At 36.2% G+C, this 57,671-nt stretch carries 51 protein-coding genes (1 of these 51 running past the window's edge); 24 read left to right on the forward strand and 27 right to left on the reverse strand.

The features are described 5' to 3' along the window. Positions 1-1,735, reverse strand: a 1,735-nt coding sequence (locus tag AC6QZF_RS00570) for a DUF8740 domain-containing protein (RefSeq protein WP_499797939.1), incomplete at its 3' end; no start/stop codon positions are given. 59 nt (positions 1,736-1,794) lie between these two features. Further along, positions 1,795-2,382 carry a FlgD immunoglobulin-like domain containing protein gene (locus AC6QZF_RS00575; protein WP_499797940.1) on the reverse strand — a complete coding sequence of 196 codons (588 nt, stop codon included), beginning with the start codon at positions 2,380-2,382 and terminating at the stop codon, positions 1,795-1,797. 303 nt (positions 2,383-2,685) lie between these two features. Between AC6QZF_RS00575 and AC6QZF_RS00580 the strand changes: the two genes are divergently transcribed. Next, positions 2,686-4,182 carry an RsmB/NOP family class I SAM-dependent RNA methyltransferase gene (locus AC6QZF_RS00580; protein ID WP_499797941.1) on the forward strand — a complete coding sequence of 499 codons (1,497 nt, stop codon included), beginning with the start codon at positions 2,686-2,688 and terminating at the stop codon, positions 4,180-4,182. A 168-nt stretch (positions 4,183-4,350) separates the two neighbouring features. On the opposite strand, the gene purF is transcribed toward AC6QZF_RS00580, so the two are convergent. Next, a complete protein-coding gene (gene purF / locus AC6QZF_RS00585) occupies positions 4,351-5,841 on the reverse strand; it encodes an amidophosphoribosyltransferase (protein ID WP_499797942.1) in 1,491 nt (496 codons plus the stop codon). A gap of 71 nt (positions 5,842-5,912) precedes the next feature. After that, complete coding sequence (locus AC6QZF_RS00590; RefSeq protein ID WP_499797943.1) at positions 5,913-7,529, reverse strand: BamA/TamA family outer membrane protein; 1,617 nt, start codon at positions 7,527-7,529, stop codon at positions 5,913-5,915. A gap of 120 nt (positions 7,530-7,649) precedes the next feature. Here AC6QZF_RS00590 and AC6QZF_RS00595 point away from each other — a divergent pair, with 120 nt between their 5' ends. Genes AC6QZF_RS00595 through AC6QZF_RS00605 form a run of 3 tightly spaced genes read left to right on the forward strand, consistent with a single transcriptional unit; the run spans position 7,650 to position 11,589 of the window. Continuing rightward, positions 7,650-9,893 (forward strand): RelA/SpoT family protein, encoded by a 2,244-nt coding sequence (locus AC6QZF_RS00595; RefSeq protein WP_499797944.1) that lies wholly within the window; start codon positions 7,650-7,652, stop codon positions 9,891-9,893. After that, positions 9,893-11,164, forward strand: a complete 1,272-nt coding sequence (locus AC6QZF_RS00600) for a guanine deaminase (protein WP_499797945.1) — start codon at positions 9,893-9,895, stop codon at positions 11,162-11,164. Before AC6QZF_RS00595 ends, AC6QZF_RS00600 begins: the two co-directional genes overlap by 1 nt. A gap of 8 nt (positions 11,165-11,172) precedes the next feature. Then, entirely contained in the window at positions 11,173-11,589 is a 417-nt protein-coding gene (locus AC6QZF_RS00605; protein ID WP_491816746.1) for a secondary thiamine-phosphate synthase enzyme YjbQ, read from the forward strand. A gap of 104 nt (positions 11,590-11,693) precedes the next feature. Here AC6QZF_RS00605 and AC6QZF_RS00610 read toward each other — a convergent pair whose 3' ends face one another. Both AC6QZF_RS00610 and pepT read right to left on the reverse strand, forming a co-directional pair. Continuing rightward, positions 11,694-13,781, reverse strand: a complete 2,088-nt coding sequence (locus AC6QZF_RS00610) for an OPT family oligopeptide transporter (protein WP_499797946.1) — start codon at positions 13,779-13,781, stop codon at positions 11,694-11,696. Positions 13,782-13,797: 16 nt separating this feature from the next. Further along, on the reverse strand, positions 13,798-15,051 hold the full coding sequence (gene pepT, locus AC6QZF_RS00615; RefSeq protein WP_499797947.1) for a peptidase T: 1,254 nt from the start codon (positions 15,049-15,051) through the stop codon (positions 13,798-13,800). Positions 15,052-15,154: 103 nt separating this feature from the next. On the opposite strand from pepT, the gene AC6QZF_RS00620 reads away from it, so the two are divergent. Genes AC6QZF_RS00620 through AC6QZF_RS00640 form a run of 5 tightly spaced genes read left to right on the forward strand, consistent with a single transcriptional unit; the run spans position 15,155 to position 19,554 of the window. Beyond that, entirely contained in the window at positions 15,155-16,447 is a 1,293-nt protein-coding gene (locus AC6QZF_RS00620; protein WP_499797948.1) for an OstA-like protein, read from the forward strand. Beyond that, positions 16,444-17,367, forward strand: a complete 924-nt coding sequence (locus AC6QZF_RS00625) for an NAD-dependent epimerase/dehydratase family protein (protein WP_499797949.1) — start codon at positions 16,444-16,446, stop codon at positions 17,365-17,367. The genes AC6QZF_RS00620 and AC6QZF_RS00625 overlap by 4 nt, the downstream gene beginning before the upstream one ends. Position 17,368: 1 nt before the next feature. Next, a complete protein-coding gene (locus AC6QZF_RS00630) occupies positions 17,369-18,760 on the forward strand; it encodes a sodium:solute symporter family protein (protein WP_499797950.1) in 1,392 nt (463 codons plus the stop codon). Then, entirely contained in the window at positions 18,738-19,292 is a 555-nt protein-coding gene (locus AC6QZF_RS00635; RefSeq protein WP_499797951.1) for a CDP-alcohol phosphatidyltransferase family protein, read from the forward strand. The genes AC6QZF_RS00630 and AC6QZF_RS00635 overlap by 23 nt, the downstream gene beginning before the upstream one ends. Next, positions 19,279-19,554, forward strand: a complete 276-nt coding sequence (locus tag AC6QZF_RS00640) for a hypothetical protein (RefSeq protein WP_499797952.1) — start codon at positions 19,279-19,281, stop codon at positions 19,552-19,554. The genes AC6QZF_RS00635 and AC6QZF_RS00640 overlap by 14 nt, the downstream gene beginning before the upstream one ends. Before the next feature lie 86 nt (positions 19,555-19,640). Here the strand turns inward: AC6QZF_RS00640 and AC6QZF_RS00645 are convergent, their stop codons facing one another. Continuing rightward, on the reverse strand, positions 19,641-20,075 hold the full coding sequence (locus AC6QZF_RS00645) for a CoA-binding protein (RefSeq protein WP_499797953.1): 435 nt from the start codon (positions 20,073-20,075) through the stop codon (positions 19,641-19,643). 245 nt (positions 20,076-20,320) lie between these two features. On the opposite strand from AC6QZF_RS00645, the gene AC6QZF_RS00650 reads away from it, so the two are divergent. Beyond that, positions 20,321-20,758: an Hsp20/alpha crystallin family protein gene (locus tag AC6QZF_RS00650; RefSeq protein WP_499797954.1), complete on the forward strand. Its 438-nt coding sequence runs from the start codon at positions 20,321-20,323 to the stop codon at positions 20,756-20,758. 33 nt (positions 20,759-20,791) lie between these two features. Continuing rightward, the gene (locus tag AC6QZF_RS00655; protein WP_499797955.1) at positions 20,792-21,241 is read left to right on the forward strand and encodes an Hsp20/alpha crystallin family protein; all 450 of its coding nucleotides are present in this window, start codon (positions 20,792-20,794) and stop codon (positions 21,239-21,241) included. Between the two features lie 55 nt (positions 21,242-21,296). On the opposite strand, the gene mreD is transcribed toward AC6QZF_RS00655, so the two are convergent. The 3 genes from mreD to AC6QZF_RS00670 are packed head-to-tail and all read right to left on the reverse strand — an operon-like array spanning position 21,297 to position 23,726. Further along, positions 21,297-21,830, reverse strand: coding sequence for a rod shape-determining protein MreD (gene mreD, locus AC6QZF_RS00660; protein ID WP_499797956.1), 534 nt, complete (start codon positions 21,828-21,830; stop codon positions 21,297-21,299). Beyond that, complete coding sequence (gene mreC, locus AC6QZF_RS00665) at positions 21,830-22,687, reverse strand: rod shape-determining protein MreC (RefSeq protein ID WP_499797957.1); 858 nt, start codon at positions 22,685-22,687, stop codon at positions 21,830-21,832. Before mreC ends, mreD begins: the two co-directional genes overlap by 1 nt. Positions 22,688-22,700: 13 nt before the next feature. Next, positions 22,701-23,726 (reverse strand): rod shape-determining protein, encoded by a 1,026-nt coding sequence (locus AC6QZF_RS00670; RefSeq protein WP_499797958.1) that lies wholly within the window; start codon positions 23,724-23,726, stop codon positions 22,701-22,703. Between the two features lie 153 nt (positions 23,727-23,879). On the opposite strand from AC6QZF_RS00670, the gene AC6QZF_RS00675 reads away from it, so the two are divergent. Continuing rightward, a complete protein-coding gene (locus tag AC6QZF_RS00675) occupies positions 23,880-24,290 on the forward strand; it encodes a hypothetical protein (protein WP_499797959.1) in 411 nt (136 codons plus the stop codon). A gap of 103 nt (positions 24,291-24,393) precedes the next feature. Here AC6QZF_RS00675 and AC6QZF_RS00680 read toward each other — a convergent pair whose 3' ends face one another. From AC6QZF_RS00680 to nusA, 7 genes are all read right to left on the reverse strand, one after another. Next, on the reverse strand, positions 24,394-25,197 hold the full coding sequence (locus AC6QZF_RS00680) for a septal ring lytic transglycosylase RlpA family protein (protein ID WP_499797960.1): 804 nt from the start codon (positions 25,195-25,197) through the stop codon (positions 24,394-24,396). A gap of 413 nt (positions 25,198-25,610) precedes the next feature. Further along, positions 25,611-26,912 (reverse strand): serine hydroxymethyltransferase, encoded by a 1,302-nt coding sequence (gene glyA, locus AC6QZF_RS00685; RefSeq protein ID WP_499797961.1) that lies wholly within the window; start codon positions 26,910-26,912, stop codon positions 25,611-25,613. 69 nt (positions 26,913-26,981) lie between these two features. Then, on the reverse strand, positions 26,982-27,935 hold the full coding sequence (locus tag AC6QZF_RS00690; protein WP_499797962.1) for a bifunctional riboflavin kinase/FAD synthetase: 954 nt from the start codon (positions 27,933-27,935) through the stop codon (positions 26,982-26,984). Continuing rightward, positions 27,932-28,651, reverse strand: coding sequence for a tRNA pseudouridine(55) synthase TruB (gene truB / locus AC6QZF_RS00695; protein ID WP_499797963.1), 720 nt, complete (start codon positions 28,649-28,651; stop codon positions 27,932-27,934). The genes AC6QZF_RS00690 and truB overlap by 4 nt, the downstream gene beginning before the upstream one ends. 7 nt (positions 28,652-28,658) lie before the next feature. Continuing rightward, on the reverse strand, positions 28,659-29,024 hold the full coding sequence (rbfA, locus tag AC6QZF_RS00700; protein ID WP_499797964.1) for a 30S ribosome-binding factor RbfA: 366 nt from the start codon (positions 29,022-29,024) through the stop codon (positions 28,659-28,661). 25 nt (positions 29,025-29,049) lie between these two features. Then, positions 29,050-31,941: a translation initiation factor IF-2 gene (infB, locus tag AC6QZF_RS00705; RefSeq protein ID WP_499797965.1), complete on the reverse strand. Its 2,892-nt coding sequence runs from the start codon at positions 31,939-31,941 to the stop codon at positions 29,050-29,052. A gap of 24 nt (positions 31,942-31,965) precedes the next feature. After that, on the reverse strand, positions 31,966-33,291 hold the full coding sequence (gene nusA / locus AC6QZF_RS00710) for a transcription termination factor NusA (protein WP_499797966.1): 1,326 nt from the start codon (positions 33,289-33,291) through the stop codon (positions 31,966-31,968). Between the two features lie 211 nt (positions 33,292-33,502). On the opposite strand from nusA, the gene AC6QZF_RS00715 reads away from it, so the two are divergent. From AC6QZF_RS00715 to AC6QZF_RS00740, 6 genes are all read left to right on the forward strand, one after another. Continuing rightward, positions 33,503-34,666, forward strand: coding sequence for an acyl-CoA dehydrogenase family protein (locus tag AC6QZF_RS00715; protein ID WP_499797967.1), 1,164 nt, complete (start codon positions 33,503-33,505; stop codon positions 34,664-34,666). Positions 34,667-34,674: 8 nt separating this feature from the next. Further along, positions 34,675-36,063, forward strand: a complete 1,389-nt coding sequence (locus AC6QZF_RS00720; protein WP_499797968.1) for a UDP-N-acetylmuramoyl-tripeptide--D-alanyl-D-alanine ligase — start codon at positions 34,675-34,677, stop codon at positions 36,061-36,063. A gap of 126 nt (positions 36,064-36,189) precedes the next feature. Next, the gene (locus AC6QZF_RS00725) at positions 36,190-36,942 is read left to right on the forward strand and encodes a YebC/PmpR family DNA-binding transcriptional regulator (RefSeq protein WP_499797969.1); all 753 of its coding nucleotides are present in this window, start codon (positions 36,190-36,192) and stop codon (positions 36,940-36,942) included. Further along, entirely contained in the window at positions 36,942-37,484 is a 543-nt protein-coding gene (gene ruvC / locus AC6QZF_RS00730; protein ID WP_499797970.1) for a crossover junction endodeoxyribonuclease RuvC, read from the forward strand. The genes AC6QZF_RS00725 and ruvC overlap by 1 nt, the downstream gene beginning before the upstream one ends. Before the next feature lies 1 nt (position 37,485). Beyond that, the gene (locus AC6QZF_RS00735; RefSeq protein ID WP_499797971.1) at positions 37,486-38,550 is read left to right on the forward strand and encodes a hypothetical protein; all 1,065 of its coding nucleotides are present in this window, start codon (positions 37,486-37,488) and stop codon (positions 38,548-38,550) included. A gap of 381 nt (positions 38,551-38,931) precedes the next feature. Further along, positions 38,932-39,660 (forward strand): esterase, encoded by a 729-nt coding sequence (locus AC6QZF_RS00740; protein WP_499797972.1) that lies wholly within the window; start codon positions 38,932-38,934, stop codon positions 39,658-39,660. Here AC6QZF_RS00740 and AC6QZF_RS00745 read toward each other — a convergent pair. The 4 genes from AC6QZF_RS00745 to AC6QZF_RS00760 form a co-directional block, all read right to left on the reverse strand. Then, positions 39,657-40,049: a hypothetical protein gene (locus AC6QZF_RS00745; RefSeq protein ID WP_499797973.1), complete on the reverse strand. Its 393-nt coding sequence runs from the start codon at positions 40,047-40,049 to the stop codon at positions 39,657-39,659. The genes AC6QZF_RS00740 and AC6QZF_RS00745 overlap by 4 nt on opposite strands. 183 nt (positions 40,050-40,232) lie before the next feature. Then, complete coding sequence (locus AC6QZF_RS00750) at positions 40,233-42,890, reverse strand: putative LPS assembly protein LptD (RefSeq protein WP_499797974.1); 2,658 nt, start codon at positions 42,888-42,890, stop codon at positions 40,233-40,235. Between the two features lie 96 nt (positions 42,891-42,986). Next, positions 42,987-44,435 carry an Asp-tRNA(Asn)/Glu-tRNA(Gln) amidotransferase subunit GatB gene (gene gatB / locus AC6QZF_RS00755; RefSeq protein WP_499797975.1) on the reverse strand — a complete coding sequence of 483 codons (1,449 nt, stop codon included), beginning with the start codon at positions 44,433-44,435 and terminating at the stop codon, positions 42,987-42,989. Then, the gene (locus tag AC6QZF_RS00760) at positions 44,428-44,739 is read right to left on the reverse strand and encodes a hypothetical protein (RefSeq protein ID WP_499797976.1); all 312 of its coding nucleotides are present in this window, start codon (positions 44,737-44,739) and stop codon (positions 44,428-44,430) included. Before AC6QZF_RS00760 ends, gatB begins: the two co-directional genes overlap by 8 nt. Positions 44,740-44,792: 53 nt before the next feature. On the opposite strand from AC6QZF_RS00760, the gene cutA reads away from it, so the two are divergent. From cutA to ftsH, 3 genes are all read left to right on the forward strand, one after another. Next, positions 44,793-45,119, forward strand: coding sequence for a divalent-cation tolerance protein CutA (gene cutA / locus AC6QZF_RS00765; RefSeq protein ID WP_499797977.1), 327 nt, complete (start codon positions 44,793-44,795; stop codon positions 45,117-45,119). 88 nt (positions 45,120-45,207) lie between these two features. Then, a complete protein-coding gene (locus AC6QZF_RS00770; RefSeq protein WP_499797978.1) occupies positions 45,208-45,846 on the forward strand; it encodes a riboflavin synthase in 639 nt (212 codons plus the stop codon). A gap of 137 nt (positions 45,847-45,983) precedes the next feature. Beyond that, entirely contained in the window at positions 45,984-48,017 is a 2,034-nt protein-coding gene (gene ftsH / locus AC6QZF_RS00775) for an ATP-dependent zinc metalloprotease FtsH (protein WP_499797979.1), read from the forward strand. 73 nt (positions 48,018-48,090) lie between these two features. Here ftsH and AC6QZF_RS00780 read toward each other — a convergent pair whose 3' ends face one another. Genes AC6QZF_RS00780 through AC6QZF_RS00790 form a run of 3 tightly spaced genes read right to left on the reverse strand, consistent with a single transcriptional unit; the run spans position 48,091 to position 49,835 of the window. Continuing rightward, entirely contained in the window at positions 48,091-48,636 is a 546-nt protein-coding gene (locus AC6QZF_RS00780; RefSeq protein ID WP_499797980.1) for a hypothetical protein, read from the reverse strand. 11 nt (positions 48,637-48,647) lie between these two features. Beyond that, a complete protein-coding gene (locus tag AC6QZF_RS00785; RefSeq protein WP_499797981.1) occupies positions 48,648-49,067 on the reverse strand; it encodes a hypothetical protein in 420 nt (139 codons plus the stop codon). Between the two features lie 33 nt (positions 49,068-49,100). After that, positions 49,101-49,835: a hypothetical protein gene (locus AC6QZF_RS00790; RefSeq protein ID WP_499797982.1), complete on the reverse strand. Its 735-nt coding sequence runs from the start codon at positions 49,833-49,835 to the stop codon at positions 49,101-49,103. Positions 49,836-49,925: 90 nt separating this feature from the next. Here AC6QZF_RS00790 and AC6QZF_RS00795 point away from each other — a divergent pair, with 90 nt between their 5' ends. Together AC6QZF_RS00795 and AC6QZF_RS00800 are read left to right on the forward strand one after the other, a co-directional pair. Next, a complete protein-coding gene (locus AC6QZF_RS00795; protein WP_499797983.1) occupies positions 49,926-51,245 on the forward strand; it encodes an alginate export family protein in 1,320 nt (439 codons plus the stop codon). A 74-nt stretch (positions 51,246-51,319) separates the two neighbouring features. After that, positions 51,320-52,342: a PsbP-related protein gene (locus AC6QZF_RS00800; RefSeq protein WP_499797984.1), complete on the forward strand. Its 1,023-nt coding sequence runs from the start codon at positions 51,320-51,322 to the stop codon at positions 52,340-52,342. An 89-nt stretch (positions 52,343-52,431) separates the two neighbouring features. Here the strand turns inward: AC6QZF_RS00800 and gltA are convergent, their stop codons facing one another. Next, positions 52,432-53,856: an NADPH-dependent glutamate synthase gene (gene gltA / locus AC6QZF_RS00805; RefSeq protein ID WP_499797985.1), complete on the reverse strand. Its 1,425-nt coding sequence runs from the start codon at positions 53,854-53,856 to the stop codon at positions 52,432-52,434. 1 nt (position 53,857) lies between these two features. Beyond that, on the reverse strand, positions 53,858-54,727 hold the full coding sequence (locus AC6QZF_RS00810) for a sulfide/dihydroorotate dehydrogenase-like FAD/NAD-binding protein (RefSeq protein WP_499797986.1): 870 nt from the start codon (positions 54,725-54,727) through the stop codon (positions 53,858-53,860). Positions 54,728-54,900: 173 nt separating this feature from the next. On the opposite strand from AC6QZF_RS00810, the gene AC6QZF_RS00815 reads away from it, so the two are divergent. Beyond that, on the forward strand, positions 54,901-56,904 hold the full coding sequence (locus tag AC6QZF_RS00815) for an OmpA family protein (RefSeq protein ID WP_499797987.1): 2,004 nt from the start codon (positions 54,901-54,903) through the stop codon (positions 56,902-56,904). A 6-nt stretch (positions 56,905-56,910) separates the two neighbouring features. On the opposite strand, the gene AC6QZF_RS00820 is transcribed toward AC6QZF_RS00815, so the two are convergent. Continuing rightward, positions 56,911-57,671 carry the 3' end of a hypothetical protein gene (locus AC6QZF_RS00820; protein ID WP_499797988.1) on the reverse strand. It continues 982 nt past the right edge of the window, so 761 of the gene's 1,743 nt are visible here — the last part of the coding sequence; its start codon lies beyond the right edge, outside the window — the gene reads right to left on this strand; it ends in the stop codon at positions 56,911-56,913.

Below are 57,671 nucleotides of genomic sequence, written 5' to 3' on the forward strand. Positions count from 1 at the left end.
CACTTGTCAAATATCCTGCTGTTGCATGGTTGCCCCAGCTATACGCTGTATTCCAATTCGATATGTCTGTGCTACTTATGCCAGATGCTGCACTTGCTCCAAATATAGGATCACTCTCACTTGTCAAATATCCTGCTGTTGCATGGTTGCCCCAGCTATACGCTGTATTCCAATTCGATATGTCTGTGCTACTTATGCCAGATGCTGCACTTGCTCCAAATATAGGATCACTCTCACTTGTCAAATATCCTGCTGTTGCATGGTTGCCCCAGCTATACGCTGTATTCCAATTCGATATGTCTGTGCTACTTATGCCAGATGCTGCACTTGCTCCAAATATAGGATCACTCTCACTTGTCAAATATGCAGGTGCATTCTGTATATAGCTCCAGTTTAGATTGCCAGCTAATTGATTAGCAAATACTGTATCAGAAACATTAAGATTACCATTTATACTTACGCTACCGCCAAAATTAAGAGGATCACCAGGATTTGCCGGAGGAGTAATAACAACAGTATTTGAACCGCTTCCAACAACAATTTGATTTGTAGCGTAAAGGTTAGTAGCAAAAATGCTACTATTCACAATAATGTCGCCATAAGTTTTGATTGCAGGCTTATCAGGATCTGAGCTTGTATTGCGAACCACCAAAGTAGCATCAACATCATCACTTGGATCGAGGCTGCCAAGAACCCAACCAGTAGGATAACTTGAATTCGAAGTAATTTCAGCAGCACGACCTGTGCCACGAGATGCTTTCAAAGCAAGGTTGTTTTGAGCAGCTATATTAAATGCTATGTCATTCCCAGCATAAGAATCAACAAAAGGAATAAAAGGAACCTGGTCAGCAAATATTAAACGACCGTCTTCATTAACAGTAAAAGTAGGAATATTAAGTTTGTTTCCATAAGTGCCTGGAGCAACACCTGTTGCAATCAATTCTTCATCACCAACAGCATTTTGAGCAATTTTATCTTTAGTAACTGCATCAGGAGCAATTTTAATATTAGTAACAGCATAGTCAGCAATTTTCTGAGTAATAACTGCTTCGTTTGCAATATTCCAGTATTTCACAACATTTGAACCAAGTTGGGGATTGGGATAAGTTCCAGTGAGATCGCCACCAGCAGGACCACCAGGAATAAGTTGAATATCATCAGCAAACATATCAGCAGTGATTTGTCCTTTTAATGCAGTTTTTACAGCTGCAACATTGAGTTGAGGATTGGGATATGTTCCAGAAAGAACACCGCCAGCGGGTCCCCAAGGAATAGCCTGAACACCAGGAGCTAATTTTGATTGAGTAATAGCGCCATCAACAACTGTTCCTGCTAAATAAGCAAATTGTGCAGTATCAGTTGTAGAAGCATACATTGAGTATGGAACGGATGTCAGTTGGGTGCGTGGATAAGTTTTACCATCAACAGTAATTTGCACCCAATATTGCTTATCAAACTTCATGAATTTTGGGAAAGGAGTTCTGCTGCCGAGATATACATTAATAAAACCGTTTTCAGCAGAAACATTTTGTTGTTCTACCCAAAGAGCACTGCCACCAGTTTGAGATTCATAAATTTCGAAAGTAATAGGCACATTACCATTAATTGGGGCATTGGTGCGGCTATCGAGCAATTGAGCTTGGAAGGTTATTACTTTGGGAACATTAGCGTAGCTGACATTAGCAGCAAGCAAAAGTCCTAAAAGCAATACAAAAAGTGAAATTAATTTCTTCATTTCGAAAACCTTAATAAATTGAACAAAATATATATTTAGAATTAATCATTTTTCACAACTTATTTTACAATGACCATTACATTTCGTAGAGAATAACCAGAACCTGAAGAAGCACCGGAGCGTTCTGCAGGTTGAACAAGAAGTTCATAAATATATGAACCGCTCGGAAGGTCTAGTCCCTGACTGTTACGAGCATACCATTGGAAAGTATGTTCGCCTTGAGATTGGAAATCATCCTGAAAAACAACAATTTGATTACCCACCATATCAATGATGCGAAGAGTAACAAATGAATTACTTTCAAGATTGTATTTGAAAGTAGTTACATTATTAACAGGGTTTGGGTAGTTGGATATTTGGCTATTATAGGTGAAGACAGGTTCGTCAACACTTGTAACGAGACCTTCTGGTACCCAAAAGCCTTGATGCACAACGTTCCCAACCTCCAATTCTCCTTGAAGAACTGAGCGCTTGCCAATGATAGTTTGACCAAATGCTCCTGACATTCTATAATCACCATTGCTAACACCAACAAATCCACCAGAAACAATAACTTGTTTTCTGATGTCGATTTGGGCATTCAGCGAATAATTAAAAAATGTAGAGCAAAATGCAATTATAAAAAAGCAAAGGAGAGCTTTTTTCATTACGGCTCCTCATAATTTATTGAAACAATATTTATTATTATCGACGATAAATAAGGCAAAATCTATACCATACTAATTTATACATACACAAAATCACAAAAAACACTACCCTATTGACTGTTAAAATAACAAATAATTTTATAAATAAAAATAACAATTCTTATATAGACACAGAAATGTTACCATTATTAACACTTGTATTATTATTTTGTTGCAGAATTCCTTATGCTACAAACGAAAAATAAGTTTTTTGTAATTAAAAGACAAATAAAAAAATTAATTTTGTATAAAAAAAGGTAAAAAATGAAATTAATTGGGTTAATCGATCACACTGCGTTACTATTAAACATAGTGAAACGGAATCCTGCCGCAACAGATAAAGTTGCCGCTGAGTTTCTAAAAAGCAAAAGAAATTTAGGAAGTAACGACAGACGCTTTGTGCTTGATGTCCTTTTCGTTACTTTGAGAAACCTGACATTATTAGAATACCTTACCGACAAATTAATTAGAAACTCAACTTTTTTAAACTATTTTTCAAAGAACGAAAGTGTAAAAGCTAAGGTAGAGGATATAATTACAATAATTAATACACTATTTCTTATCACATCAAACTCTGATTTTCATCGGTACTCAAATGTTTTCGAATATTTAAACCAAAAAGAAATATTAGCCAATCCTGATACAAATAAACTGGTTTCAGAAGTTGTTCAACATACTTTTTTTTTAACGAATGACATTTTAACATATTGGGAAAAAAATTTGACTTTTAATTATCAATTAATTAAAAATTCATTTTTAAATATAGATATAATAGATATATTTTTTAATATTAATTATTTGAAAAATATTGAATTATTCTATTCTTTTCCTGAATGGATAATGAAAGAATTATTAAAAAAAACAGAATATAAATTTGATTTTTTTTCAAAATTAGCATTTTCTTTTACACAAAATGCTCCAATTACAATTAGAATTAATCAACATAACAATGCTAATATAGAACAGATTAAAGAGGAATTAAGTAAAAATAATGTTTCGCTTGAAAAATGTAAACTTTCTCCTGTTGCGTATAATTTATCAAGGAGACTATTTTTAAATGACCATCCACTATACAAAAATGGGATTATTGAAATTCAAGATGAGGCAAGCCAATTAGTATCATATGTGCTGGCGCCAGAAGAAGACTGGGTTGTATTAGATGCTTGCGCTGGTGCTGGGGGTAAATCTCTGCATTTAGCTGACTTGCAAAATAACAGTGGGAAAATTATCGCGCTCGATAAAGAATATAACAGATTAAAAGAAATTCCTAAAAGAGCAAAAAATGCGAGCATTACAACTATTTTTCCCTATTTAGTTGATAATCAGAACTATCCAAGAACTGATGATGAAAATATTAGGTATTTCAGAAATAGAGCATTCGATGCTGTGTTAATAGATGCACCTTGCAGTGGAATGGGAACACTCCGGCGAGATCCCATGAAAAAATACCGCACAACACTAAGACTTATCGAAAAGCTTTCAGCAATTCAATATGGCATTTTAGAACATTATTCGCAATTTTTAAAAAGAGGTGGAGTGCTTGTCTATGCTACTTGTTCTATTATGCCCCAAGAGAATGAAATGGTAGTTGAGAAGTTTCTATCTGAACATACAGAATTTGCACCGGGCCCAATCGCAGAAGGATTTAGCAAATTTGGAATAAACCTACCTGATTTAGAAAATAAATATTGTTATACTTTTTATCCACATATTTACGGTACTGATGGATTTTTTATCGCAAGAATGATAAAAAAAATGTAGTGAAAAAAAAATTAACAGTGTGAATTTTATTAAACAAGATTATTATCTGTAACCATTTTAATTTTAAAACGTAATTATAAATGAAAATTGTCTTAAAATATTTTAATTTTTAAGACAATTGGCCCTGCGAATGGGAGACGCAGGGCATTTTTATGAAAATACTTGCTATTAATTTTCATTACTTTCTTTTGAAATTTCTTCTTCTATTGGAATTGGATATTTGCAAGTAAAGCAGGCAGTGCAATAATCAATCCCCTCGTCGTAAGGAACAGTTTGCATAAGTTTCGAAACGCTTAAGTATTTCAAATCATCGACTCCAATTGCTTTTGCAATTTCTTGCTCTGAGGAGTAATGATTTGCAATTAATTCTTCTTTGCTTGGGAAATCCATCCCATAAAAACAAGGAGAGATGATTGGAGGAGAAATAATTCTCATAGAAATTTTTTTAGGATTTGCGTCGCGAATAAGTTTTATAAGTGCTTTGGATGTAGTGCCGCGAACTATTGAATCGTCCACAATCACTACGTGACGTCCTTCTATTAATCCTCGAACAGTGTTGAATTTTGTTTTAACTTTAAATTCTCGATTATCTTGTCCCGGAGAGATGAAAGTTCTTCCTACGTAATGACTGCGAATTAGTCCAATTTCAAATGCAGAAGGATAGCCCTGTTCTGTATTTTTTTTAGCAAAGCCCAAAGCAGCAGTATTAGCGCTATCTGGGACCGGGATAACAAATACTTTCTCGTCATCATCATTGGGCACAGGTGATTCTAATGCTAAATATTTACCAAGTTTGCGACGTATTTTGTCCACACTATGTCCAAAAATTTTACTGTCAGGTCGAGAAAAATATATATATTCGAAAATACAATGTTTAGCTATTGGCGTTTCATCCGTAATCTTGTAAGATTTGATTTTCCCAGTTTCTAAAGTCTCATTGTCAACTTCAATAATTTCGTTATGTTCAACCGAACGAATGTATTCAGCATTAACAATATCGAAAGCACAGGTTTCAGAAGCGACAATGTAAGCATAGCGATTACTTTCTAATTTAATCCTGCCTATACTTAGAGGACGAACACCGTGCGGGTCGCGAGCTGCGAAAAGCGAGGTTTCAGTCAAAATTACCAATGAGTAAGCACCGTGAGCAATTTGCAAAGCTTCCCGAATTTGTTCGAGATGAGTTTTTTTTCTGCTATGTGCAATTAGATGCATAAAAAGTTCTGAATCTGTGGTTGTTTGAAAAATAGTGCCTTCATCGATTAATTTTTTTCGCAAGGATTTTGTATTAGTAAGATTGCCATTATGAGCAAGAGACAAAATTCCTGAATGATAAGTCATATTGAATGGCTGAATATTTGCACGAGTGGATGAACCAGTAGTGGAATAGCGATTATGTCCGACAGCAGACGAACCAATCAATATATCAGAAAAAATTTTGCTATCGGAAAAAACATCTAAGACAAGACCTTCACCTCTGGTGTAGGCATAACGCATTTTTTTCTTTACTTTATCATAATAGAAAGTAGAGATACCGGCGGCCTCCTGTCCCCTATGTTGCTGAGCGTGGAGTGCATAATATGTAGTCAGGGCAGCTTGAGGGTGACCATAAACGCCAACAACTGCACAGTTTGGTCGAGCTTTATCTTCGAGGAACATTTCAATTAAAACTTACTTGTTATACAAAGAACAAATTTACGAAATGATTTTGAAAATATCATTAAATAATACTAATCTCCGTCAAATTCAAGACCGTGAATTTGAGGCAATTTAAATTGATGATTTCTGAAAGCAGAGAAAAATTGTTCGAAGGCAATAATTACTTCGCTAAATTTTTTTGTATGATGATTATAGGCAAAATCTATTCTCAAAATATGCTTAGGATTATCAGATTTATTAAAGTGGAGGCGGAGGCCAGCACCTGTTGCAAGCAAGAATTTAGATTTACTCAATTTTGTTTCCTGTCGCCAAACAGTTCCCAGGTCGGCAAAAGAGACAAAAGAAAGATTAAAAACAGACAGAGGAATATCAGGAAAATACCTAATTTCGGTATTTGTAATTATGCGGTTGTCTCCCGCATTCTCGTAAAGTTTGTATCCACGAAGTCCTATATCACTATCAAGAATTAGCTGCCGGATTTTTTGCCAATTCCATACAGTTTGCTGTTGAATGCGGGTAGTAAGAACTAACTTGTCGAATATTTTATAAAACAAATTTCCATAGAATTCTTGGTATGTAAAGTAACCAGATGCACGTTTGAAAGCACTCGCACCAACTAAGCGAGCAAACACATATAAATTATTTGTGTAAAACGACTTTTCGCCTTCCCCAGCTACATAGTAGAAGCTTTCTCCCCTATTACCAATAGGGAAAATTTTCCCTAAAATAGCACTACCCCACCCTCCAATTATCAAGTCTTCATAGAAATAAGCATTTACTTTATTTACAGTAAAGAAATCTTCAGAAATTGAAGAAAACCCAAAAAGTATCTTACCACAATTATCGAAAGCTCGTTCATAATCTGGTTTTTCTCGATTTGCCTGATGATATTGTCCCACGATGCTGAAGAATACTCTATCCTGACGTGACCAAGCACGAGAGAACCATACATCAACTTTTTTTTCATCGATAGTTGTAAGAATATGCTTGTCTTTTAGATAAATAAATTCTTTTCCGTCATTAAGATTGGAGATAAAACCATATGAAAAATTATCGTCAAGAGTAAGATATTGCTTAGCTAAAGAAAAATCATATGAATTGCGAAATTTGTTAGAGAGGTATTGAGCATACAAGCTAAAATCTGTTCTAAGAAAACGGCGTTGAGCAAGTTCAAATCGAGATTGCCAGCCAATATTATTTTCCTTACGATTGAGTATTTCAACAGAAATTTTAGTCCCAGTTCCTAAAAAATTGTTTTCATCGATGGTTGCGCCATATTGAGAGAATCCACCACCAGTTTTGCCTTTTGGCACCGGGTAGAGAGACCATCTATCTTTTGTAAGCACATAAACATCGTATAAATCTGTGCTAACACTGTCGAGTTCAATTCTAACATTTGTAAACAACCCAGTAGCGCGCAAGTTTCTTTCGGTTTCCAAGAGGTATTCCTCAGAAACAGTTGAACCTTTTCGAAAGAGCAATTCATCTTTGATAACGTATTCTTTTGTTTTAGTGTGGAAAAAGTTTAAAAAAGGGGCAGCAAAAATCCAATCTTTGTCATTTTTTTCAAATACATCGCTACGCTGAATAATTATATCATTAACAATAATATTATCTGCAAAGGCATTTGCAAAACCGGCAAGCCAAAGTATTATTATTATTATTATTATTATTAATTTAGCTTTCATAAATTTCCGAATAAACAAATAGTATGCAAAAATAACATAAAAAGATAAATAAATAACAATATGTATCGTTTAAAAACAATGTTGAATGGAATAATTGAATAATTTATTTTAAGATTAGAAATGAAATTAAGTTTTGATTTAGGACTACGAAAGAAAGGCGAGTTAATCACAGATGATTACCGCATTGGAGAAAACCCGCAAAATGATTTAACATTATTATTGAATGAATGCAAGCTACATTTACCAAAGTTTGATGAAAATCGCATAAAAAAAGCTTTTGAAATGTGCTACAATGCACACTTGAATAAATTGAGAAAATCCGGGGAACCTTTCTACACTCACCCATTAGAAGTAGCACGGATTGTAATGAAAGAAATACCTCTTGATGAAGATTCGGTTATAGCAGCACTTTTGCATAACGTTGTTGATGAAGGGGAATTGTTCAGTTATAACGATATTAGACATGAATTTGGGGCAGAAGTTGCACAAATTGTCGATGGCGTATCAAAAATAAAGTATGTCGAGAGCCAGCATATCAATAGTGAGGTACAAGCAGAAAATTACAGGCGTCTATTACTTGCATTGTTCAAAGATGTAAGAATAATCCTGATAAAACTTGCAGATAGATTGCATAATATGCGAACTCTTGAATCACTAAATAAAGAAAGTCAGGAAAGGGCATCGCGAGAAACACTTGAAATATATGCACCATTTGCTAATAGATTTGGGTTAAGAAATATAAAATGGGAATTAGAAGATTTAGCCTTCAAGTACTTACATCCCGATAAATATGAAGCGATAAGAAAGGCATTGCAGCTAACGCGCCAGGAACGTGAAGAATATATTGAAAATTTCATAAAACCTATTGAAGTGGCATTATCAAAAGATGACTTATTAAAGAAATTAAAAATAAAATACGAAATTACAGGTCGAGCAAAACATATTTACTCGATATACAATAAAACTATATTAAGACAGAAATCGATTGATGAATTGTATGATTTATTTGCAGTAAGAGTGATTCTCGATACAGACGATAAAAATATGTGCTTTTATGTTTATGGTATAGTTGCTGGGATTTATCCACCGGTGCCGGAAACATTCAAAGATTATATATCGGCACCAAAAAAGAATGGTTATCAATCAATTCATTCAGCAGTTGTTGGACCAAGCAATAAACCTGTTGAAATTCAAATTCGAACAAGACAAATGCACCTTGTATCAGAAAAAGGTGTAGCGGCTCATTTCAAATACAAAAGTGGAATGAAATCGAGTTCCTTAATAGAAGATGCGCACTTGCAGAAGTGGATGGACGATGTTCGCGAAATATTTGAAAATGCCGGCGACGAGAAAACACCTGAATTATTGGAATCAGTTAGACGCAACTTATTTATTGAAGATATCTACGTTTTTACACCTGCAAACGAACTAAAGAAATTGCCGAGAGGCGCAACAGCATTGGATTTTGCTTTCGAAATTCATACCAAGGTAGGTTACCACGCAATTGGAGCAAAAATAAATGGACGGGTTGCTCCACTTTATTACAAACTTGAAAACGGCGATAGAGTGGAAATACTTGTATCGAAAAACCAAAAGCCGACAAAAGAATGGCTAAAATGGGTTACAACAAGTAAAGCAAGTCAGGCATTATTGAAATATATTAGAGATGAAATAAAGCGGTATGAAGCGGAAGGTAAACAAATTTGGACAAACAAGCTGAAAGAATTGGGCATAACGTTGAATGACGAAGAAATCGAGAAACTACTTAAGTCATTGAAATTTATACATATATCTGATTTTTATACTGCACTTGCAGATAAAACTGTTAATCAGACAAAAATTAATGATTTCTTATTGAAAAAAGTGCAAGAAATTCAAAATGATATTCCTGCTGCTGATGAAATGCACTTGTTTTTTAGTAAAATTCCAAGTTTAGAAATTCACCCAAATCTTACAATTACATATGCAAGCTGTTGCAATCCGAAACCGGGAGAAGATATAATCGCCGTAATGTTAAATAAGAATTTTGCAACTATTCACAAAATTGATTGTCCTAATGTTGGAAAAGTGTTGAATACACATAAAGAAGATTTAGCAAAAGTATCCTGGAAAGATTTGCCTGAAAAGTCATTTCTTATTGAAATACGTGTAATTGGCGATGATAGAGAATATATGCTGCAAGATATTACCGCATCGATAATAAAATCTGGTAATACAAGTATAAATAGTGTGAACATCAACACGATAGATACAATTTTTGATGGAGTTATTACACTTAAAATTAGCAATGAATCCGACATAAATAGAGTATTAGAAGAAATATTAAAAATCAATGGTATAAAACAAGCAGAGGTTGTTAAGTAATGAGGAAGCTGATTAAAGGAATATTTCTCAATCCAAAAGCAGATTATTCGGTGGAAGTTTGGAATAATTATTATTTATTAATTAATAATGGTAAAATAGAGAAAATTGAGAAAAATATTGAAATAAATGAAATTCAGTTTGACGTATATTACGATTTCGAGGATAAAATAATTATTCCCGGCTTAATTGATTTACACACACATATTCCACAGTTCCGTGCAGTAGGCATTGGGAAAGGCGAATTATTAGAATGGCTGAATGATTATATTTTCCCACTGGAAGCAAAATTTTCGGAGAAAAATTTTGCCGTCAATAGCACAGAGTTGTTTTTCAAACATTTGATAAGCAAAGGGACAACTACGGCTGTAATGTATTCATCTCCGCACAAACAAGCCTGCGAAATTGCATTTGAAATTGCCGATGAATCGCTCGTTCGGTCGTATATTGGATTGCCTTTGATGGATAGGAATACACCCGAAACTCTTCTTCAGAACACAGAGCAGGTAATTAAAGATATTTTTTCAATTGCAAATAAATGGCATAAAAAAAATAAATGTGAATTCGTGCTTACACCGCGTTTTGCCTTATCCTGCACCGAGGAATTATTACAAAAAGTTGGTGAAATTGCAGTATCTGAGGGTTTTTTCGTTCAGACACATCTTGCAGAAAATAAAAAAGAGGTGTATGAAGTAAATTTGCAATTTTCGGAGATTGAAAATTACACAAGCGTTTATGATAAGTATAATTTGCTGACATCGAGGACAATACTTGCCCATTGTATATATCTGAATGATGAAGAAATAGAAAAAATTCGCGCGAAAAATTGTATAATTGCCCACTGCCCTACTTCTAATAAATTTTTAAGAAGTGGAATAATGAAGGCAAAGGAATATATTAATTACGGGCTAAAAGTTGGATTAGGAACGGACGTAGCAGGTGGCTATAGTTTATCGATGCTAAATGAAGGAATGGAGGCTTGCGAAATATCGAAATTATTGTCTGTGCAGAATAACGAATCCAACGATGTGCTTGAAGCGGAAACTGTATTTTGTTTATCTACAATTAAAGCAGCTGAATATTTAAAAATTTCGGAAGATGTAGGAAATTTTGAAATCGGGAAAAAGTTTGATGCAGCAGTTTTTGAATTATCGGAAATGTATAGAACTAACGAACTAAAAGATACAGAATTAGTTAGGACATTAATTTACAATATAGATAACAGAACCGCTAAGGCAGTGTTTATCGACGGAAATTTAGTTTATCAACAATAGAGGTAAAGATGAAAAGTTTTCGTAAAGAATTATGGTTCAATACAAGAAATAGGCGAGAATTCATCAATATTACACGGCAGGTGGAAGAATGCGTTAGAGAAAGCGGCATAAAAGAAGGGCTCGTGCTTGTTAACGCGATGCATATAACAGCATCAGTATTCATTAATGATGATGAATCTGGCTTACATAGCGATTTTGAAAGATGGCTTGAAAGATTAGCACCAGAAAAACCATACGAGCAATATGCTCATAATGGTTTTGAAGATAATGCAGACGCTCACTTAAAGCGTCAAATTATGGGTAGAGAGGTTGTGGTTGCAATTACAGATGGCAAACTTGATTTTGGACCGTGGGAGCAAATCTTTTATGGTGAATTTGACGGTAAGCGTCGCAAGCGAGTGTTGGTTAAAATAATTGGTGAATAGAAAAAAGAATTTTGTAAAAATCCTTTATATTGGAATATATTAGTTTATTAAACAAAAAGGCTGTCTTAAAAAAGACAGCCTCAAATTTTTATAAACAGAGATTATTACTCTTCTTTCTTTGCACGCATTGTTTCCCAAGCAGAGTAAAGCATAAGCAAGATAAACATCACAATAGCAAGCCATTCACCACCTTTCGAGCCATTTGCCCAGATGTCCAGGCTTGCATCAATTTTAAAGAATTTGAGCAAAGCACCAAAGACACCAAATAAAGCAGCACCGGCAATAAATCCAGACGCAATAAGAGTTGCTCTTTGGTGGCGAGCGTTTACTAAATCTTTATCCTGCGAGGAACGACCAACAAGATAAGAAAGGAAACCGCCGACGATAAGTGGTGTGTTGAGCTGCTGTGGAATAAACATACCGAGAGCAAAAGCAAGTGGGGAAATACCAATCATATTCACAAGAATAGAAATAATTGCACCTACAAGGTAAAGCGTCCATTTAATATTAGGATTAGGCGACATAAGCGATTGAATTACAGCAGCCATTGCATTAGCCTGAGGAGCAACAAGCGGGTCAGCTTTTTGCACTTCATCTTTGTATTTAGCAATTAATTCGGGAGCAGCAGTGTTGTTGTGAACTGCTTCGATTTGTTCTTTTGAGAACTTGCCTTGATTAATCAAATAATCATCAGGTGTGAAACCATAAGAAGAATTAAGCATAAAGATAACCAGCCCGACAGTTGCAGCAGAGACAATGGTTCCCAAAAACTTCCAAGATTGTTGTTTTCTCGGAGTAGAGCCGAGCCAATAACCAATCTTCAAGTCGGTAATAAAGCCGCCAGCCATAGACAAGGCAGTACAGACAATACCGCCAATAATCAGGGCGCTAAGCATACCTTGTTCGCCAGTAAGTCCAACTTGGGCTAAAATGATAGAGGATAAAATCAAAGTCATTAATGTCATACCGGAAACGGGGTTTGTCCCAACAATAGCAATAGCATTGGCAGCAACAGTTGTGAAAAGAAAAGCAATAATTACAACAGTAAGCAAAGCAACAACAGCCTGCAAGATAGTAATATTTATACCGGTTGCAAGGAAAATAAAAATCGCAATTATTGTAAGCAGGCTAAACATAACGACAAAAGTCATTTGAATATCGCGTTGAGTGCGGATGTCGTCGCCGGAGGCATCTTTTTTACCTTTTCCAGTAATACCATTGTAAGCGAGTACAAAAGCACTACCTATGATTTTCGAGGATTTAAGAATGCCAATAATACCAGCCATAGCGATAGCACCGATACCGATATGGCGGACGTAATCACGGAAAATTACCTCAGGGGACATTGTAGCAAAAATATTTGTGCCATCACCAGCAGCAACACCACCGATATAGCTAACCAATGGAATAAGAACCCACCAAGCCAGTAGCGAACCCACAGTAATAATAGTAGCATATTTCAATCCGATTAAATAGCCGAAAGCAACAATCATAGCAGAAATATTAAACTGAAAAACTAATTTAACTTTTTCAGCAAGATATTCGCCGGCAGCAACAACGCGAGAAGTAAAGACTTCTTCCCACAAACGAAGAGTAGAGAACATAAAATCGAAAAGACCGCCAACCAATCCACTGGTAATTAAGATACCAGCTTGATTGCCACCTTTTTCGCCTGTAACAAGTATTTCGGTTGTAGCAGTAGCTTCGGGGAATGGGAATTTCCCGTGCATATCTTTAACAAAGTATTTTCTGAAAGGAATAAGGAAAAGAATACCAAGAAAACCACCCAAAAGTGATGAAAAGAAAATCTGGAAAAATTTTACATCAAGTTTCAAAATATAAAGAGCTGGGATAGTAAAGACAGCACCAGCAACGATAACACCGGAGCTTGCACCAATAGACTGAATAATAACGTTTTGTCCGAGAGAATTTTTTTTCTTGGCGAAATTAGCAAGCCCAACAGCAATAATAGAAATCGGAATAGCGGCTTCGAAGACCTGCCCAATTTTTAGTCCAGAATATGCGGCGGCAGCAGAGAAGACCACCGCCATAAAAAGTCCCCAGAAGATAGACCAAAGGGTAACCTCTGGAAATACAAAGTTAGCAGGCATCACCGGATGATATTCTTCGCCGGATTTGAGCTCACGATGAGCATTTTCAGGCAATCTACTTTTACTAATTTGACTTTCCATTTAATCTCCTTAATAGTTAAATTGATTTTTCAACATATATTTTGCAGAGTTCGAGCATAGTTTCAACGGATTTTTGAAGAGCATCGATAGATACCCATTCGTTTTTAGCGTGGAAATTTTGACCACCGGTGAAAATATTAGGTGTAGGCAATCCCATTTCTGTTAAGCGAGAGCCATCTGTTCCACCGCGAATAGGTTTCCAGTAAGGTTGGACACCAGCACGAATAGCGGCTTCCCAAAGATTATCCAATACTTCTGGACATTTTTCGAGACTATCGAGCATATTTCTATATTGGAACTTGACTTCCATTTCTATTTTAGTTTTTGGATGCAGTTGTTGAACTTCGTCGATAATGTTTTGCAAAATTTTCTTTTGCTCTTCGAGGCCTTCGGTGCGAAAATCACGTAAAAGAATTTTCAGTTCGGTTTTGGAGACGCTACCTTCAATATTATGAGGGTGAATGTAGGGTTCATATCCTTCTGTAGTTTCGGGCGCCATATTTTGTGGCATTCGAGCAATTATATCAGCCATTGCACGGATTGAATTCACCATAATGTCTTTTGCAGTTCCTGGATGAATATCTCTACCGAAAGTGCGGATAATGGCAGCATCGGCGCTGAAAGTTTCTTTGTTGAGTTCGCCGGGCATATCGCCATCAATTGTGTAAGCATATTTTGCACCAAATTTTTCAATGTCGAAGTATTTTGTGCCTTGACCTATTTCTTCATCGGGAGTGAAACAGATACGAATATCGCCGTGAAGAATATCCTGATTATTCAGAAGAATTTCGGCAAGTTGCATAATGGCTGCAACACCTGATTTATCGTCAGAACCTAAAAGAGTAGTTCCATCGGTAGTAATTATTGTATGCCCGATGCATTCATGGAGCTTAGGATTTTCTGCTTCAGTGATAACAATAGCATTATCGGCAGGAAGGACAATATCGCCGCCTTGATAATTTTCAATAATTTGAGGATTTACGTTCGCACCACTTACATCAGGTGAAGTATCGACGTGAGCAACAAAACCTATAACGGGCACTTTCCCATAAGCCGGATGGTCAGAGGGTATATTAGATGGAATAGTTGCCATCAAATAGCATTTATCATCAAGTTCAGCGTCTTTTATACCCAAATTATTAAGTTCTTGTAATAAAACTTTTTGCAAATCGAATTGTTTCATTGTAGAAGGGAAAGTTTCGCTATTAGGGTCGGATTGAGTGTCGACTTTTACATAACGGAGAAATTTCTCAATTAGTTGCTGTTTCATAATTTACCCAAATATTAATTAATAAAAAATACAAAATAAAGAATGTTAAAAATATGAATTTTTTTTTTAGTTTGCTTATATATTTTGGAGAAAATTTGTTTATATGATATACAAGAGAAAAATTACTTTAATCTTGTGCTTTATTGGAGTGGGACTGATTAGATTATTTGCAAGCGAACCCATAATACTTGAATATAGTGATGCTCTAATCGGCGAGCAAGATAGCGTAACAAATTTGAGAAAACTTGTAGGGAATGTGCGATTAAGACAGGGGAACGTTCGAATTACTTGCGATAATGCAATCCAGTACATTGGTTTGAATAAATACGATTTGATTGGGAATGTTGTAATTAAGCAAAGCACGATAACTCTAAAATCGCCTTCAATCAATTATGACGGAAATACTTACTTAGCGACTGCAAAAAATGGTGTCCAAATCACAGATAAAGAAACACGATTGGCAGCTGATTACGGGACATATTCGACACAAACGCTAATTGCAAATTTTGCGGGGAATGTAATAGTTGAGGATGATTCAACGATAATATATTCGAACTTCGTTACGCACAACAGAAACAATAGAATATCAAATGCATGGGGAAATGTTTTAGTCATTGGTAAATATACAAACGCAAGATTAGCAGGCGATTCTGTTGTCAATATACCAATGAAGAATTTATCGGAAGTATATGGGAACCCGAAGCTCTTGCAAATAGATTCGAGTGGTGCAAATAGTCAGGACACTCTGTTTATTTCTGCGAATAAGATGGAAGCAATCAGAGAAGCGGACAACGAAAGGTATCTTGCACGGGGCAATGTCGAAGTAATAAGAAACAATCTACAAGCAAGAGCAGAAAATACAACTTATTACAAAGCAAAAGATATTATTTTTCTTGAAGAATTCCCAATTTTGTGGTATGATTCGACACAACTATTTGCTGATACTATAGTTGTGCAATTAAAAAACAATAAATTAAGAAGAATTGATGCCGTTTCGCGTGCTTTTAGTGTAAGCCAAAATGATACGATGAATGCTGCGAGAAAAGACCAGATGTCCGGGAAAATCATTACGATTGAATTCGAAAGCGACACGCTGAAGCAGATTGTTGCCGAAGGTAATGCTCGTTCGTTGTATTTTATTAATACTGATGGACAGCCAGACGGAGTAATAAGTGTTGGCGCCGATAGAATAACAATCGAGATAGTAGATAAGAAGGCAGAAAATATTATAATGATAAATAATGTTCCGGGCGAATATCTGCCTCAGCCATTGATTTTGAATGAAGAGGCGAAATATTATTTACCTGGATTTAGGTTTTCGCAGGATAGACCACAAAGGATTGATTATTCAATTTTTGAAGTAAATTCAAGAAATAAAAGAAAGGAGAAAAAATGAAGATTTGCGTTACTGGCGGAGCTGGATTTATCGGCTCGCACATTGTTGATAGATTAATTGAAAAAGGTTATGATGTAACTGTAATTGATAATTTATCAACTGGAAGAATTGAAAACATAAATAAAAAGGCTAAATTTATAGAATTAGATATAAATCAAGAAGGGCTACATAATATTTTCGAGCAGGAAAAATTTGAAATAGTATATCATCAGGCAGCGCAAATGAATGTGCGTTTTTCAGTTGATAATCCCAAAGAAGACGCAATAACAAACATAATTGGTAGTATTAATTTATACGAAGCTTGTAAAAATTCTGGTGTTAAGAAAATTATTTTTGCGTCGTCTGGTGGGACCATATACGGCGAACAGGTGCAATTTCCAGCTGATGAGGAACATCCGACCAATCCGTGTTCACCATATGGGATTGCAAAGCTCGCAAACGAAAAGTATTTATTCTATTACAACAATAGTTACGGAATAAAGACTGTATCGCTTCGTTACGGGAACGTTTATGGTCCGAGACAAAACCCGAAAGGTGAAGCAGGAGTTGTAGCAATTTTCATCGGAAAGATGCTCGCAGGAGAACAACCCGTAATAAATGGCGACGGCCTAATTACAAGAGATTACATATATATTGATGATGTAGTAGAAGCCAATATGAAAGCACTTGATGAAAAAATTGATGGAATATATAATGTTGGAACTGGCATTGAAACAAATGTGAATACTATTTTCCATAAACTCAAAAATCTAACGGGTGCAAATTGTGAGGAATATCACGGACCGGCAAAAATTGGCGAGCAAAGACGAAGTGTAATTTCATACAATAAATTAAAAAATGAGTGTGGTTGGAAACCAAAAGTAACATTTGATGAAGGTTTAATTAGAACTGTTGAATATTTCAAACAGAATTTAAAATAATATGTCGCTAAATTTACTTGATATATTAATAGTTGCATTATATTTTGCAATTATATTGATAATTGGAATAAGATTTACACGCAAAGATAAAAATGAAAACAAGGAAAGCTACATATTAGCAGGGAGACGCGTAACACTACCTTTTTTTGTTGCCTCGCTTGTAGCAACGTGGTATGGCAATATAATGGGAATGGGAGAATTTGTCTATAACAACGGCATTGTAGCATTTTTCTGTTTTGCATTCCCATATTATATAGCTGCGTTTCTTTTTGCTATTTTTGTAGCGAAGCGAATTCGTGGTTCTTCGGCAGCAACAATACCAGAGCAGATAAAAATCACTTATGGCAACAAAGCGAGTGCAATATCTTCGGCAATAATATTAGTAATTACAATACCAGCAGCATATATACTAATATTAGGTAAATTGATAGAACTTTTTACGGGTTGGAGTTTGGCTGTATCGCTGACAATAGGGACATTAATATCACTAATAATTATATACCACGGAGGGCTGAAAGCCGATATTATTGCAAATACGGCTCAATTTATTTTTATGTATATAGGCTTTGGCGGGTTATTGTTTTTCTGTTTGACGGAATTGGGTTCGTTTGAAGAGATGATTTCGAAATTGCCTGCCGCACATTTAACGGCAACGGGAACTCTTTCGTGGCAATATGTTCTGGCGTGGTATATTATTGCGTTCCAGACATTTATAGATCCGAGTTTTCATCAAAGGTGTGCCGCTGCAAAAAATCCACGAACTGCAAAGAATGGAATATTAGTTTCGATAATTTTCTGGTGTATATTTGACTTTTTGACATTTACAACAGGACTATACTCTGCTGCCTATTTGCAATTGCCATCACCGCTGGATGCGTATCCAGTGCTTGCTGATGCTGTAATGCCAAATATGTGGAAAGGGTTGTTTTTGGTGGCGATAATTGCAACAGTTATGAGTACGCTGGAAAGTTATTCATTTATCAGCGCTGCAACTTTTGGGAATGATATTTTCCCACTTTTTTTCAAAAGATTGTCTCACATGCTTGGGACAAAGATTGGGCTAATAGTAACTGGTGTTTTTGGAATATTACTTGCAATAGCAATACCATCGGCAATTGATTTGGTATATAAAACGTCTTCTATTGCTGTTCCTGCATTGATAATACCCCTTACAGTATCATATAGCAAAAGGTATTATCTCGACAGTAAGCATAGCTTGCTGATAATGATTTTGACAATATTAATTACACTGTTCTGGACTTTATCGAATGAATATAGTGAGCAATTTGGGTTGGAATTTTTATATTTCACGCATAATTTTGAACCAATGATGCCAGGAATTATTTTGTCAGTATTTTTAGGAATAATATTTGTTAAAAAAAGAAGCAAATAGGATCTGGACGATACCGAATATATTGAGTTTTATAAGATTATTGCTCATTGCGCCAGCAGGCGTTCTATTATGGAATGGACAGAATGTGTGGGCAATATCACTTGCATTGATTGGTGGATTACTTGATATATCTGATGGGATAATAGCGCGAAAATATAATCAGTCTTCTGAATTAGGTAAAATAATAGACCCGCTTGCAGATAAATTATTTATCGGGGTGTTAGTAGTAATTCTATATTTACAGAATAGACTACCATTGTGGTTTATCTCGACAGTTATTTCGAAAGATTTGTTAATAATAATAGGTGGTGCAATAATATCAACAAAAATAAAAATAGTTCCGCCATCGAATTGGCTTGGAAAAATTACTGCTTTGACAATTGGAGTTACAATTTTATCAATAATTGTCAATATTGAAAAAATATATACAATTTTAATGTATTTATCCGTTGTATTAATTGTAGCATCTCTTTTAAATTACGTGATTAGCGTGCAAAAACAAATAAAAGGAATTGAAATTGGCAACAAATAAGAGATACATACCTTTAAATGCAAAAGACATTCAGCTTTATCGTCAGCAAAAGGCTATTCAAGAAACTAAACGCGAAGAAAAGACAAATAACGCTCTGATTTCTTTGCGAAAAAGGAATTTAGCAATAATTAATGCAAATCCAACTTTGAAAGCAAAAATCGAACGTTTTAATACTTACGTAAAAAGGAAAAAGATTGACGATATTGTGAAAGTAATTCATTATCTACTTTCCGACTTATATCAGAAAACACAAGAAGCATAATCATCTTGGAGAAATTTAGGTTAAACTACCTGCAATAAATTGCTCATTATTTATATTATTGAATTTATCAAAAATTTGTTTATTCCTTACGAAGTGAACAATGATTTAATTAAATAGTGAAATTTGTGAATTCCTTTGCGGTTGAGAAACATCATAGGGCAATACCCATAAATAATCTCTATTCCTTTTTCTGAGGCAATTTGTGCGATATTTTTTGGTTTGCTGCCGAAGGCAAACCAAGCCGACTTAATTTTCCCCTTTTCTGCACCAAGCAATATTTTTTCTGCTTCTCTCGGCGGAACAGAAATAATCAAATTTAACGATTGTTGAGGTATTTCATTAATTGAGGTAAAAGAGTGAATACCTTCGATTTCTTCACAAGAACGACTAACTGGTACGGGTTTGTAGCCATTCTTTAAAAATAATCTAAAAAGTTCATTCCCCCAAGCATCTTTGTTAGTGGAAATGCCTACAATAATAGGAGTTTTGTCTTGCAAAAATTCATTTACAATGTTTTTCATATTAATCCTATTGAAAATAAATAATACGAAATTATTTAAAGAAAAGTTTCATATGACAATTTGTCGACAAAGTGCGAATACATGACATACTGCATTTACACAAAATTGAAACATCTCTGACAAAATTTCGTCATCACAGACAAATTGGCTTATTGTTACGTCATTTTGACTTGCAAAATTGATTTGGCACGATGTTGGTATATACAAAAGTGAATTTAATTAACAACTATCAAATGAGGTAGAAAATGACAACATTAAGATTTGATCCTTTCCGTGGTTTTGAGCAAATGCTTCGTAAGATTAACGAAGTAGCTGGCGAAATAGAACGTGGTGTAACTGTGGAAACAGGTGGATACAATCCACGTATAGACATATTTGAGGATAATTCGAATGTTTACATTGTTGCAGAAATTGCAGGAATTCCAAAGGACAAAGTGAACGTAAAATTAACCGAAGACAGAATTTTAATGATTTCTGGTAATAAAGAACGCTGTGAAAGCGAAAAAGACAAAACATATTTGAGAAGCGAACGCAGTTTTGGTGAATTTAGCCGCTCTTTCGTATTACCAGAAAATCTTGATTTATCAGCTGTTAAAGCAAATTATCACGATGGAGTGCTTGAAATCACGATTGCAAAGAAGCAACCTGAACCACCAAAAGAGATAGAAATTGCTATTAGTTAATCAATTATGTTTAACAAAAAGGAGGGATCAGCTATGGCAATTGTAAAATTCGATCCATTCCGTGGTTTTGAAACTTTGGCTCGCAGAATGAACAGTTTGATGCAAGATTTTGACAAAGGATTTAACTTTGATTTCGGTGGTTTTTCACCTAAAATTGATATTTCGGAAGATGAAAAGCACATTTACTTGCAAGCCGAAGTGCCGGGAATTTCTAAGGATGATATTAAAGTAACAATTACGGAAGATAACGTGCTGTCAATCAAGGGCGAGAAGAAACGCGAGCAGAAGACAGAAGACAACAAAGAAGGTTATTCTTACATTCGCATCGAACGTAGTTTTGGAGAATTCTGCCGCTCATTTATGTTGCCGGGAAACGTAAAGAAAGATAGCGTAAACGCAAAATTTGAGAATGGTGTGTTAAATGTAACACTGGAAAAAATTGAACCCGAAAAACCAAAAGAAATCGAAGTTAAGATTGACTAATGATGTATTGCGAGCCAGCAATGTTAGACACGGCAAGTCGCCGTGTCTTTTTTTTTTAATCAATATCAATCTCTTTTGCTGGAATTTTAATTAAAATTGCTATAGCAGAAAATAACATAGTGTAGAGAGTTGCAGAAACACCATATTGAAGGAAAAAATGCCAGAAAGATGTTTCTGCGGGTTTCAAATAGAAAAAGAAGTAAATTAAGTTATGAATAAATGCTGAAACCAGGACAACAACTGTGAATCGCAATGTATTTAAGTTAGATTTAATATTTCTTTCTTTGTAAAAAAAGCCAGCGACGTAAGAAGCAACTAATTTAGCCAGAGCGTTAGTTCCGATTACATCCCCAGAGATAAAATCAAAAATCAGTCCAATTCCAAATGCAAAGAATAATCCAACAAACTGCCCTTCGGCTAATGTAATCCACACACACAATATCAAGAGCAAATCAGGAGTTATGTTTTCAATAGCAATAATATCAATGAATAGTAATTCTAAAAGCATTAAAAACAAAGCAAGAATGGCATAGACGATATATCTTATTTGAATTTGCTTAAGATAATATTTATTTTCTACTAATTTCATTATTTTCTTTGTCTATTTTTTGCTTTAATAGTTTCTTCGATTTTTTTTGTTAGTTCAATGATTTCTTCATCTACAATGAAATCAATTACATAAACTTGCTCTAATGAAGAAAAATTCACATACGGTTCTACATAAATTTTATGAAAAAGCGAGCCATATTCTTTTTCGACCTTAGCAACCTTCCCGATTGGGATATTGTGTGGAAATTTCACGCTGTAATTTGATGTTACAATAATATCATTTGGATAGACTTCGAATGAAGTTGGGATATTTTTAAGGACAAGATAATTTCCACCTTCCCAGCTTAATATACCATCAGTTTGATTTCTAACGATTTTTGCAGAAACTTTTACGTGACGATTGTTAAGGGTTTCGACCAAAGAATATCTATTTGTTGTAGCAACAATCTCGCCAACAAGACCGGCGTCAGTTCGGACTGCCATTCCTTCCCGGACTCCGTCATTACTGCCTTTGTCAATAGTAACATAGGAACGCATCTGAACATTTGTTTTATTTACAACTTCTGCGGAGATAAGTTTTTCAGATGAAGTATCTTTGAGAGCGAGCATTGAGCGAAGGCGGTTATTTTCAATAAGAGCAGCTCTCATCTTAATAACTTCTGAGGAAAGTTGCAAATTTAAATCTCTTAGAGCTTGGTTTTCACTTTTTAAGGCAATGGGATTCGGCACCCAGGAAAAAATCCTCTGGATATTGCTTATTGAGGCAATAACAATAGCCCTGAATCCGCTAATTTTTGATACTTCTCCTAAAGAAATCAATGATAAAGAAATAACACAAAGCGCTGTAAATGTTATTAAGACTTTAAAACGCAATATTGTTTTAATTAGTTCCTGCATCTACAAAACGATATTAATACCGAGTGCTTTTAATGAGAACAGAGCGGTAGTCACTAAGATTTTCGAGCACTTTACCAGTGCCGCGGACCACTGCTGTTAGCGGGTCTTCTGCTATGTGAACAGGCAGTTTTGTTTCTTCGCGGATGCGTTCGTCAAGCCCTTTGAGTAAAGCACCACCACCACTAAGCATAATTCCGCGGTCGTAAATATCGGCAGCTAATTCGGGTGGTGTTCGTTCCAAAAGACGAAGTACAGCGTTGACAATTTCCTGAACAGATTCGGACAAAGCACCACGAATATCAGCTGAGGTAACTTCAATCATTCTTGGGACACCTGTAAGCAAATCGCGTCCTTTGACTTCTATTTCTAATTCTTCTTTAAGAGAAACAGCAGAGCCGACAGAGCATTTAATTTGTTCTGCAGTGCGCTCACCAATTAAAATATTATGTTGACGTCGGAAATAATTGACAATAGCGGCTGTCATCTCGTCGCCAGCGATTTTAATTGATTCATCGCTAACAATACCTGAAAGAGCAATAACGGCAATTTCAGTTGTACCACCCCCAATATCCACAATCATGTTTCCAACGGGTTCGTGAACGTTCAGTCCAATACCAATGGCACTTGCCATAGGTTCAGCGATAAGATGGACTTCTTTAGCACCTGCGTGTTCGCAACTATCGCGCACAGCTCTTTTTTCCACTTCTGTAATTCCGCTGGGAACGCAAACAACAACTCTCCGCGCAGGCTGCCAAGACATTGAAACTTTACGGATAAATGCTCGCAACATACCTTCGGCAATTTCAAAATCGGCAATTGCACCATCTTTCATTGGACGGATAATTTTAATATCGCGGTGAGTTTTTCCAATCATTTGTTGAGCATCGTGTCCGATAGCGATAATATGTTTATCGGAGCGGTCAAAAGCTACAATTGAGGGTTCATTCAGAACTATTCCTTTGCCTTTCACCCAGATAAGAGTGTTGGCAGTGCCTAAATCTATTGCAACATCATTCGAGAAAAAATTAAAAAGTGCCATTATTTTGATTATATTAAATTCATACAACTTGTAAAATACAAAAATAAGCAAAATTATTTTACTTTTACATTAAAGTTTATTTGTATTGCAATTTTCTATTACAATTATTGTCCAACAACTTCGATTATATAATTTTAAAAAGGAGCATTTAAAATGAATTCGCAATTAAATAATGAAAACCTGATTGAAATATTACGCAATTGGCAAAAATTGGAAGATGCAGCAGTTGCAAACACAACAGAAATTATAAAAAATTCCCGCAATCCATTCATTCAGATTATTATGGAAATAATTCGCCAAGATTCAGTGATGCATAGACGCATACAGCAATTAATAATAGATAGCCTTGAAATGAAGGATTTTGCTATTGACCCTGACGAAATTGCATTACTATGGGAAAAGATTGAGGAACACGATGAAATGGAGAAGAAAGTCGTCAAAATTGCTGAAATTGCCCGCGACGAAACATCTTCACCCGTTGTGCGGTATTTGCTCGATTATCTACTTGAAGATGAGAGAAAACACGATAATTTGCTTATTAAATTAGAGCATCTTAGAAAATAGAAGAATCTTATTTATTTTTATTAAGAAAAAAAGCTGCTCGATATTTCGAACAGCTTTTTTTTAATTTGCCTGATATTCAGAGAGGGGGGAATTCTCTGAACCATTATAGGCGAGACAAGTTTTTGTCTTGTTTAATTGTGCCGACGCGAGCAAGATAATATTTGTTCTCGGCATCAGCAGGATTTTTGTCGGCATCTACAACGAGATAAACATTCTGATTGTAGGGGAAATTAGAAATTGATTTCAGCTTTTCATAAATTTCTTGAAAATTGTCTGATGAATCAATTTTTGAGACTATTTCTATTGGAATGCAAGCCGGCTCGTTGAACAATGAGTAAGCATAATAATATTTTTTGTTCATTTTGCCAGCAATGTTATGCTTTCCACGTAGAAAACCTTCAATTTTTACTTTTGCAAGTCCTAATCCTTCAATTTCCTTTGCAGAGGCGTATGATAAATCTAACAATCTGCGTTGGATGTGGGGACCGCGATCATTAATTCTCACCAAAGTTGATTTACCATTTGCCAAATTTGTTACTTTCAGGATTGTACCAAATGGCAACTTGCGGTGAGCAGCAGTGTTTTCGAACATATCAAAACGCTCACCTGATGATGTGCGTCTTTTGTGGAATTTGTGAGCATAATACGATGATATTCCACTTGTCGAAAACAGATAGAGAGCATTTAAGTTTGTTTCTGATATTATTTCTCTGTAATCATCTTCATTTTTTTCTACATTTTGTCCTTTTACTTCATCATCGATTTCGATTATATTCCCTTGCGCAACACCCAAAAATTGAATTGAGACCAATGCGATTAAAGGAATTAAAAGCCATAGAACACTGTAACGGCTTTTGAATAATTTAGAATAACCCATGGAGTTCTTCACTCCTATTTTTTGAAACATACCTTTCTTAGAAGCGTTTTAGCTTCTAAAACTTCCCCCCTTGATTAATCCTCTAATTGTTTAACATAATTTTTATAGTTTTGTAAATTTCAAAATCAATATAACGATATTTATTTTAATTAATTGTAAAAATTATTCAAAAAAATTAAATTTCACACTGCAATAAAATTACTAACCCTCGAAAATTATTATATATTGTATATTTTGAGAAAATGAAAAAATGATTAAAAATAAATCATTTTTTGTTTTTTAACAATAAAAGTGCTTTTGATTAGGAAAATATTTTTTAATGAGAATATTTAAACTACATTCATAAATCGCGTAGGCTTGTTAGAACTGCATGTAAGTTGAACAAAAAACAACAGGCTATCTTGTTATCAAGACAGCCTCTTTCAATTATCTATTAAGAAATATTACTTTAATATTTTTTGATGTAGTGGGAATTTTGATGTAAATTGACGAACTTCTTCGGCAACTTGCTTATGTATTTTCTCGTCGTCGATATTGGAAAGGACTTTATCTATCAATTCAGCAACATATCTAAAGTCATCTTCCTTAAAGCCGCGAGTTGTCAGGGCTGGGGTGCCAAGTCGAATGCCTGAAGTAATAAGAGGAGATTTATCATCGAATGGGACAGAATTTTTGTTGCAGGTAATACCGGCTTCGTCGAGGGCGAGTTGAGCTTGCTTCCCAGTCAGTCCCTTATTACGCAAATCCACAAGCATAAGGTGGTTGTCAGTTCCGCCACTTACTAAATTGTAGCCGCGTTTCATAAGCTCTTCGGCAAAAACTTTTGCATTTTTAAGGACTTGCTGGATATATAAATCGAATTCTTCCGATAGGCATTCGCCGAAAGCAACTGCTTTTGCAGCAATTACGTGCATAAGTGGCCCCCCTTGAACACCGGGCATAACCCACGAATCAATAATTTCGCTCATCATCTTTGTGCGACCAGACTTAGGAGCAACTATACCGAAAGGATTTTCGAAATCTTTGCCCATTAAAATCAGACCGCCACGGGGACCGCGAAGGGTTTTGTGAGTTGTAGATGCTACTACGTGGCAATGAGGAATTGGGCTTGTCAGATAGCCTTTTGCAATAATTCCGGCGGGGTGAGCAATATCCGCGAACAAGAAAGCACCTACCATATCGGCGATTTCGCGGAATTTTTTAAAATCGATGTCGCGTGGATAAGCAGAGGCTCCCACAGTGATTAATTTTGGTTTATGCTGACGTGCAAGGCTTTCGACCTTGTCGTAGTCTATACATCCGGTTTTTTCGTCAACTTCGTAAGGAACAAAATTGAAGAAGCGGCCAGAGAAATTAACAGGTGAGCCGTGTGTTAGATGTCCGCCGTGAGCAAGGCTAAGCCCCATAACTGTATCGCCTGGCTTTATAAATGAGTAATAAACCGCCATATTTGCATTAGAACCGCTATGGGGTTGAACATTAGCATATTCAGCACCGAACAATTTTTTCAGTCGGTCGCGAGCAATATTTTCGGCAACATCTACCCATTCACAACCACCATAGTAGCGATTTCCCGGGTAACCTTCCGCATATTTATTAGTGAGGACAGAACCTTGAGCTTGCATTACAGCATCGGAAACGAAATTTTCGCTAGCAATAAGTTCCAATTTTTCTGATTGACGCTGATACTCATTTTTCAGAGCTTCCCAAAGTTCTAAATCTTGTTGTTTGACTATATCGTACATTTCAAACCCTTTTTTATTTTGTAAAAATAAAGTTTTGTAAAATTAATGAATATTATTTGAAAATTGAATTTATTTATTCAATAAATTATGTTCTTCAATTAGATCTCTGCATTTGAGTTCATCTTTTTCAATTTGGTATGAAAGTTCATCGATGTTTTTAAATTTTTTTTCTTCTCTAATGAAATAATGGAAATTAACAGCAATTTCTCTATCGTACAAGTCATCAGAAAAATCGAAGAAATTGACTTCAAGAGTGGGTTTGGTATCGACTGTAACGGTTGGTCGGGTACCAATATTTGCCATACCGAAAAGTGTATTGCCATCAATTTCGGAAGAAACTAAATACACACCGTTGCCGGGAAGCAATTTATAGGTATCGTGAGGTTTGATATTTGCAGTAGGGTAGCCGATGGTAGCGCCACGCCCATTACCGTGGACAACTTTTCCACGAACAATGTAAGGATAGCCAAGGTATTTATTTGCTGTTGCGACGCCGGCTTCGACCAATAAATGGCGAATTTTTGTGCTTGAGACGACTATATCATCTTCAACATAATCTTCAACTTTTTCTATTTCAAAATCATATTTTTTTGAATATTCTTTCAAAAGTTCGTAAGAGCCCTGACGATTGTGCCCAAAAAAATGTTCGCGTCCCATCAGGAATTTTTTCAAACCGATTTTATCAACTAAATAATTTTTTATAAATTCTTCGGGAGTAGTTTGGGAAAATTCATAAGTAAAGTGAATAATGAAAACGTTTTCAACACCGAACTTCTGAAATAAATTTAATCGCTCTTTTATTGAGGTCAATAGTTGGATTTTAGGTTTATCATTATTTTGAAGGACAATGCGCGGATGAGGGTCCATTGTTATAATAATTGGTCTTAAATTATCTTGTCGAGCTATTTCGTTAAGCCTGTTAATAATCTTTTGATGACCTTTGTGAACTCCATCAAAAGTCCCCAGCGAAATAATTGTATTTTTATTATATTCGATTTCGCTAATATCTCTGTAAATAATCATAATTTACCTGAATTTACTAAATCTACAATATCATAAATTTTCAATGCCTTTTCGACATCAAAATCGCCTATTTTGGTTCGGCGAAGGTTCGACAGATACGCTCCACAACCAATTTCATGTCCCAAATCGCGAGCCAAAGAACGTATATATGTTCCTTTGGAACAGGATATTTTTAATTTAACAAAAGGATTTGAAAAATTCAAGATTTCAATTGAATATATTTTGACTTTGGATGGGGAGATTTCTACTGATTTATTTTTACGAGCAAGTTCGTATAATTTTTTTCCTTGTACTTTTTTAGCAGAGAACATTGGTGGTATCTGTAAAATTTCTCCAAGAAACAATTTAGACTTTTCAGTAATTATCTCTTCACTGAGAAAAGATGTGTTCCTGGGATTTTCTTCGGGAGCTTCGGCGTCGTCGGTGCGAGTTGTGGCACCGAATTTAACTTCTGCAATATACTCTTTTGGTTGGTTCTGAAATTGCTCGATTGCCTTGGTGGCTTTGCCGAGGCAAAGGATAAGCAAACCGGTAGCGAGTGGATCGAGAGTGCCAGTGTGTCCAATTTTTTTGATTTTAAGTAAATTTCTAATTTTTGCGACAACATCGAAAGAGGTCCAGCCTCTTTCTTTATCAATTAAGATGGTTGCACCCTCAGTATTGGCAAGGTGCAACCATAAATTAAACTCATTTATGTTAGTATTATCAAGGAGCATAAAACGACTATTTGTTTTCTTTTAATTTTGCATCTTCTTCTTTGGCTTTTTTAAGAAGTTGCTGAATATGCTCCATTTGGTCGATAGTATCGTCTAAGAAAAACTTCAAATCGGGAATAGTTTTAAGCCGAACACTATGAGCAACGATACCGCGAAGCTCGTATTTTTCTTCTTCGAGCATTTGAAGGAACCTGGCAGGAGAGATTTTGCCACCGTAAATACTGATATATACCTTGGCAAGTGTTAAATCAGGCGAAAACCTTACAGTAGTAACAGTAGCAATACCAGCGTTTTGCTCACGGGCAAAATCGCTAATTGGTTGAGATAATGCTCTTTTTACAATACTTGCTACTTTTTCAGCTCTTATAGACATAATTTGCTTTTTTTAAAATAATAAATCATAGAGTACGCCGAATTTCAACTAATTTATATCCTTGAATAATATCGCCGTCTTGAATATCATTAAATCCATCGAGTTGAATTCCACACTCATAAGAGGTATCAACTTCTTTGACGTCATCTTTATTACGTTTGAGCGAAGCAATGGTACCGTTAAAAATTGGTAGTCCGTTTCTGAGAACTTTCACACGGTCGTTTCTACTAATTTTGCCATTGAGGACATAGCAACCAGCTATAGTACCGATACGGCTAATTTTGAAAATTCTTCTAACTTCAACCTCAGCTGTAACTTCTTCTTTAATTTCTGGTTTGAGAAGACCTTCGAGAGCCATCTGAACTTCATTGATACAATCATAAATTATGTTATACAGTCTAATATCAATTTTCTCGTTGTCTGCTAAGCGTCTTGCAGCTGAGGAAGGCGACACATTAAATCCAATAATAATTGCTTGCGAAGCTGCTGCGAGCATAACATCGGATTCGGAAATTTCTCCAACACCTTGATGCAATATATTGACACGCACTTCATCGGTAGAAAGTTTGAGAAGAGAGTCGCTGATTGCTTCCACTGAACCGCCGACATCACCTTTGATGATAAGGTTAAGTTCCTGAACACTTCCAAGTTTGATACGAGAAGAAATTTCATCAAGCGAAAGGTGGCGGACGCGTCTCATTTCTTGCTCACGTTTGAGTTGCTTACGTTCGTTAGAAATACTACGAGCTTCTGCTTCGCTATCAACTACGAAGAAATTATCACCTGCTTCGGGCAAGCCATCGAATCCCATAACACGAACAGGCACAGCAGGAGTAGCAACGTCCATTTTATTGCCGCGTTCATCTTGCATAGCGCGGACACGCCCGTGGTGAATACCCGAAACAAAAGGATCTCCTATTTTCAAAGTACCTTTTTGAACAATTATTGTAGCAACGGGACCGAGCCCTTTACTTACGTTCGATTCAATAACAACACCTTTAGCTTTTCTATTAGGATTAGCTTTCAAGTCTAAAATATCAGCTTCGAGCAAGATTTTTTCGAGTAGTTCCTCTATATTAATACCTTTCTTAGCAGAAATTTCGACGTGCTGATATTTTCCACCCCATTCTTCAATAAGGACACCGTGATCAGCAAGTTGTTGTTTGATTCTATCAGGGTTAGCGTCGGGTTTGTCAATTTTATTGATAGCGACAATCATCGGCACGCCGGCAGCTTTTGCGTGGCTAATTGCTTCGATTGTTTGTGGCATCACACTATCGTCGGCAGCAACAACAAGAATAACAATATCAGTAACCTGAGCACCGCGTGCACGCATAGCGGTAAATGCCTCGTGTCCAGGTGTATCGAGGAAAGTAATTTCTCGACCATTTGGTAAAGTAACTTTGTATGCACCGATATGCTGAGTGATACCACCAGCTTCGCCAGCAACAACGTTCGAACGGCGAATATAGTCGAGAAGTGAAGTTTTTCCGTGGTCAACGTGTCCCATTATTGTTACGATAGGCGGACGTGGAACAAGCGATTCTGGTGGGTCAATATCTTCTTCTTCTACTTGAACTTTTTGAGTATCAACAAATTCGACTTCGTAACCATAATCGTCAGCGATTAAAGTAATAGTGTCTTTATCTAAACGTTGATTGATTGTAACCATTAATCCCAGCGACATACATTTTAAGATAATTTCGTTAGGCGATTTGCCCATCATATTTGCGAGGTCACCGGTGGTAACGAATTCGGTAATTCTTAAAATATGACTTTCGCGTTCAATTTCTTCAATTTGGCGAATTTCTTTTTCTTTGCGTTCTTGCTTTTTTTTCTGGCGAATGCGCTCACGCATAGAACCTGTATGAGGTTCCATTCCTGCGTAGGTTTCGCGGATTGCGCGCATTACTTCTTCTTCGGAAATGGTTTCGCGGATAGATTTCTTCTTTTTCTTACGTTTTTTATCTTTTACTTTACCCAATTTTTCTTCTGCATCGGGGTCGAAGTCTTTTATTTTTTTCTTGAATTTATCTTTTTTAATCTCAACTTTCGAAGCATCTAGTTTTTCAATAGGTTCATCTGTTTCGATGAACTTATCTTTAATTTTTTTCTTATCTTTCTGTTTTTCAAATGGTTTTTCGGGTGCAATATCGATTTTGCCTAAAATTTTCAACCCCGAAGGTTTTTGAGTTTGGTCGATAACTTCTATTATCTTTTTCTTTTTCTTACGTTTTTTATCTTTTTTAGCTATTGGTTCTGCCTGAATATTTTCTTTCAATGTCTCCTGTTTTTGCTTTTCCTGGACTTTATTTATTGTTTCAGAAGGTTCGCTGATAATTTCAATGGGTTCAGGTGTCTGAGGAAGTTTTACACCAGCGATTGATTTTTCCTCAATAACAGGGAAATGTTCCTCTACTTTTTCTTGTTTGGTTTGAGGTCCGTGGTATTCGGCAACAATTGGAATTGGCTTTTCTTCTTTAATTTCTGGTTCGATTATAGGCGCGATTTCAGGTGTTTCTTCAACTTTAACAGTTTCTGGTTCAACTTTTTGTAGTTCAACAACTTTTTCCTTAACCTCTGTTTCAGTTTTATCAATATCTTTGGCGACAGGTTTTACAAGTTCCTCGACAACAGGGATTTCTTCAACTTTAGCAGAAATATCAATTTTTGCTTTTGGCTGAATTTGTTTGTGAATTTCTTTGTGTTTTTGGAGTTTTTCACGTTGTTTTTCGGCAGCTTTCTTTTCGCGTTTAAATTTATCATAAACAAGTTCTGCCATTTCTTCGGTCAGAGTGGCAGTTGGCTTGTTGTCAATATCAAAACCTTTGGCACGGAGAAATTCAACAATTGTCTCACGTCCAATATTAATTTCGGAGGCAATTTTAATTAATCTTATTTTATTTGATTCAGCCATAATAAAGCAAAAATATTAAACAAACTATTTTTCAAAAATCTTCTTCGACAAGAAAGTAATTACTTCTGGACGTTCTTCTTCGTCGAATTCAGTTAAAATGATTTTACGATAATCCATCAGGCTTTTCGGAGAAAGGCCTTCGATTTCGAGCAATTTATTGAGGTCAGCATCGAGAAACTCTCGAGCTGTGGTAATTCCCATTTCTTTTAATTTTTCAATAAGCTCGTCGCCAAATTCAACTTTGAATTCGACCAAATCAATATCTTCGCCACCTTCTTTGACGAGCTGGATATTAAATCCAGTAAGTTTGGAAGCAAGGCGAACATTTTGTCCATTTTTACCGATGGCAAGCGAAACCTGGTCGTCTGCAACAAGCACGGTGGCAGTTCGTGTTTCGAAAGAGACTTGAATATCTCGCACTTTTGCAGGAGCAAGAGCACGCATAATGAAGACCTGAGGATTTTCGGAATATTCGATTAGGTCAATACTTTCGTTGTTAAGTTCTCTAACGATGGAATGTATGCGAACGCCTTTGAGCCCAACACAAGCACCGACGGGGTCAACTCTATCGTCGTAGGACTGGACAGCGACTTTGGAGCGTTCGCCAGGTTCGCGAGCGATTGCTTTAATTTGAATAACGCCATCGTAAATTTCAGGAATTTCAATTTCAAAGAGACGCATTAAAAATTCATCGCAAGCACGAGAGAGAATGATATCAGGTTGCCCACCGGAACCACTGCGGCGGACTTCTTTAATAATAGCCTTGATTGGCTGATTCTTTTTGTATCTATACGGTTCATTAGGAATTTGTTCTTCACGAGGCAAACGCATTTCAATTCTATTATGCATAACAAGCAGGTCGTGGCGACGAATTTGATAAATTTCGCCCACAATAATCTCACCCACACGATTAGCATATTCGGTGTAGATATTGTCTTTTTCAACTTCTCTAATTTTTTGGTTCAAGTTTTGAGCGGCAAGCGAAATCAGTCTTCGTCCGAAGCTATCGGAAATATTGTCGAGCGTAATTTCTTCGATATATTCATCGCCAATCTCCAAAGGTTCGTCGGTATACATTTGTGCTTCTTCGAGAGAGATTTGGGTATCGGGATTTTCAACTTCCTCGACAACTTCGCGCATCAGATAGATTTCAATATCGCCCTTTTCCATATTGACGATAATTTCAAAATTAGCGTCCTGCCCGTATTTTTTACGGACAACCATCGAAAGAGTTTCTTCGAGAATACCTTGGAGGAGGTCTCTATCGATGTTTTTGGCTTTTGCCATCTCAATAAAAGCATCAACGATAGTCTTTTTGTCTATCTTGTGCTTTGCTTTACGTCTTGCCATTTTTCCTTGACTGATAATTAGTTTTTTAAAATATTTTTAATATTTATCGTTAAAGTCTATTATAATTGTTTTAAAAATAAATATTATTTTTATACAAAAAATGGGCTTGAAATTTCCGAAGCCCATCTCTTATTGAGATATTCAAAAATAAGTAAAATTATTGATTTTGAAAAATGTTTTTTTTAATTCACTGATAAATCAAGGAGTTTTTATGGGGTTCAAAAGTATAGATTATTTCAATATTGACGAACTTTTTACAGAAGAGGAGCTTCTCGTAAGAGAATCTATAAGAAAGTTTGTTGATGATGAAGTGATTCCAATTATTGAGCAATATTATTTCGAAGGGAAATATCCCGAGCATCTTACAGAAAAGCTTGCTGAACTTGGGGTTTTTGGGATTACACTATCAGAAGAATATGGTGGTGCTGGTGCGAACTATACATCTTATGGGCTCGCAATGCAAGAGCTCGAACGCGGCGATTCGGCGGTTCGTTCATTTGCGTCTGTTCAAAATTCGCTGGTGATATATCCAATTTCGCGATATGGGACAGAAGAACAGAAACACAAATGGCTTCCTCGTCTTGTTCGAGGCGAAGCAATTGGATGTTTTGGACTAACTGAACCTGATTTTGGTTCTAATCCAGCGGGGATAATAACAACTGCAAAGAAAATTGACGGTGGATTTTTGTTAAATGGCGCTAAAATGTGGATTACAAATGGTACTGCGGCAGATGTTGCAGTAGTTTGGGCAAAATTAGACGGCGAAATCCATGGTTTTCTAGTGGAAAAAGGGACAAAAGGTTTTTCTGCGCCTGAAATGAAAGGCAAACACTCATTGAGGGCTTCGGTTACATCTGAACTAATTTTTGAAGATTGCGAAATACCCGAAGAAAATATTTTGAACGTAGCAGGATTGCGAGGACCTCTTTCTTGTTTAAATCAGGCTCGCTATGGGATTGCTTGGGGAGCAGTCGGGGCGGCACTTGCAGTATTCCACTCGGCGATTGAATATTCGAAATCGCGTATACAATTTGGCAAGCCAATTGCAAAATTTCAAATTACGCAAGAAAAATTAGTATGGATGCTAAATGAAATTACAAAAGCTCAGCTTGTCTGCTATCGGCTTGGAAGACTTATGGACGAAGGTAGAGCTCGTCCTGAACATATTTCTTTTGCAAAACGCAACAATGTAGATATGGCATTGCAATGCGCCCGTATCGCTCGTGAGATTCACGGTGCAAATGGGATTTTGGGCGAATATCCTGTGATGCGACACAGCGCAAATCTTGAATCGGTCAAAACATACGAAGGAACACACGAAATTCACACATTAATTTTAGGTAGAGATATAACTGGTGAAGATGCTTTTGAATAGGAGAAAAAATGCTACAAAACAAAGCTAAATTTACTTCTGTTGAAATAATGGCAATTTTTGGCGAAGAGAATGTTTTAAACATGGGACAGAATGAGTTTATTGGAGTATCGATTGATACACGCTCAACTACTGAGGGAGAAATCTTTGTCCCACTGATTGGTGAAAAAATAGACGCTCACGAACTTATATCTGACGCTTTTTCAAAAGGGGCATCGCTTGTATTAGTATCGAAAAATTGGTACGAAAAAAATTCAGACAAAGTGGCAGGAAAACCATTGGTTTTGGTCGAAGACACACTAAGCGCTCTTGGAGAGCTCGCTTCGTTTCATAGAAATAGATTTAACATTCCAGTTATTGCAGTTGCAGGCTCAAATGGTAAGACTACAACCAAAGATATGATTTCGGCGGTTCTTTCGAGAAAATTCAAAGTTTTGAAAACTTATCAGAATTTTAACAACCGAATTGGTGTTCCACTGATGATTTTTAATCTTGATGAAACTATTGAGTGCGCTATAATTGAAATTGGGACAAACGAACCTGGTGAAATCTATATCCTTTCGGAAATACTTTCACCGACTGATGGTATTATTACAAACATTGGACAGGAACATTTAGAGAAGCTAATGGACCTTGATGGAGTGGAGATGGAGGAAACAAGCTTATTTGGATATTTACAACGTTTTGGAGGGATGTGTTTTATCAACTGCGACGATGAGCGATTATCTAAATACAGAAAAATTATTGATCGAAAGTTTACATATTCTACCATTTATGACGATGTGAATTTAAAAGTTGAAATAGAGATTAATCCAAATATTAATCCAGTACTGAAATACACCGTAGATGATCAACCATATGAGATTAAACTAAATGCATATGGAATTGCTTCAGGCTATAATGCTGTTGCAGCTGTTGCTCTTGGGAAATATTTTGGGATAGAAGATACCGAAATTAAAATTGCACTCGAAAATTATGAACAGGAAAAATACAGTGGCTATGCTCGAATGATGCTACAAGAAATTAAAGGCTACACAATTTTGAATGATTGCTATAATGCTAATCCATCATCGATGAAAATGTCCATCGCGACATTGGAGAAATACAACGGAAAGTCCAAGAGAGCAGTTATACTCGGTGATATGCGCGAACTCGGCGAGAAGTCGCTTGAATTGCATATAGAAGTGCTAAAATATGCTTCTCAGGTCTGCGATAGAGTTTTTACAATAGGCGATTTTATGCAGCAAGCAAGCACATTGCTTAAAGCACGCAACGTTGAGCATTATTCTGATTTGGTTGAAATTGCCAATAAAATAAAAGAATTGAAAAATGATTATGCGTTTCTTCTTAAAGGATCTCGCGGAATGAAAATGGAAAGAATAATTGATTTGCTAAATTAAATACACTTGAATTATTAATAAAGTATAAAAGAAATTGCCAAGTCATTTTTCTTAATAGCTTAATAGTATGAATTTATTATATTTGTAAATTATATTTAATTAGTTTAATAAATTTTGAGTGATAATATGGCTGGTCATAGTAAATGGGCTAATATAAAACATCGTAAAAGTAGGCAAGATGCAAAACGTGGGAAGATGTTTACTCGTCTTGCAAAGGAAATAACAATTGCTGCTCGTGAAGGTGGTGGCGACCCAGAAAGCAACCCACGTTTGAGGCTTGCTATAGCAAATGCGCGAGCTGTGAATATGCCTTCCGACAATATTCAGAGAGCAATAAAGAAAGGAACAGGTGAGCTCGAAGGCGAAAATTATATGGAAATAATGTTCGAAGGATATGCACCGGGCGGGGTTGCAGTAATTGTCGAAACAGTTACAGATAATAAAAATAGGACATTGCCGCTAGTGCGTTCCACAATGAGCAAGCTTGGCGGAAGTCTTGCAGAAACCAATGCTGTTGCGTGGAATTTTGAACGGAAAGGTGTGATTTCTATCAACACAAATGGCAAAAGTGAAGACGAACTCTTGGAAGTAGTGCTCGAAGCTGGTGCGGACGACCTTGAGTACGATGAAGAAGTATCAAGAGTAATTTGTGCGATGGAAAATTTTTCAAGCGTAAACAAATATTTTGAAAATAACGGCTTCCAGGTGCAAGAATCAAAGCTCGAATACATTCCGAAGCAAGTGATAACAATCAAAGATGTTGCCGAAGCTCAGAAAGTAATGAAATTTATCGAAGGCATAGAGGATCTGGACGACGTTCAGAATGTATTCTCTAATTTTGAAATAGACGATTCGATTGCAGATAAAATAGAAGAATAATGATTATATTAGGTGTCGACCCTGGCTCGGTGCTATGTGGTTATGGAGTAGTCGAGCATACTGGACGAAACATTTCGTTGGTCGAATATGGAGTTATAGAAGCAAAACGTCGTCACACAGACTTCAATCAACGGCTGAAAGAAATTTTTTCAAGGCTTAATTCAGTAATTGAGAGAACAAATCCAGATGCTGCAGCTCTCGAAGCATTGTTTTATTCGAAGAATGCACAAAGTTTAATCAAACTTTCGCACGCAAGAGCAGCAGCAATTTTAGCCGTTACCAACAACAACATACCAATAATCGAATATTCTGCCCGAGAAGTAAAAAAGTCTGTTGCCGGACGAGGCTCAGCAAGCAAAGAGCAAGTGCAATATATGGTGCGAAATTTACTTAGTATTGAAGAGACACCTCAATTTTTTGATGCAACAGATGCTCTTGCTATTGCAATTTGTCACATATTACGGAAAAATCATAACTCGAAGAAAAGCGTAAGCTGGGCTGATTACCTGAAAGAACATCCTGAATTAATCATATCAACATAGAATGAGTAGCAATTTACAAAACGGAAAAGTTTTTTATTTTTTGCTCGCTTTCTTTGCGTTTGCGATATTTTTTTTCAATCAAAACCATCTTAATCAAGACACTATTTACTTCAAACATATACTTCCAATTGCTGAAAATTTGTTGAAAGGCGAAGGGTACACAAACGTAGCAGGAAAAACGGCGTTTTATCCTATATGGGGCTATGTTTTTTTGCAAATACCTGGCATAATAATGGGTTCCCCTCAGTTTTGGACTTTATTTATACAGTTTTGTGCTTCAATATTAGGTGTGGTGTTATTTTACAAATTATTTGAAATAAAAGAGAAGTATTGGCATATACTGTTTTTTTTACCATATTTTGCATTGTGTTCGATAAAAACTGCTGATGGACTTGTTTCGATACTGCTAATTGCATATTCATATTTTTTTGTGGCTTACTTTAGTACAAAAGAAATCAGAAATTTACATTATTTATGGTTCGTTCTTGCAGTTTTAGTAAATTTACGTTCAGAGTATATTTATTTACCACTGTTTCAAACATTATTTTTCTTTATCTACTTTAAAAATAGACTGAAATATTTTAAAATAAACGCAATTTTACTAACAATTGCATTTGTTGCTATGTTGCCCTGGGCAATACGAAGTTATGCAATAAATCAAGAAGTGCGATTTAATTCGAGCAACGGCGGTGCAGTAATGTATATTTCGCTTGGACAACTTCCGCAAAATAAATGGGGAATTACTCCAACTGACAGCACTGCATACGCAATTGCAGCAGCAAATGGAATAGACGACCCATTCACACCAGAAGCGGACAAACTTTTCCAGCAACTGACAAAAGAGGCAATCTCTGGAAATTCATTTGAGTTTATTAAGAAAATGGCCTATAATGCTATAAAAGTTTTTGCGAATGGTGTTTATACAGGAGAGTATGCTAATTATTTTCTGGGGAAGGGCTTACGTTCTCAAATTGACAGCAGACTAAATTTATACCAGAACAAAATCGAACAACTGAAATATTTAAGCAATTTACCGTCGAATCAGGTCTGTTCCGCTAATTGTTGAAAAATTTATTCAAATGGTTTTTGTGCTTATTTTTTTCGTGTTAATGCTTTATCTGGTATATACTTTTGCATTGCGAAAACCAATAAATAATGAGAGAATTATAATAGTTGGAATGATAATTATTTTTAAAGTTTTGCTAATATCATTAATTCAGTATGAGTATAGGCATTCGGCAGGTTTCTATTTGCTGTTGTTTGGTGTATTTGTGTATATTTCGAACAATCAAGAAAAATTAAAAAGTGTTGATAAATGATGTTGGATATTATTTAACTAAATTATTTTGATTTCACGAAATAGGCTAATTTTATCAAAATAAATTTATTTTCATTCGTTAAATTCGTTAAAGTTGTATCAGTAAAAATATAAATGATTGAGAATGTAATGAAAAGTGATGTAATTTACATTGATAGTGAAAATTTGAACAGGATGGTTGAAATTCCAGTTTACGGTCATTTTGGTTCATCGCTTTTATTGTTGTTTTCAACCGAGGAAGACAACCCGTATGAAAACGAAGAAAACGGCTTAATCCCGCATTTATCCCAGTATATAAAAGCAGGCAAGGTGCGTATTTATTCGCTTCCAATTCCAAAAATATGGAACGAAATTGCTCTTTCGAATGAAGAGCGGTCAAAAATATTATTTGATTTTAATAATTTCATTGTAGAAGAATTGCTTGCAAAAATATACAATCATTGTGGTCAGATAGTTCCGATATTAACTGCGGGAGCATCGAAGGGTGCGTTTTATGCGTTGAACACATATTTTCGGCGTCCAGATTTGTTTTTGGGGACAGTTGCAATGAGCGGGAAATACGATATTTACTGTCATACAAAAGGATATTTCGACGACAACTGTTATTTTAATTCGCCTATTCATTATCTGCCAAATTTGAATGATAACTACTGGCTTACATTCTTGCGTAGTCGCCATCACGTGTATTTAATGAGCGGAAAAGGCTACGGCGAAGACCCATCGGCGAGTTATCATCTATCCAGCATACTAACCCACAAGCAAATACCCCATACATTAGATATATGGGGTGAAGAATGGGGACATAATATTGATACCTGGAAAGCAATGTTAGCCAAAATTATTCATAGCAAGTTCTAACTTTTTGGTTTATGTTTTGCGAAAATTTGTTTTAGAGTTTTATTTTCATTTTTCATAGCAAGTTGGTAAATAGTTTCGCCTGATGATGTTTCTGCCGTTGCATCAGCTCCATAATTAAATAATAGTTCGGCCATTTCGCAATTTTCCAAGACCAAAGTTATTTCAAGAGGATATTTTCCTTCTGAATTTTTTGTATTGACTAATTTACGGTTATTCTCCAAAATGGATTTTACTTTGCCTTGGTCGTTTTCTAATACAGCATTTGTGAGTTCATCAGTTGGATTAATGTTTTCTTTAATTTTCGAATTGTGTTCAAAAGCAGCAGGTTTAGCATAGACAAAAGAAAGCGATAAAAGAGCTAAAAAAAGCGATAAAACAATAATTCTCATTTATTTCTCCAAAATAGTTTAATAATCCTAATATTTAATTATACGAATATTATATGAAATTATACGAAATAAGCAAGTATTGAGTTTCAGGAGAAAGCAATGAATAGTCAAAAAAAAATTGTAATAAACAAAAGTTTTCAAGCAAATATATATATATAAATAGATTTACAAAAGTGAGGGTGATTATCTAAATAATGGGTAGCTTTTCTTTTCAATTTTCAAATCTTGCAAAGTAGAGGACTTGATGCCGAAACGCAAGTAGAAACCTCTATTGAAGCCAATTGGGTTCCAATTGAGAATTAATTCCCAGCAATGAAGATCCTTTTTGAGATTAATCTGAGGTGTTAGAAATTCTTTGCGAATGAAGTCGTAACGGACATTTGCAGAAATGTTCCAGGTTTCTGTAAGACGTAAATTGAGCGTCAGATAAGTATTCAGACTTCTGTCAATTTTATCAACTGTATATTGATTATAAGCAAAATTCAATCCATAACTAATAAGCCAAGGAAAAGCGATTGCGTTAGCACCTGGAGTATTATCTCCATACCAATCAAAAGATGCGTCAGCATCAGAATGGCGGGCTAAAAACCGAGCTCCAAGCATAGCTTCAAGAGTATCGCTTTCTTTTTCTGGTTGAGTTTCTTCTGAAAATCCAGATTGTGAAGTATTGGACAATCCTTCTGAGGCAAAACTACCAGATAAATTTACGGAAAACGAAGTCAATCGGGCTAGACCTTTCCCTTGCTCAATTAAGAATTTGTTGATTTTTCTATAACTTGAATAATTGCCCTGAGTGAATTTAGCTTCGTCGTATGGTGTGAAACTTGCATTGCCGGAAAATTCAAAAGCACCTAAGGCAGGAGTGCGGAAAGTCAAATTAATATCTGATAAATTAAGCGAATCTGCTGCAAAATTGTAGTTTGTAGAAAAGTTTAAACGTAAAAGCTCGATATTTTTGTCAGGAATGGTATCACCCTGCTTGACTTTAATTTCGAAACTATGTAGATCGGAATATGAAAGGCGTTGGGACATTTGTGAAGGGGCTGCACCGCCATCGCTTTCGTAATGCGAATACTTTATGGTTCTATTTTGGCGTGGATCAAAATAGCTTCCATAAAAACCAAATTTATCTTTGGAAAAATCTGGTGTGAAATTATATCCGATAGTTGGCTGGTAGGTGTGGCGGAATGCTTTAAATCCAAGACTTTCGGGATTAATGAATCCAAAGAAAGGTCTTCGTGCATCTGCAACACCGAAAAGACGAGTCGAGGCTGAGACACCGAAACTATAATAATATTCCGTGAAAAAGCCTCGTTTGTATTTATCGATTGTTGTAGAATCTTGAAGATTTATTTGACGTTCAAGTTGGCGAAAATAATTATTTACGGAAAGTGAAACTGATGGTGTTAGCGTAAAATAGCCGAATTTAGGAGAAATCGAAACGCCGGGCGAGTGGCTGATTTTATTTTTTTCAGTGTATTTAAAAGAGTTGCCGTCTGCTGTTTTGGTGAGGCTATTTGTGTAATTGCTACGATAACTAAAAGAAATATCACGAACGAAGGAATACCATGTACGGGTTGATGGTGAAATTACGTTTTTGAGTGGTGTAAAATTTGGGATAGAGTAATTTATTGGAATAACCTGGCTGTAGTTCTGAGTAATCAAATTTTGGTCGCGTTGGAAAGAAACGGAGAAATTTGAGCCATCGTCAAAACTTTTGGAATATGAAGCGTTTGAGGTAATATTTTGCTGAATTCTTGATTGATAGTCGGTTTGGGTGTTTCTATTGAAGTCGCGTGAAGCGAAATTAATGCCAATATCCACTCTTTCGTAAGGATTGAAAATATGATTATGGTTGAGCTGAAGACTCCAATTACGCTGATATTGGTCGTCGGGATTATAACGGGTTCTTCCAAATTGAAGAGTGACACCGCCACTATGAACATCTCTTAAAGCCCAGCGGGTTGTATTTTTTAATAGGAAACCACCTTTCGAAAACAAGTCGGTTTTAAATTGAGTGTCCCAATAATCAGATGCTGCCCAGTAAAACCCTAAATCTTGAAAAACAACACCACGATTTTTGGAGAAATAGAATGATGGAATAATTATTCCCGACTGCCGCCCAGTTTTGTTCGGGAAGAATAATCCGAATGGGAAAATAAAAATAGGCATATCCTCAACGTAGAAAATAACAGGGTCAATGTAAATTTTTTCCTTCACAGCTAATTTCATTTTGGGGGAACCAAAGTAATAGTGTGGGCAGGCATCGTTACAAGTTGTATAATAGCCATCGCGAACGAAGAGTTCGTTTTCAGAAATACGTTTGATTTCTGCACCGTAGTAGAAGCCTTCGCCTGCTTGCGTTTCGCCGGCAATTATTTTACCGCGTTTAGTTTTGAAATTGTATGTGATTTCTTCACCGAAAAAAATTTCACCTGCATCAGAAAAACGTGGGAAACCATAACGTTTGTTGTTAGAATCCGCCCTCCATTTAGCACGTAAAATTGAGTTTTCAAAATCAATTTCTATGACTTCAGCATTTAGCTGTTGCACTTTGAAATCAATTTTGGACTTGCCGACAAGCCGCATAGTTTTCGAGCTCAGTCGGAATATAGCAGTATCTTGTGCAAAAAAAGTAACGAGCGAATCAATTCCCGATGGTGATTTTGCTTTTTCATTTATTGGCTTTTGGGTAAAAGCCTGACGCAGTGAATCGAGAACTTTGGTTTTTTCTTCTTGGTTTGTAATTTCTTTAGCAGGAAGCATTTTTTTTAAATCTTCGGTTTCTTGAAGAGTTCGGCGAGTGGCATCCTGCGAGTAGATATTATGGGGAAAAAGCATAAATATACACACGTACCAAAAGAATTTTTGTATATTTAGGCTCTTTTTTTTCATTTTGGTAAATAGTTTAAAATTTACGTATATATTACGTAAAATCTAATCATCGAGTTTCTTACGCAAAATTTCAGTAACAAGTTTTGGATTTGCTTTGCCTTTCATTTTTTCCATAACTTGTCCAACGAAGAACCCGAAGACATTTTTTCTACCGCTTTTATATTTTTCGATAGAATCTTGATTATTGGCAAGGACCTCGTCTATTAGTGTTTCAAGAGCAGAACTGTCGGAAATTTGGACAAGTGAACGTTCTTCAATAATTTTTGCAGGGGACATGTTGTTTTGAAGCACTTCTGGGAAAATATCTTTGGCGATGCGACTTGAAATTTTATCTTCGGAGAGATAATCAACGATTTCAGCCACAAACTTAGGATTCAACCCGAGTTCGTTAATATCAATTTTACGTTCGCTGAGAATTCTCATAACTTCTGTCATAAGCCAATTGCTAACGAGTTTAAAAGTTTTTTGGGACTTAACGGCGAGATAAGAGCAACAGTGTTCGTAATAGTCAGCAAGATTGTGGTCTTCGACAAAAATAGAAGCATCATAATGAGGAATGCCGTATTGGTCGATTAATCTTTGTTTACGAGCAAGAGGAAGTTCGGGAATAGACGAACGAATGCTATCGAGGCGTTCGTTTGAAACTTTAACTTTAACAAGGTCGGGTTCGGGGAAGTAACGATAATCGTGTGCGAATTCCTTGCTACGCATAGGACGTGTAGTTTGAGAAGCAGCATCCCAGAGACGAGTTTCCTGATGAATATTGCCACCATTACGAATAACTTCAATTTGTCGCTGAATTTCGTATTCAATAGCTTTTTCTACATTTCGGAAGCTATTAAGATTTTTAACTTCTGTTTTTGTTCCAAATTTCGAATTACCTATGGGACGGACAGAAATATTAGCATCGCAGCGTAAGGCGCCTTCTTCCATATTGCCAGTGCAAATACCTAAATAGAGGAGTATCTGCTTAATAGATGTAAGGTATTTATATGCTTCTTGGGCAGAGCGGATATCTGGTTCGCTAACGATTTCAATAAGCGGAACACCCGAGCGATTCAAGTCGACAAGTGTATCAATATCGAGGTCGTGAATGGATTTACCAGCATCTTCTTCCATATGAATGCGAATTATACCGATACGTTTGCGTTCAGTTTCGGAAAGTTCGATTTCTATAAATCCATCGTAACAAATTGGGTCTTCGTACTGAGTGATTTGATAACCTTTGGGTAAATCGGGATAGAAGTAATTTTTACGTGCAAAAGTAGAGATTTCGCGGATTTTGCAATTTGTAGCAATTCCCATTTTTATGATGAAATTCAGTAAATTTTCATTTAATACTGGAAGCGCGCCGGGATGCCCCAAACAAACAGGGCAAGTTTGGGTATTAGGTAAAGCACCATATTCTGCTGAGCAAGAGCAAAAAGCTTTGGAGTTTGTAAGAAGCTGAGCGTGGACTTCAAGCCCAATTACTGGTTCAAATTCAATCATTTCCCGTTACCTTTAGATTTTGTTCATCAATTTTATCTTTGAAGAAAAAGTGATAAAAGAAAAAACTCTCGAAAATAGATAGCAATACTAATGATAAAGTATCATGGTTGAAATATGGTGTTTTCCATGCATCAGGATATATTGCATAGGAAAGCGAGCCTGTCATAGCCCAACCAATAGAGAAAACTAAAAGAAAGACGCCCAATCCAAGAAAAGCGTCGCGAAGTGTTCTATTCTGCCAGTTTTTTACAAAAATATATACTACGGCTATAATATGTAATTGGAAAATAAATATTTCAATCATTCAAACGTTTCATTACAATGTTTATAAAATGTACATTTATAAGTAGGTAAATTATGAAATCTTTTAATGAAATCCGAATAGTTTTTACCACAGCCTCGACCGCTGAAAACGCCGACGAAATAGCACAAGCCTTGTTAAAAGAAGGATTAGCGGCGTGTGTTTCAGTAATTCCTAACGTAACATCTTACTTTATCTGGAAGGGTTCGTTAGATGTTTCGAGCGAGTTTATTTTGAAAATTAAAACATTTGAAGATAAAATAAATCTTATTGAAGAAAGAATAAAACAGCTTTCGAATTACGAATTACCTGAAGTATTAGTTCTAAACGACATAGCCTCTTCTGAAGAATATTACAACTGGATGAAAAATTTATTGTTTTAATTAGCAAAAAATCTGATAGTTGTATAATTTAATCGTTAATTTCCTTTTTATTCGAAAGTTTCATATTTTTGAATAAAAAGGAAAATTTATGTTTACGGGATTAATTGAAGAAATTGGCAAAGTGCAAAAGGTCCAGCCTATTGGTGGGGGACAAAAATTTACCATCGAGGCGAAAAAGATTTTCGAGGATTTGAAAATTGATGATTCAGTTGCAATAAACGGTGTTTGCCAAACTGTTACCGAAATAAATAGGAATTCTTTTTCGTTTGTGGCTGTCGAAGAAACCTTATTGAAAACAACATTAAGCGATCTGAGAACAGGCAGCGCTGTCAATTTGGAGCGAGCATTGCGTCCAATTGATAGAATGGGTGGTCATATTGTTCAGGGACACGTTGATTGCATCGGGATTATCACCAAAATTGAGCGTCTTGCGACAGCTGTGCTTTTGTGGATACAGTTTCCCAAAGAGTTCGAAAAGTATGTTGTTCGAACTGGTTCAATATGTATTGATGGAGTGAGCCTGACAACAGCCAGAATTCAGTCGAATGTTTTTATGGTCTCGATCATTCCTCATACCTTGGAAAAGACAATTCTAAAAGAATATACAATTGGCACAAAAGTAAATCTTGAATTTGATATAATTGGGAAGTACGTAGAGAAAATTTTGGGAAGCTCGCTGGGAAGCTCAAGTATTTTAGAACAGTTTAAGGACCAGCCTGAATGGTGATTTCCCTCAGTGAATAACTTTCTGTATATTAATGCACTATGAAAATAATAGAAATGATTAATTAAAATTAACAATATTATTAAACGTCTTTAATTTTTATAATTTTCTGAATTAAAATGGGAATTTGGAGGTTCTTAATGAATGAAAATCGTGATAGCGGAAAGAAAAGGAGAAATTACGATGACCCGAAGCAAGACCAGCAGCAATTTTTCCGTAATATGATGATATGGATGTTTTTGATTGCAACTGCTTTCACTTTGTATATTTTATTTCAACAGGAAACAAGCAGTCAGGAATGGCCTGTTTCCTACTCTGAATATGTAAGTTTTCTGGAACAGGATTTAATTTCCTCTGCCAAGGTTGTGAAAACATCTTTCAATGATATTGAATTCAAAGGTATATTGAAAGAGCCTGTAACTATTAATTTTGAGGGGAAAACAAGAGAAATCACAAGATTTTCCACTAAATTAGGGGTTTTAGATAGTGAAGCTGAAAAAGTATGGAAAGAAAAGGGAATAAGCCTAACATACGAAAGCGGTGATAATGCCTGGTGGGGTGCGATTTTATCCATTCTTCCCTGGATATTATTAATTGGGCTATACATTTTCTTTATTCGGAGGATGTCTGGTGGAAATTCGACGCGCGGAATATTCAATTTTGGCAAATCTCGTGCAAGATTGCTGACTGATAGTCAGAACAAAGTTACTTTCAAAGATGTTGCTGGTGCAGATGAAGCAAAATATGAATTAATGGAAATCATTGAGTTTTTGAAGGATCCGCTAAAATTCCAGAGGTTAGGTGGTAAAATACCAAAAGGGGTGCTTCTTTTGGGACCGCCGGGAACTGGTAAGACATTGCTTGCGCGCGCAGTTGCCGGCGAAGCAGGAGTGCCTTTTTTCTCGATTTCGGGTGCAGACTTTGTGGAAATGTTTGTTGGAGTTGGAGCAAGTCGCGTAAGAGATTTATTCGAACAGGCTAAGAAAAATTCACCGTGTATTGTTTTTATAGATGAGATTGACGCTGTAGGACGCCATCGTGGAGCGGGGCTTGGTGGTGGACATGATGAACGGGAACAAACGTTGAATCAGCTTCTGGTTGAAATGGATGGTTTTGAACAAAACAGTGGTGTTATTGTGATTGCAGCGACGAACAGGCCAGACGTACTGGATCCGGCATTGCTTCGTCCGGGAAGATTTGACCGTCATATTGTAGTTGATAGACCAGATGTGAAAGGACGTGAAGGTATCTTCCGGGTACACACCGCAAAGCTTCCATTAGGAAAGGATGTAGACTTAGAAGTATTGGCTAAATCTACACCAGGGCTTTCGGGTGCCGATATTGCTAATATTGTGAATGAGGCAGCTCTTTTCGCTGCAAGAAGGAACAGCGATGTAGTTACAATGTATGATTTCGAACAGGCTAAAGACAAAGTTCTTATGGGTGTAGAAAGAAAAAGTCTTGTGATTTCTCCAAAAGAGAAAGAGATGACCGCGTATCACGAAATGGGGCACGCACTTGTTCGATATTTTATTCCTAATGCCGATAAGGTTCATAAAGTAACGATTATTCCACGTGGGCGAGCACTTGGAGTTACTACTTTTCTGCCAAACGAGGACCAGCATTCTCTTACAAAGGACTATATTGAAACACAAATTATCACTTTACTTGCTGGGCGCGCCGCCGAGAAAATTGTTTTTGGTAATCTTACCACTGGTGCAGCGAATGATTTGCAGCGTGCTACTCAACTTGCACGAAAAATGGTGTGCGACTGGGGAATGAGCGAGGAAATTGGTCCGATTACTTTTGCTCATCAGCACGAAGAAGTGTTCTTAGGACGAGATATTTCTCAACCTCGAGACCACAGTGAACTTACAGCACAACTTATTGACAGCGAAGTAAGAAAAATATTAATTCACTGCTCAAATAAAGCCGAACAAATATTGAATGACAATCTTGAACTGCTTCATAAAACTGCTAAAATTCTACTTGAAAGAGAAACATTGGATTCAAGCGAGCTCGAGGCCATTATTCGTGGAGAAGAGCTACCTCCTATTTCGATGAACGCATTGAATGCAATTAAAGCTATGGCTTTTTCTTCGCGTTCAGATAATTTACAACAAGACAATAAAGAAAACAGCGAAAGTATTGAAAATAATGGGACATCGAGTTAAATTTAGAGGAATAAAGATAACGTATCTATAAAATTGGCTGCCTCACTCAACAGAGACAGCCAATTTATTATGATTAAAGCCCCTGTTTTTGAAGGAATACGCCTTTATCTACTTTGGAGAAGAAATCCTGATAGAATTTAGCATCATCGACTGAATATACTTTAATCACATTTCCAGTATTATCCAGCTCTTTGGCTTGAAAATTTGCACGAACTTTTGTTTGCCGTCCGTATTCAGTTACATTGATTGAAACTTCAATTTGCTTAATTTTTTTATAAATCTCGCGCTGATTGGAGCTATTATTTGCGTTTGCAAGAGACAAGAAGAACTGCTCCCAAAAATCATCTTTTTGACCACGTGAGTTAGAAAGATCAATTTCTTTTGATGCAGTAACTAAACCTAAGTCAACGACAGCATTTTTAACAATATAACCATCGTCTTGCAAAACGTTAAGGACAGATTTCATCACAAGTTTTACATCGTTAGTGTCGAAATATCGAGTTTGAAATTCACGTATTTGAGTTTGGGTCATTTGGGTTTCCTGACGTGAAGTATTAACCACAGTACAGGACGACAAAGCCAGTAGAAACAAGAGCAATATTAACGAATATGTTTTCATTGCATCCTCCGTTAAAATTTGCTTGCGTGGTATGCGAATGAATCGACTTTACCTTGTTCGTTCATTTTAATTACAACAGTTAATGTTTTTTGGGTTACGGTAGCGGTTGAGGATGAGTTCCCTTGTGCAAAGAGAACAAGGAATAGTACGTTTGCACTTTCGCTATATCGGGCTTCGGTAGCGATACGGTCATACACCCAGGTTTCGTAGCCATTTTGGTCGCGTGTGATAATATTAGGCGAGCCGAGGGTTTCAATAACTTCTGCACCAGACATACCTTTGCGTAATTCTTTCTGCAAGGTGCCGACTGTAATTTGTTTTTCCTGACTACCAGATTGAGCGGAATACGAGCCACCAGAAGTAACAGTGCAAGAACTAATACCAAGAACCAAAGTGATTGCTAATATGCTTGTTAAGAATACCTTTTTCATAAGAACCTCCATAATTATATTAAGTAAATAATGTTAAAATTCGAAAACAAGACCGATTTGGAAAGTTGCAATATCAGTTTTGGATTTAGAACGGCGGAATTCGGGTGACGAATCAGGATTGATTTGTTTAACTATATAGTAGTCAACTGTTGAGCCTTTTGCATATCGCGCTTTAATATCCAGCAGCAAGCGAGAATAGTAGCTTGGAAGAGTAACAAAGTCAACTAACTTAATCATTGTGCCAACACCCAAACCTGCATTCCAGCCTGCTGAAAGTTCATTTTTTGAATCTTCAATCCCAAAAGCAGATTTAAAATCACTATTAGCGTTGAATAGTGTAAATCCGACGAATGCTTCGAAGTATGGGAAGAAATATTCAGCAACATTTGGGCGAATTTGCATAAAAACTGTTACAGGAATAATCATATTTTGGTAGGAAACTGTATCTCTGAGGTAGGTCCAGCCACCTTGATTTTTATAGCGGAAGATACGTTCGTCACCACCATAAAACAGCAAATCTGTTTGCAAACCAAGCGTAATTGGAACGGGCGCAAAGTTGTAACCACCATACAGTGAAAATCCCTGACCCGAACGTTTCAGATTATCGTAGAATTCTTTTTGTGGGACAGAATTAGTAAAGCTAAGCCCAAACATACCTTTCAGCGGTTTATTTTTTAAAGCTTCGATTTCTTGCTGTTCAGTTTGAGCGATAGCTGAAAATGAAATCAAAGTAAGTCCCATGATTAATGATAATAACGTTTTTTTCATAATTTTTTCAATTGTTAAAATTCACAAAATTTTCTTAAATGTATTACGTAATTTGTATTACAATGTTACATTTTACTTAAAGAATATTTTATGAAAAAATTTTTATTAACTTTTTCTTTATTATTACTTTTTGTTAATCACCTTTTCAGTGAGCAAGATTTCAAAATTTCAGGGGATTTCCAATTAAGAACTGAGCTGGATGGAAGAGACTTTTCGAACAAAACATATCCACTTAGTTTTACTTCGATGCGTACTAAAATTGGATTAGAAAAAAATTTAACGAAAAACATCAGTATATATTTTCAGATACGTGATTCAAGGTTGTGGGGTGAATCAAAAAACACGATTTACAATTTGAAGAATTTAGATTTACATCAGGGGTATGTTCAATTCGATAATATTCTTGATGAGCCGATTAGCGTTAAAGCAGGACGCTTCGAGATGCAATTCCGCAACGGAAGATATTTTTCAATTAACAACTTTCATTATATTACCCGGTCGTGGGATGGAGTATTGTTTAGCTACGACACAAAACCATTTGGAATAAACGTTTTTGCATTAACTCATAGTCGTTCGGTTGATGCATACATTGGACGAGCAACACCGGATACAGCACAATATTCCTATCCATCGAAACCGGAGGAGGGACATAATGTTTATGGAGTTTGGGGCAAATTTGCTTTTGACAGAGAACATTATTTAGACATTTTTTCATATTATGATTTCAATAGAAAAAGAACATCGAAAGGAAATTACACATCAAACAGATTTATGAGTGGGTTTTATTATAAATTTAGCTATGATGATTTTTTTGCACTGCTTGAAGGAGCTTACCAAGGTGGCGAAGCAGGAGACCAAATAAATAGCAAAGCACCAAGAATTATTCAAGCTTTTAATATTGCAGGAAGTCTCAATTATAAGATTGATGATTTAACTATAGGACTAAATGCAGATATATTATCTGGAACATCTGAAAAAGATTTGTCCGAAGGGAAGTTTTATAGAACATTTGACGTTACATACCAAGGCAAGCATTCATTTTATTCAGGTATGGACTATTTCAGTGATATTCAAAAATCAACGAATAACAGAGGTTTAAACGACTTGTTTATAAAAATCACCTATGATATGAAGCCCTGGTCGTTCATTTTCGAGGGACATAATTTTACGACCAACAAAGCATATAAATTGCAAAACAATGAAAATAGTAGAGATTTAGGAACTGAATTATATTTAATCACTCGTGTGAATTTACTCAAAAATGCAACTCTTGAATGGGGCAAAGCTATATTTATCCCTGGCGAAGTGATGAAAGACGTTTATGATGTAAATAAAAATGATGGGATTGGAAACTATGATAGAACAGATCCATCATTTTGGACATATTTAATGTTGAAAGTAGGTTTTTAGCAAAAAATATTGTTTATTAATGAAAATAATGATATTTTAGAGAATATTTTCCATTAATATTCAAGGAGTTGAAGATGAAAGTATTGAAGTATTGTTTACTTGTTTGTTTTTCAGTTATTTTATTTAGCGGATGCGGCAATAAACATGGGAAACCCGTAGAAATACAGGATTTGAAGGAATACAAGGACGAAGCAGTTGGATTTTCGCTCAAATACCCTTCAAACTGGGTAGTAACTAAACTAACAGGTGTTCGCTTTGCTGCATTTTCATCGAACAATGCAAAACCACGTTTTGCAAGATATGATACAGAAGGTTTCCCTGGTGCTAAAATTGATGTAAATGTTGTAAAAATTGACAGTGTGGTTACTCTTGATAGTATTATTAAAGTAAACAAGACATTCCAACCAGATTTGTATAAGTTTGATGAAGTAATGTTAGATGGAGTAAAGGCAAGTAAGTTTACTTATTCATTTGAGTTAGAAGATGGAGAATTTATGGGTGAATTGTATGTAGCTACAAAAGATGGGAAACTTGCAACTGTTTTATTCTTCGAAGCATTTGCAAATACTTGGGATATGTATAAAGACAAATTTAACGAGATTGTTTCGTCTTTGAAATTGGCAGTCGAGCCGGCAGCTCCAACAGCAGTTGCCATCAATGCTGAAGAACCACCAGCATCTGTTAATTTAGTACCAAAGTCAGGTCCTGGATATGTTATAATGGTACCTGACAACTTCAATCTTACAAAAGGCATTGCTCGCAATGTAATTTCATCGCAGAATTATATTGGCAAGCGTCGTGCTGATTGCAATATTCAAGTTGATGTAATTGATGCTTCACAATCGAAAAACTTGAAGAAAATTGTTGAAGAAAACAGACCTACATATAAAAATAGTGGCGAACCAAGGGCAATAAATTTGGGTGGCGTGGAAGCATATATGTTTTCATATCAGCCAACTGGACAGGTAAAAGGACGAGTATATTTCGCATTGAAAGGTGAGAGATTATATAGAATTACAATGAATTGGTTCGTAGGTGAGGAAAAAGATTATCTACCTGTGTTCGAAAAATCTGTAACCTCAATTAAATTTGAATAAACAAAAGTAAATCTAGATTTAGAAAAAAAGAGGTTGTTTCAATTGGACAACCTCTTTTTATATTTATTAGAAAGATTTTTCAATAAAAATTACCAGACGTCTGGATTTTTGAGATATTCGTCAATTGCAGCAGCAGCTTTGCGACCAGCACCCATTGCAAGGATAACAGTTGCGCCGCCAGTAACAATATCACCGCCAGCAAAAACACCTTTTTTGTTTGTTTTCATAGTATTTTCATCGACAAGTATATTGCCCCACTTATTAACTTTCAGGTCAGGAGTAGTAGAGCTAATAATTGGGTTTGAACCATTGCCGATAGCAACAACTACTACATCAACAGGAATAGTTTCGATAGCATTAGGGATAGGAATTGGACGACGGCGTCCGGAAGCATCTGGTTCGCCAAGTTGCATTTTTTGCACAACCATTTCGCGCAGATTGCCAATTTCATCGCCACGAAGCTCAAGTGGAGCATAGAGGAGCATAAACTCTACGCCTTCTTCCTTAGCGTGATGAACCTCTTCTATACGGGCGGGCATTTCGGCTTCTGTTCTGCGATAGCAAATAATCGCGCGTTTAGCATCAAGACGAAGTGAGGTACGAACAGCATCCATTGCAGTATTACCACCACCAAAAACGACAACAGTTTTGCCTTTAATGTTGAAAATTGGAGTATCGGCATTAGGAAATTCATAAGCACGCATTAGATTAACACGCGTAAGGAATTCATTGGAAGAATAAACTCCATTTAGATGCTCACCGGGGACGCCCAAGAAATATGGCAAACCAGCACCAACGCCTAAGAAAACAGCATCGAAACGTTGTAAAAGTTCGTCAACTGTTTCAGTTAATCCGATAATGTAATTTGTAATAAAATTAACGCCTAATTTTTTCAATCCTTCGACTTCGGCACGGACAATTTCTTTTGGCAAACGAAATTCAGGAATACCGTAGATAAGCACACCGCCGATTTCGTGAAGGGCTTCGAAAACGGTAACATCGTGCCCCATCTGGATTAAATCGCCAGCACAACTCAATCCCGCGGGACCGCCACCGACGATAGCCACTTTCCTACCTGTTTTTGGCTTGGTTTCAGCGATTTGCAGACCAATTGTTTGGCGTTCCCAATCGGCAGCCCAACGTTCGAGGTAGCCGATAGCAACGGGTTGTCCCTTTTTGGCTAAGATGCAGACTTTTTCGCATTGCTCTTCTTGTGGACATACTCTGCCACAAACAGCAGGCAAAGCATTGTCCTCTTTTAAAATTGCAGCAGCTTCTTTATATTTGCCTTCAGCAATCATTTTAATGAAATCAGGGATTTTAACTGATACTGGACAACCAGCAATGCAAGCAGGCTTTTTGCATTGCAAGCAGCGTTCAGCTTCGCGGCGGGCAGTTTCTTCGTCGTAACCTAAATTAACCTCTAAGAAATTCTTAATACGTTCGTTGGGATCTTGTTCGGGCATTTTATGTCTTGGGATAGCCATTCTTTCTTTTGGTGTAAGTTCTGCCATATTATTGCTCCTTTTGCTTTTTAAGTTCTTCGTTGAACATTTTGTCGTAATTACATTCTAAGTCTCGCAAGCTAATTTCTTCTTCGTTGCGATATACTCTATTTCTTTGTTTTAAGATTTCAAAATCTACTGCGTGGGCATCGAATTCCGGACCATCGACGCAAGCGAAAACCGCTTTTCCATCGACAACAACACGGCAACCTCCGCACATTCCGGTACCATCAACCATAATTGGATTGAGGCTAACAACGGTTTTAATATTATGTGGTTTTGTAACTTTGGCTACTGCTTCCATCATAGGGATAGGGCCAATAGCAAGCACAAAATCAATTTTTCTTCCTTCATCAATCAATTGCTGTAATTTATCAGTTACAAAGCCGTGAAATCCATAAGAGCCATCATCGGTTGTTGGATAAACTTCATCGGCAATTTGTTTCATTTCGTTTTCGAGGATAACATAGTCTTTGGAGCGGCCACCGATGATAGAGATAACATAGTTTCCAGCATCTTTTAGTGCTTTTGCAGTTGGATAAGCAATAGCAGTGCCGACGCCGCCGCCAATGCTGACCGCAGTTCCAAAATGCTCTATATGAGAAGGTTTTCCGAGAGGACCAACAACATCAAGAATGAAATCGCCAGCGTTTAGGGTGTTAAGCAGGCGGGTAGTTTTGCCAACACCTTGAACAATGATTGTGATTGTGCCATCAGCTGGGTTGCTATCGGCAATTGTGATTGGGATACGTTCTCCTTTTTCGTGAACGCGTAGAATAATAAACTGCCCTGCTTTTCTTTTTTCAGCGATTTTAGGAGCTTCAATTCGGAATAACTTTACTTCTGGTGCTAAAAAACGGGCTTCTACAATTTTATTCATTAATACCTCTGATCATTTATTTTTAAATAAATAATTATCGAATTAAATATAAATCGAAAAGTTTAATTTATGAAAATATCATAATTGATAAAAGAAAAATATTATAAGTATGATTACAAGATATAATAACAAAATCGTATATTTGCATTTATGTTGAGAAATATAGAATAAATATGAGAACGGCTATAATAATAGCGATAATTGCATTCAACGCGATAGTACTTTGTGGTGAAAAGATTTATTGGGCTGATAGTTTGATTGCAGTATCATCGGAAGCAAGGTTTGTAAATGCAAGCAAAACAGCTTTCAAAGGAATGCAAGCTCTTGGCAAACCGAATATAATGCCCGATTTTGGTGTTAGTCCGTGTGCGTGGATGCCTGATTATGCCCGCAATGGGATGGAATGGATAAAAGTAGGGTTTAAGAAGCCTATTACGGCAAGTAAATTATTTATTTATGAAAGTTATAATCCTGGTGCTATCTCAAAAGTTATTGTGTTCGATGAATACGAGAATGAGAAAATTGTATATAACAATTTAAATCCAATGCCAATTCAAGAAACTGGACGAGTGATGAGTGTTTCGTTTGCGAAAATAATCGTAAAAGCAGTGAGAATTGAAATCACAACGGTGAATTATAAAGACTATTATCAGATTGATGCTATTGGCATCTGTGATTGTACGGATGATTATTTCCTCAAAATTAATCTACCTGAAAATGCAACTTATGAAGAAAGAACAAATTTAGGTGAAAATGTAAATTCAAATTATTCCGAGCTGTGTCCAATAATTACACCTGACGGGACAACGCTATTTTTCACGCGGGACCAACATCCTGAAAACATTGGTGAGAACAAAGACCAGGATATTTGGTATTCGACTATGGATAGTGTAGGAAATTTTTCACAAGCGAAAAATATAAATTTTCCAATAAATAATGAGTGGAATAATTTTGCAGTTGGGATCTCACAAGATGGGAATGTGTTGTATTTAGGCAATATTTACAATGCGGGCGGAACGCAATCAAAAGGACTGTCTCGCTCGTTTCTGACAGATAGTGGATGGTCTTTTCCTGAAAAAATTGAGATAGAGGATTACTATAATTTGGGGCGTTTTTCGAGCTTTTCTTTTTCTACAAATGGGAAAGTGCTTATAATGTCGGTTGAACGTCGAAACGGATTTGGTGAGAACGATTTATATGTGAGTTTTTTGCAGGAAAATAGAGTGTGGAGCAAACCGGTAAATTTGGGTCCCGACATCAACACAGCGGCATCGGAGGACACTCCATTTTTAGCAGCAGATGGAGCAACTTTGTATTTTTCAAGCTCTGGACATTTAGGATATGGCTCGAATGATATGTTTGTTGCAAGACGTCTCGATGAAAGCTGGCAAAAATGGACAGAACCGATGAATTTAGGGAAACCAATAAACAGTCGTGGATGGGATGGATATTATTCACTCCCGGCGTCAGGTGAATATGCTTATTTTGTTTCGACCGAAAACAGTATTGGACGGGAGGACATTTTCAAAATTAAGCTTCCTTCTGAATTTCGCCCATACAATGTAGTTCTAATTAAAGGAAAAGTGCTTAATGCTAAAACTAAAAAACCAGTGGAAGCCACAATCAAGTATGAATATTTAGCAAATGGTCAGAATGCAGGAATTGCGAAGTCAAATTCTAAAACTGGGGAATATGTCATTACTTTGCCAGGTGGGCACCGCTATGCTTATTACGCAGTAGCAAATGAATTTCTAGCATTAAATGAAAACATTGATTTAAGCAGTTTGGAGCAATACAAAGAAATCAGGAAAGATTTGCTGCTTGTTCCAATTGAAATAGGTCAGAAAGTAGTTCTGAACAATATATTTTTCGAATACGGTAAATATGAGCTATTGGAAGAATCCTTTGCTGAGCTTGAAAGAGTAAAGAAATTTATGCTTGAATATCCACATATTAAAATAACAATCGAGGGACATACCGATAATATCGGGACGCTTCAATATAACATGCAGTTATCGCTAAATAGAGCAAAAGCAGTTCGAGACTGGTTAGTGGCAAATGGGATAGAATCCAGTAGGATAAAATATAAAGGCTATGGACCGAAGAAACCTATTGCAAATAACTCAACAGAGGAAGGTCGTAGCCAGAATAGACGCGTCGAATTTGAACTTGAATAAAAATAGTTACATTGGTTGAATTTTAATGTTTACGCGCCGCTTTTGTTTATCGGGGAGAGTACTATTATCAACACCTTTGCCTTCTATTTTCCAGATAATTTTACTATTTAAATTCGGATTTTTAAGGCTAATGTAACGCTCGAAATATTTGGCAGTGTAGTAAGCACGCAGAAGCGAAAGAAGATCGTTGTCCATTTTCTCACCGCGTTTGACAAAGATACCGAATTTTTCATCTTCAATATCTGCATCAGGAAAAATTGCTTTGGGATTAATTGAACGTGGGTCTGCAAATCCATACATCACAACTTGAATCTTAATGTCGTCTTTTTCCAAACAATTATCGTTAAGAAGAGAAACAATATCGTAAAGTTTTTCAGCTGCATCAGTCAATGCTTTTTCAACTTCCTCGGTAAATGAATCATAGATTTCACCGGGACGCTCGATATATTTGGTTTGTTCATTAATGCCAATCAGATTATAAGCAAATTTTAGGCGTAGTGCTTCGAGATTTTCTCGCGTGTTTGGCTGATAGTACCCAGTAACAAAGAATGGGACTTTGATTTCAACTAAATCAAATTCCTCGACGGGATTAAATTCAAACATCGTTCGTATAACCACAACAGAGCTATCAGAACAAGGGGCATGAATTTCTCTTTCAGCAGAATATTTTGAATTACAATCATTTTCGTAACGAATTGTATAGCGGCGATTTGGAATTACATCAAACTTGAAAACACCAAAGGCTGAAACATCTTGTGTTGCAACGA

The sequence above is a fragment of the Eximiradius sp. genome (assembly GCA_937127445.1).
In the GTDB taxonomy this organism is placed as follows: Bacteria; Bacteroidota; Ignavibacteria; order Kapaibacteriales; family UBA2268; genus JAKIZO01.

Excerpts from the sequence above, each read along its gene's own strand:
- AC6QZF_RS00575 (WP_499797940.1), bottom strand. The coding sequence starts at position 2,382 with ATGAAAAAAGCTCTCCTTTGCTTTTTTATAATTGCATTTTGCTCTACA.
- AC6QZF_RS00580 (WP_499797941.1), top strand. The coding sequence starts at position 2,686 with ATGAAATTAATTGGGTTAATCGATCACACTGCGTTACTATTAAACATA.
- purF (WP_499797942.1), bottom strand. The coding sequence starts at position 5,841 with ATGTTCCTCGAAGATAAAGCTCGACCAAACTGTGCAGTTGTTGGCGTT.
- AC6QZF_RS00590 (WP_499797943.1), bottom strand. The coding sequence starts at position 7,529 with ATGAAAGCTAAATTAATAATAATAATAATAATAATAATACTTTGGCTT.
- AC6QZF_RS00595 (WP_499797944.1), top strand. The coding sequence starts at position 7,650 with ATGAAATTAAGTTTTGATTTAGGACTACGAAAGAAAGGCGAGTTAATC.
- AC6QZF_RS00600 (WP_499797945.1), top strand. The coding sequence starts at position 9,893 with ATGAGGAAGCTGATTAAAGGAATATTTCTCAATCCAAAAGCAGATTAT.
- AC6QZF_RS00605 (WP_491816746.1), top strand. The coding sequence starts at position 11,173 with ATGAAAAGTTTTCGTAAAGAATTATGGTTCAATACAAGAAATAGGCGA.
- AC6QZF_RS00610 (WP_499797946.1), bottom strand. The coding sequence starts at position 13,781 with ATGGAAAGTCAAATTAGTAAAAGTAGATTGCCTGAAAATGCTCATCGT.
- pepT (WP_499797947.1), bottom strand. The coding sequence starts at position 15,051 with ATGAAACAGCAACTAATTGAGAAATTTCTCCGTTATGTAAAAGTCGAC.
- AC6QZF_RS00620 (WP_499797948.1), top strand. The coding sequence starts at position 15,155 with ATGATATACAAGAGAAAAATTACTTTAATCTTGTGCTTTATTGGAGTG.
- AC6QZF_RS00625 (WP_499797949.1), top strand. The coding sequence starts at position 16,444 with ATGAAGATTTGCGTTACTGGCGGAGCTGGATTTATCGGCTCGCACATT.
- AC6QZF_RS00630 (WP_499797950.1), top strand. The coding sequence starts at position 17,369 with ATGTCGCTAAATTTACTTGATATATTAATAGTTGCATTATATTTTGCA.
- AC6QZF_RS00645 (WP_499797953.1), bottom strand. The coding sequence starts at position 20,075 with ATGAAAAACATTGTAAATGAATTTTTGCAAGACAAAACTCCTATTATT.
- AC6QZF_RS00650 (WP_499797954.1), top strand. The coding sequence starts at position 20,321 with ATGACAACATTAAGATTTGATCCTTTCCGTGGTTTTGAGCAAATGCTT.
- AC6QZF_RS00655 (WP_499797955.1), top strand. The coding sequence starts at position 20,792 with ATGGCAATTGTAAAATTCGATCCATTCCGTGGTTTTGAAACTTTGGCT.
- mreD (WP_499797956.1), bottom strand. The coding sequence starts at position 21,830 with ATGAAATTAGTAGAAAATAAATATTATCTTAAGCAAATTCAAATAAGA.
- mreC (WP_499797957.1), bottom strand. The coding sequence starts at position 22,687 with ATGCAGGAACTAATTAAAACAATATTGCGTTTTAAAGTCTTAATAACA.
- AC6QZF_RS00670 (WP_499797958.1), bottom strand. The coding sequence starts at position 23,726 with ATGGCACTTTTTAATTTTTTCTCGAATGATGTTGCAATAGATTTAGGC.
- AC6QZF_RS00675 (WP_499797959.1), top strand. The coding sequence starts at position 23,880 with ATGAATTCGCAATTAAATAATGAAAACCTGATTGAAATATTACGCAAT.
- AC6QZF_RS00680 (WP_499797960.1), bottom strand. The coding sequence starts at position 25,197 with ATGTTTCAAAAAATAGGAGTGAAGAACTCCATGGGTTATTCTAAATTA.
- glyA (WP_499797961.1), bottom strand. The coding sequence starts at position 26,912 with ATGTACGATATAGTCAAACAACAAGATTTAGAACTTTGGGAAGCTCTG.
- AC6QZF_RS00690 (WP_499797962.1), bottom strand. The coding sequence starts at position 27,935 with ATGATTATTTACAGAGATATTAGCGAAATCGAATATAATAAAAATACA.
- truB (WP_499797963.1), bottom strand. The coding sequence starts at position 28,651 with ATGCTCCTTGATAATACTAACATAAATGAGTTTAATTTATGGTTGCAC.
- rbfA (WP_499797964.1), bottom strand. The coding sequence starts at position 29,024 with ATGTCTATAAGAGCTGAAAAAGTAGCAAGTATTGTAAAAAGAGCATTA.
- infB (WP_499797965.1), bottom strand. The coding sequence starts at position 31,941 with ATGGCTGAATCAAATAAAATAAGATTAATTAAAATTGCCTCCGAAATT.
- nusA (WP_499797966.1), bottom strand. The coding sequence starts at position 33,291 with ATGGCAAGACGTAAAGCAAAGCACAAGATAGACAAAAAGACTATCGTT.
- AC6QZF_RS00715 (WP_499797967.1), top strand. The coding sequence starts at position 33,503 with ATGGGGTTCAAAAGTATAGATTATTTCAATATTGACGAACTTTTTACA.
- AC6QZF_RS00720 (WP_499797968.1), top strand. The coding sequence starts at position 34,675 with ATGCTACAAAACAAAGCTAAATTTACTTCTGTTGAAATAATGGCAATT.
- AC6QZF_RS00725 (WP_499797969.1), top strand. The coding sequence starts at position 36,190 with ATGGCTGGTCATAGTAAATGGGCTAATATAAAACATCGTAAAAGTAGG.
- ruvC (WP_499797970.1), top strand. The coding sequence starts at position 36,942 with ATGATTATATTAGGTGTCGACCCTGGCTCGGTGCTATGTGGTTATGGA.
- AC6QZF_RS00735 (WP_499797971.1), top strand. The coding sequence starts at position 37,486 with ATGAGTAGCAATTTACAAAACGGAAAAGTTTTTTATTTTTTGCTCGCT.
- AC6QZF_RS00740 (WP_499797972.1), top strand. The coding sequence starts at position 38,932 with ATGAAAAGTGATGTAATTTACATTGATAGTGAAAATTTGAACAGGATG.
- AC6QZF_RS00745 (WP_499797973.1), bottom strand. The coding sequence starts at position 40,049 with ATGAGAATTATTGTTTTATCGCTTTTTTTAGCTCTTTTATCGCTTTCT.
- AC6QZF_RS00750 (WP_499797974.1), bottom strand. The coding sequence starts at position 42,890 with ATGCTTTTTCCCCATAATATCTACTCGCAGGATGCCACTCGCCGAACT.
- gatB (WP_499797975.1), bottom strand. The coding sequence starts at position 44,435 with ATGATTGAATTTGAACCAGTAATTGGGCTTGAAGTCCACGCTCAGCTT.
- AC6QZF_RS00760 (WP_499797976.1), bottom strand. The coding sequence starts at position 44,739 with ATGATTGAAATATTTATTTTCCAATTACATATTATAGCCGTAGTATAT.
- cutA (WP_499797977.1), top strand. The coding sequence starts at position 44,793 with ATGAAATCTTTTAATGAAATCCGAATAGTTTTTACCACAGCCTCGACC.
- AC6QZF_RS00770 (WP_499797978.1), top strand. The coding sequence starts at position 45,208 with ATGTTTACGGGATTAATTGAAGAAATTGGCAAAGTGCAAAAGGTCCAG.
- ftsH (WP_499797979.1), top strand. The coding sequence starts at position 45,984 with ATGAATGAAAATCGTGATAGCGGAAAGAAAAGGAGAAATTACGATGAC.
- AC6QZF_RS00780 (WP_499797980.1), bottom strand. The coding sequence starts at position 48,636 with ATGAAAACATATTCGTTAATATTGCTCTTGTTTCTACTGGCTTTGTCG.
- AC6QZF_RS00785 (WP_499797981.1), bottom strand. The coding sequence starts at position 49,067 with ATGAAAAAGGTATTCTTAACAAGCATATTAGCAATCACTTTGGTTCTT.
- AC6QZF_RS00790 (WP_499797982.1), bottom strand. The coding sequence starts at position 49,835 with ATGAAAAAAACGTTATTATCATTAATCATGGGACTTACTTTGATTTCA.
- AC6QZF_RS00795 (WP_499797983.1), top strand. The coding sequence starts at position 49,926 with ATGAAAAAATTTTTATTAACTTTTTCTTTATTATTACTTTTTGTTAAT.
- AC6QZF_RS00800 (WP_499797984.1), top strand. The coding sequence starts at position 51,320 with ATGAAAGTATTGAAGTATTGTTTACTTGTTTGTTTTTCAGTTATTTTA.
- gltA (WP_499797985.1), bottom strand. The coding sequence starts at position 53,856 with ATGGCAGAACTTACACCAAAAGAAAGAATGGCTATCCCAAGACATAAA.
- AC6QZF_RS00810 (WP_499797986.1), bottom strand. The coding sequence starts at position 54,727 with ATGAATAAAATTGTAGAAGCCCGTTTTTTAGCACCAGAAGTAAAGTTA.
- AC6QZF_RS00815 (WP_499797987.1), top strand. The coding sequence starts at position 54,901 with ATGAGAACGGCTATAATAATAGCGATAATTGCATTCAACGCGATAGTA.